This window comes from Pseudomonas lalkuanensis (genome assembly GCF_008807375.1).
GTDB lineage: Bacteria > Pseudomonadota > Gammaproteobacteria > Pseudomonadales > Pseudomonadaceae > Metapseudomonas > Metapseudomonas lalkuanensis.
In genome coordinates this window covers 5,291,171-5,344,491 of sequence record NZ_CP043311.1, presented here as the reverse complement: position 1 = coordinate 5,344,491, position 53,321 = coordinate 5,291,171, and the positions used below count along the sequence as shown (strand labels likewise).

At 64.8% G+C, this 53,321-nt stretch carries 60 protein-coding genes; 27 read left to right on the top strand and 33 right to left on the bottom strand.

Translation table 11 applies throughout. The features are described 5' to 3' along the window. Positions 1-33: 33 nt before the first annotated feature. From FXN65_RS24720 to FXN65_RS24710, 3 genes are read right to left on the bottom strand one after another with little or no spacing between them, the layout of a single operon-like run. The gene (locus FXN65_RS24720; RefSeq protein WP_151137367.1) at positions 34-417 is read right to left on the bottom strand and encodes a hypothetical protein; all 384 of its coding nucleotides are present in this window, start codon (positions 415-417) and stop codon (positions 34-36) included. Further along, positions 410-658 (bottom strand): MerR family transcriptional regulator, encoded by a 249-nt coding sequence (locus FXN65_RS24715; protein WP_151137365.1) that lies wholly within the window; start codon positions 656-658, stop codon positions 410-412. Before FXN65_RS24715 ends, FXN65_RS24720 begins: the two co-directional genes overlap by 8 nt. Continuing rightward, positions 655-870, bottom strand: a complete 216-nt coding sequence (locus FXN65_RS24710; RefSeq protein WP_120654973.1) for a MerR family transcriptional regulator — start codon at positions 868-870, stop codon at positions 655-657. Before FXN65_RS24710 ends, FXN65_RS24715 begins: the two co-directional genes overlap by 4 nt. Positions 871-1,027: 157 nt before the next feature. On the opposite strand from FXN65_RS24710, the gene FXN65_RS24705 reads away from it, so the two are divergent. Then, positions 1,028-1,297 carry a hypothetical protein gene (locus FXN65_RS24705; protein ID WP_151137363.1) on the top strand — a complete coding sequence of 90 codons (270 nt, stop codon included), beginning with the start codon at positions 1,028-1,030 and terminating at the stop codon, positions 1,295-1,297. 76 nt (positions 1,298-1,373) lie between these two features. On the opposite strand, the gene FXN65_RS28105 is transcribed toward FXN65_RS24705, so the two are convergent. After that, positions 1,374-1,580, bottom strand: a complete 207-nt coding sequence (locus FXN65_RS28105; RefSeq protein WP_212632321.1) for a carbon storage regulator — start codon at positions 1,578-1,580, stop codon at positions 1,374-1,376. A 671-nt stretch (positions 1,581-2,251) separates the two neighbouring features. On the opposite strand from FXN65_RS28105, the gene FXN65_RS24695 reads away from it, so the two are divergent. The 6 genes from FXN65_RS24695 to FXN65_RS24670 all read left to right on the top strand — a co-directional run bounded on the left by FXN65_RS24695 (position 2,252) and on the right by FXN65_RS24670 (position 5,775). Next, entirely contained in the window at positions 2,252-2,536 is a 285-nt protein-coding gene (locus FXN65_RS24695; protein ID WP_151137359.1) for a hypothetical protein, read from the top strand. 129 nt (positions 2,537-2,665) lie between these two features. Further along, on the top strand, positions 2,666-3,142 hold the full coding sequence (locus tag FXN65_RS24690; RefSeq protein WP_151137357.1) for a hypothetical protein: 477 nt from the start codon (positions 2,666-2,668) through the stop codon (positions 3,140-3,142). 82 nt (positions 3,143-3,224) lie between these two features. Continuing rightward, positions 3,225-3,626 carry a DUF4279 domain-containing protein gene (locus FXN65_RS24685; protein ID WP_151137355.1) on the top strand — a complete coding sequence of 134 codons (402 nt, stop codon included), beginning with the start codon at positions 3,225-3,227 and terminating at the stop codon, positions 3,624-3,626. An 87-nt stretch (positions 3,627-3,713) separates the two neighbouring features. Then, entirely contained in the window at positions 3,714-4,097 is a 384-nt protein-coding gene (locus FXN65_RS24680) for a hypothetical protein (protein ID WP_151137353.1), read from the top strand. A gap of 789 nt (positions 4,098-4,886) precedes the next feature. Continuing rightward, positions 4,887-5,171: a hypothetical protein gene (locus tag FXN65_RS24675; protein ID WP_151137351.1), complete on the top strand. Its 285-nt coding sequence runs from the start codon at positions 4,887-4,889 to the stop codon at positions 5,169-5,171. Between the two features lie 160 nt (positions 5,172-5,331). Beyond that, on the top strand, positions 5,332-5,775 hold the full coding sequence (locus tag FXN65_RS24670) for a hypothetical protein (protein ID WP_151137349.1): 444 nt from the start codon (positions 5,332-5,334) through the stop codon (positions 5,773-5,775). A 268-nt stretch (positions 5,776-6,043) separates the two neighbouring features. On the opposite strand, the gene FXN65_RS24665 is transcribed toward FXN65_RS24670, so the two are convergent. From FXN65_RS24665 to FXN65_RS24630, 8 genes are all read right to left on the bottom strand, one after another. After that, on the bottom strand, positions 6,044-6,511 hold the full coding sequence (locus FXN65_RS24665) for an aminoacyl-tRNA deacylase (RefSeq protein ID WP_151137347.1): 468 nt from the start codon (positions 6,509-6,511) through the stop codon (positions 6,044-6,046). A gap of 163 nt (positions 6,512-6,674) precedes the next feature. Then, complete coding sequence (locus FXN65_RS24660) at positions 6,675-7,178, bottom strand: GNAT family N-acetyltransferase (protein WP_151137345.1); 504 nt, start codon at positions 7,176-7,178, stop codon at positions 6,675-6,677. 5 nt (positions 7,179-7,183) lie between these two features. After that, entirely contained in the window at positions 7,184-7,681 is a 498-nt protein-coding gene (locus tag FXN65_RS24655) for a GNAT family N-acetyltransferase (RefSeq protein WP_151137343.1), read from the bottom strand. 7 nt (positions 7,682-7,688) lie between these two features. Then, positions 7,689-8,246: a DUF4136 domain-containing protein gene (locus FXN65_RS24650; protein ID WP_151137341.1), complete on the bottom strand. Its 558-nt coding sequence runs from the start codon at positions 8,244-8,246 to the stop codon at positions 7,689-7,691. 136 nt (positions 8,247-8,382) lie between these two features. After that, on the bottom strand, positions 8,383-8,982 hold the full coding sequence (locus FXN65_RS24645) for a DUF4136 domain-containing protein (RefSeq protein WP_151137339.1): 600 nt from the start codon (positions 8,980-8,982) through the stop codon (positions 8,383-8,385). A gap of 11 nt (positions 8,983-8,993) precedes the next feature. Next, the gene (locus tag FXN65_RS24640) at positions 8,994-9,743 is read right to left on the bottom strand and encodes a methyltransferase domain-containing protein (protein ID WP_151137337.1); all 750 of its coding nucleotides are present in this window, start codon (positions 9,741-9,743) and stop codon (positions 8,994-8,996) included. Then, positions 9,740-10,042, bottom strand: a complete 303-nt coding sequence (locus tag FXN65_RS24635) for a MazG-like family protein (protein WP_151137335.1) — start codon at positions 10,040-10,042, stop codon at positions 9,740-9,742. Before FXN65_RS24635 ends, FXN65_RS24640 begins: the two co-directional genes overlap by 4 nt. 53 nt (positions 10,043-10,095) lie before the next feature. Further along, positions 10,096-10,950, bottom strand: coding sequence for a MaoC family dehydratase (locus FXN65_RS24630; protein WP_151137333.1), 855 nt, complete (start codon positions 10,948-10,950; stop codon positions 10,096-10,098). 169 nt (positions 10,951-11,119) lie between these two features. Between FXN65_RS24630 and FXN65_RS24625 the strand changes: the two genes are divergently transcribed. Continuing rightward, positions 11,120-12,118, top strand: a complete 999-nt coding sequence (locus tag FXN65_RS24625; RefSeq protein ID WP_151138947.1) for an AraC family transcriptional regulator — start codon at positions 11,120-11,122, stop codon at positions 12,116-12,118. A 138-nt stretch (positions 12,119-12,256) separates the two neighbouring features. Here the strand turns inward: FXN65_RS24625 and FXN65_RS24620 are convergent, their stop codons facing one another. Continuing rightward, on the bottom strand, positions 12,257-13,612 hold the full coding sequence (locus tag FXN65_RS24620) for a 3-oxoacyl-ACP reductase (protein ID WP_151137331.1): 1,356 nt from the start codon (positions 13,610-13,612) through the stop codon (positions 12,257-12,259). A gap of 164 nt (positions 13,613-13,776) precedes the next feature. Here FXN65_RS24620 and FXN65_RS24615 point away from each other — a divergent pair, with 164 nt between their 5' ends. Next, complete coding sequence (locus FXN65_RS24615) at positions 13,777-15,054, top strand: acetyl-CoA C-acetyltransferase (RefSeq protein ID WP_151137329.1); 1,278 nt, start codon at positions 13,777-13,779, stop codon at positions 15,052-15,054. Positions 15,055-15,196: 142 nt separating this feature from the next. Here the strand turns inward: FXN65_RS24615 and FXN65_RS24610 are convergent, their stop codons facing one another. Both FXN65_RS24610 and FXN65_RS24605 read right to left on the bottom strand, forming a co-directional pair. Beyond that, complete coding sequence (locus FXN65_RS24610; protein WP_178119393.1) at positions 15,197-15,496, bottom strand: hypothetical protein; 300 nt, start codon at positions 15,494-15,496, stop codon at positions 15,197-15,199. A gap of 227 nt (positions 15,497-15,723) precedes the next feature. Continuing rightward, positions 15,724-16,728 (bottom strand): bile acid:sodium symporter family protein, encoded by a 1,005-nt coding sequence (locus FXN65_RS24605; protein ID WP_151137327.1) that lies wholly within the window; start codon positions 16,726-16,728, stop codon positions 15,724-15,726. An 81-nt stretch (positions 16,729-16,809) separates the two neighbouring features. Between FXN65_RS24605 and FXN65_RS24600 the strand changes: the two genes are divergently transcribed. Continuing rightward, positions 16,810-17,604: an AraC family transcriptional regulator gene (locus FXN65_RS24600; protein ID WP_151137325.1), complete on the top strand. Its 795-nt coding sequence runs from the start codon at positions 16,810-16,812 to the stop codon at positions 17,602-17,604. 111 nt (positions 17,605-17,715) lie between these two features. Here the strand turns inward: FXN65_RS24600 and FXN65_RS24595 are convergent, their stop codons facing one another. Together FXN65_RS24595 and FXN65_RS24590 are read right to left on the bottom strand one after the other, a co-directional pair. Next, positions 17,716-17,997 (bottom strand): DUF2218 domain-containing protein, encoded by a 282-nt coding sequence (locus FXN65_RS24595; RefSeq protein ID WP_151137323.1) that lies wholly within the window; start codon positions 17,995-17,997, stop codon positions 17,716-17,718. Between the two features lie 11 nt (positions 17,998-18,008). Continuing rightward, entirely contained in the window at positions 18,009-18,650 is a 642-nt protein-coding gene (locus tag FXN65_RS24590; protein WP_151137321.1) for an NAD(P)-dependent oxidoreductase, read from the bottom strand. A 101-nt stretch (positions 18,651-18,751) separates the two neighbouring features. On the opposite strand from FXN65_RS24590, the gene FXN65_RS24585 reads away from it, so the two are divergent. The 4 genes from FXN65_RS24585 (at position 18,752) to FXN65_RS24570 (ending at position 22,334) form a co-directional block, all read left to right on the top strand. Then, on the top strand, positions 18,752-19,645 hold the full coding sequence (locus tag FXN65_RS24585) for a LysR family transcriptional regulator (RefSeq protein ID WP_151137319.1): 894 nt from the start codon (positions 18,752-18,754) through the stop codon (positions 19,643-19,645). Positions 19,646-19,717: 72 nt separating this feature from the next. Next, on the top strand, positions 19,718-20,611 hold the full coding sequence (locus FXN65_RS24580; protein ID WP_151137317.1) for a PA4780 family RIO1-like protein kinase: 894 nt from the start codon (positions 19,718-19,720) through the stop codon (positions 20,609-20,611). Positions 20,612-20,677: 66 nt separating this feature from the next. Beyond that, the gene (gene bfr, locus FXN65_RS24575; RefSeq protein ID WP_151137315.1) at positions 20,678-21,142 is read left to right on the top strand and encodes a bacterioferritin; all 465 of its coding nucleotides are present in this window, start codon (positions 20,678-20,680) and stop codon (positions 21,140-21,142) included. A 289-nt stretch (positions 21,143-21,431) separates the two neighbouring features. Beyond that, positions 21,432-22,334 (top strand): EamA family transporter, encoded by a 903-nt coding sequence (locus tag FXN65_RS24570; protein WP_151137313.1) that lies wholly within the window; start codon positions 21,432-21,434, stop codon positions 22,332-22,334. Here FXN65_RS24570 and cueR read toward each other — a convergent pair. The 3 genes from cueR to FXN65_RS24555 form a co-directional block, all read right to left on the bottom strand. Further along, complete coding sequence (gene cueR, locus FXN65_RS24565) at positions 22,300-22,701, bottom strand: Cu(I)-responsive transcriptional regulator (protein WP_151137311.1); 402 nt, start codon at positions 22,699-22,701, stop codon at positions 22,300-22,302. The two genes, FXN65_RS24570 and cueR, sit on opposite strands and share 35 nt — an antisense overlap. A gap of 160 nt (positions 22,702-22,861) precedes the next feature. Beyond that, positions 22,862-25,246 (bottom strand): heavy metal translocating P-type ATPase, encoded by a 2,385-nt coding sequence (locus FXN65_RS24560; protein ID WP_151137309.1) that lies wholly within the window; start codon positions 25,244-25,246, stop codon positions 22,862-22,864. A gap of 61 nt (positions 25,247-25,307) precedes the next feature. After that, positions 25,308-25,679: a hypothetical protein gene (locus tag FXN65_RS24555; protein WP_151137307.1), complete on the bottom strand. Its 372-nt coding sequence runs from the start codon at positions 25,677-25,679 to the stop codon at positions 25,308-25,310. Positions 25,680-25,829: 150 nt separating this feature from the next. Between FXN65_RS24555 and FXN65_RS24550 the strand changes: the two genes are divergently transcribed. After that, positions 25,830-26,027 (top strand): heavy-metal-associated domain-containing protein, encoded by a 198-nt coding sequence (locus tag FXN65_RS24550; RefSeq protein ID WP_151137305.1) that lies wholly within the window; start codon positions 25,830-25,832, stop codon positions 26,025-26,027. 84 nt (positions 26,028-26,111) lie between these two features. Here the strand turns inward: FXN65_RS24550 and FXN65_RS24545 are convergent, their stop codons facing one another. After that, positions 26,112-26,732: a TetR family transcriptional regulator gene (locus FXN65_RS24545; protein WP_151137303.1), complete on the bottom strand. Its 621-nt coding sequence runs from the start codon at positions 26,730-26,732 to the stop codon at positions 26,112-26,114. A gap of 147 nt (positions 26,733-26,879) precedes the next feature. Here FXN65_RS24545 and FXN65_RS24540 point away from each other — a divergent pair, with 147 nt between their 5' ends. The 3 genes from FXN65_RS24540 (at position 26,880) to FXN65_RS24530 (ending at position 32,528) form a co-directional block, all read left to right on the top strand. After that, positions 26,880-28,055 (top strand): efflux RND transporter periplasmic adaptor subunit, encoded by a 1,176-nt coding sequence (locus FXN65_RS24540; RefSeq protein WP_151137301.1) that lies wholly within the window; start codon positions 26,880-26,882, stop codon positions 28,053-28,055. Between the two features lie 12 nt (positions 28,056-28,067). Further along, positions 28,068-31,217, top strand: coding sequence for an efflux RND transporter permease subunit (locus FXN65_RS24535; protein ID WP_151137299.1), 3,150 nt, complete (start codon positions 28,068-28,070; stop codon positions 31,215-31,217). Positions 31,218-31,337: 120 nt separating this feature from the next. Continuing rightward, complete coding sequence (locus FXN65_RS24530; protein WP_151137297.1) at positions 31,338-32,528, top strand: multidrug effflux MFS transporter; 1,191 nt, start codon at positions 31,338-31,340, stop codon at positions 32,526-32,528. Here the strand turns inward: FXN65_RS24530 and FXN65_RS28345 are convergent. The 3 genes from FXN65_RS28345 to FXN65_RS24515 form a co-directional block, all read right to left on the bottom strand. Then, on the bottom strand, positions 32,525-32,704 hold the full coding sequence (locus tag FXN65_RS28345) for a hypothetical protein (protein ID WP_151137295.1): 180 nt from the start codon (positions 32,702-32,704) through the stop codon (positions 32,525-32,527). The genes FXN65_RS24530 and FXN65_RS28345 overlap by 4 nt on opposite strands. A gap of 106 nt (positions 32,705-32,810) precedes the next feature. Next, positions 32,811-33,824 (bottom strand): PAS domain-containing protein, encoded by a 1,014-nt coding sequence (locus FXN65_RS24520; protein WP_151137293.1) that lies wholly within the window; start codon positions 33,822-33,824, stop codon positions 32,811-32,813. A gap of 253 nt (positions 33,825-34,077) precedes the next feature. Then, positions 34,078-35,091, bottom strand: coding sequence for a zinc-binding alcohol dehydrogenase family protein (locus tag FXN65_RS24515; protein WP_151137291.1), 1,014 nt, complete (start codon positions 35,089-35,091; stop codon positions 34,078-34,080). Between the two features lie 101 nt (positions 35,092-35,192). Here FXN65_RS24515 and FXN65_RS24510 point away from each other — a divergent pair, with 101 nt between their 5' ends. The 5 genes from FXN65_RS24510 (at position 35,193) to FXN65_RS24490 (ending at position 40,568) form a co-directional block, all read left to right on the top strand. Next, on the top strand, positions 35,193-36,107 hold the full coding sequence (locus FXN65_RS24510) for a LysR family transcriptional regulator (RefSeq protein ID WP_151137289.1): 915 nt from the start codon (positions 35,193-35,195) through the stop codon (positions 36,105-36,107). Positions 36,108-36,277: 170 nt separating this feature from the next. Continuing rightward, positions 36,278-38,818 (top strand): PAS domain S-box protein, encoded by a 2,541-nt coding sequence (locus FXN65_RS24505; RefSeq protein ID WP_151137287.1) that lies wholly within the window; start codon positions 36,278-36,280, stop codon positions 38,816-38,818. Between the two features lie 120 nt (positions 38,819-38,938). Next, positions 38,939-39,205 (top strand): PepSY domain-containing protein, encoded by a 267-nt coding sequence (locus FXN65_RS24500; protein WP_151137285.1) that lies wholly within the window; start codon positions 38,939-38,941, stop codon positions 39,203-39,205. Between the two features lie 3 nt (positions 39,206-39,208). Beyond that, a complete protein-coding gene (locus FXN65_RS24495; protein WP_151137283.1) occupies positions 39,209-39,742 on the top strand; it encodes a cytochrome b/b6 domain-containing protein in 534 nt (177 codons plus the stop codon). A gap of 172 nt (positions 39,743-39,914) precedes the next feature. After that, entirely contained in the window at positions 39,915-40,568 is a 654-nt protein-coding gene (locus FXN65_RS24490) for a 7-cyano-7-deazaguanine/7-aminomethyl-7-deazaguanine transporter (protein ID WP_151137281.1), read from the top strand. Between the two features lie 124 nt (positions 40,569-40,692). Here the strand turns inward: FXN65_RS24490 and FXN65_RS24485 are convergent, their stop codons facing one another. The 4 genes from FXN65_RS24485 to FXN65_RS24470 form a co-directional block, all read right to left on the bottom strand. Then, a complete protein-coding gene (locus tag FXN65_RS24485) occupies positions 40,693-41,643 on the bottom strand; it encodes an adenosine deaminase (protein ID WP_151137279.1) in 951 nt (316 codons plus the stop codon). A gap of 408 nt (positions 41,644-42,051) precedes the next feature. Beyond that, on the bottom strand, positions 42,052-42,636 hold the full coding sequence (locus tag FXN65_RS24480; RefSeq protein WP_151137277.1) for an IMPACT family protein: 585 nt from the start codon (positions 42,634-42,636) through the stop codon (positions 42,052-42,054). Beyond that, positions 42,636-43,304, bottom strand: coding sequence for a TetR/AcrR family transcriptional regulator (locus FXN65_RS24475; RefSeq protein ID WP_151137275.1), 669 nt, complete (start codon positions 43,302-43,304; stop codon positions 42,636-42,638). The genes FXN65_RS24480 and FXN65_RS24475 overlap by 1 nt, the downstream gene beginning before the upstream one ends. A gap of 195 nt (positions 43,305-43,499) precedes the next feature. Beyond that, positions 43,500-44,420: a LysR family transcriptional regulator gene (locus FXN65_RS24470; protein ID WP_151137273.1), complete on the bottom strand. Its 921-nt coding sequence runs from the start codon at positions 44,418-44,420 to the stop codon at positions 43,500-43,502. A 120-nt stretch (positions 44,421-44,540) separates the two neighbouring features. On the opposite strand from FXN65_RS24470, the gene FXN65_RS24465 reads away from it, so the two are divergent. From FXN65_RS24465 to FXN65_RS24455, 3 genes are all read left to right on the top strand, one after another. Beyond that, entirely contained in the window at positions 44,541-45,887 is a 1,347-nt protein-coding gene (locus FXN65_RS24465; protein ID WP_151137271.1) for an aspartate aminotransferase family protein, read from the top strand. After that, a complete protein-coding gene (locus FXN65_RS24460; RefSeq protein WP_151137269.1) occupies positions 45,887-46,174 on the top strand; it encodes a cupin domain-containing protein in 288 nt (95 codons plus the stop codon). The genes FXN65_RS24465 and FXN65_RS24460 overlap by 1 nt, the downstream gene beginning before the upstream one ends. A gap of 107 nt (positions 46,175-46,281) precedes the next feature. Further along, complete coding sequence (locus tag FXN65_RS24455) at positions 46,282-47,778, top strand: CoA-acylating methylmalonate-semialdehyde dehydrogenase (protein ID WP_151137267.1); 1,497 nt, start codon at positions 46,282-46,284, stop codon at positions 47,776-47,778. Positions 47,779-47,909: 131 nt separating this feature from the next. On the opposite strand, the gene FXN65_RS24450 is transcribed toward FXN65_RS24455, so the two are convergent. Further along, positions 47,910-49,199 (bottom strand): NAD(P)/FAD-dependent oxidoreductase, encoded by a 1,290-nt coding sequence (locus FXN65_RS24450; RefSeq protein WP_151137265.1) that lies wholly within the window; start codon positions 49,197-49,199, stop codon positions 47,910-47,912. 190 nt (positions 49,200-49,389) lie between these two features. Next, a complete protein-coding gene (locus FXN65_RS24445) occupies positions 49,390-49,731 on the bottom strand; it encodes a zinc ribbon domain-containing protein YjdM (protein WP_151137263.1) in 342 nt (113 codons plus the stop codon). A 237-nt stretch (positions 49,732-49,968) separates the two neighbouring features. Here FXN65_RS24445 and cysC point away from each other — a divergent pair, with 237 nt between their 5' ends. Next, positions 49,969-50,550 (top strand): adenylyl-sulfate kinase, encoded by a 582-nt coding sequence (gene cysC, locus FXN65_RS24440; RefSeq protein WP_226282751.1) that lies wholly within the window; start codon positions 49,969-49,971, stop codon positions 50,548-50,550. A gap of 3 nt (positions 50,551-50,553) precedes the next feature. Here the strand turns inward: cysC and FXN65_RS24435 are convergent, their stop codons facing one another. The 3 genes from FXN65_RS24435 to FXN65_RS24425 all read right to left on the bottom strand — a co-directional run bounded on the left by FXN65_RS24435 (position 50,554) and on the right by FXN65_RS24425 (position 53,256). After that, complete coding sequence (locus FXN65_RS24435; protein WP_151137259.1) at positions 50,554-51,024, bottom strand: LEA type 2 family protein; 471 nt, start codon at positions 51,022-51,024, stop codon at positions 50,554-50,556. Between the two features lie 497 nt (positions 51,025-51,521). Then, on the bottom strand, positions 51,522-52,271 hold the full coding sequence (locus tag FXN65_RS24430) for a phytanoyl-CoA dioxygenase family protein (protein ID WP_394351257.1): 750 nt from the start codon (positions 52,269-52,271) through the stop codon (positions 51,522-51,524). 148 nt (positions 52,272-52,419) lie between these two features. Then, complete coding sequence (locus FXN65_RS24425) at positions 52,420-53,256, bottom strand: arylamine N-acetyltransferase family protein (RefSeq protein WP_151137254.1); 837 nt, start codon at positions 53,254-53,256, stop codon at positions 52,420-52,422. Between the last annotated feature and the right edge of the window lie 65 nt (positions 53,257-53,321).

Below are 53,321 nucleotides of genomic sequence, written 5' to 3'. Positions count from 1 at the left end.
TCCCCAGCCGAGGCTGTTCGGGCAGGAGGGTGGTCAAGGGTGCGCTGCGCCCGTGCTTCCGTTCGCCGGAACGGTGGAGCTGTTCCGACGAGCCGGGAGCGCGGCCCCTGACCGGATCAGGCCGCCGAGCGCGGGGGAAGGCTGATCGACGCCTTCCAACTGGCGGCGGTGCAGCGTGGTCAGGGTACGGATATCCGACCAGAAGATTTCACTCGGGAACGGCTCTTCCCGAAGCGCGTTGAAGACCAGGAAGTGACCTTCCTTGACCAGGTCCGGCACCGGCATCACCACGCCTACGACGTGGAAGCAGCGCCAGAGGGATTCCGGCTCGTCTTCCAGGATCAGCTCCACCATCACGGTCTGGCCGATGAAGGCAGCCGCATTGCCGGCATTCAGGGTGACACGGCGGCTAGTCATTGGCGTAATCCCCCTCATCGAACTGGTCCTTGCCTTGCTCCAGGTCCTGGCACAGGCGCTCAAGGTTGATCACTTGAGAGCCGGCCATGCGCACGGCGGGAACGGTGCCGGTCTTGATCCAGCCCATCACGGTGTCGTCAGACACGCCGCACATGCTGGCGAAGGCTTCCGGGCTGCACACCGCGTCGTAACGGCCAGCGGGCAGGTTGTTGAGGTTGAGGGATTCGTTGTTGCCGTTCATGCGGTCCACTCCTGTTCCAGAAGCCATTGGCGGAGCAGGGCGCAGTTCACCATGCGCAGCTTGCCGAGCTTCACTGAGGGGATGATTCCCCGATACACCCAGGCGCGAGCGGTGTCGCAGGTGACACCGTTGCGGTCTGCCCAGGCGGCGATGGGTTCTACGTCCTGTTGCGGGCCGACCAGGTTGGTCGGGGAGAGCTCTTCCAGTTCCATGCTCATTCCGTCACTATTCGTGCCGATGCACTCTCTGTGTATTTCCCGGGTTCTGAATGGTGGTTCAGAATCGGAGTGTAAATATTGAACTTGCGAGCACAGGGTAGCAGTTCAGATCAAGAGTTCAACTATTGAGCTCATCTGGCACGATTGAAATATGGAATCGATTCAGGAAAGGGCTATAGCGCTTATCTATAAGGCTGGCTTAGATAACCTGGTCCGGGAATCCGAGATCAACTACAGCCGGTGGAAGAACCTGCGCCACAGAAAAGCCCGGATGAGCACCGAAGAAATGGAAGTCCTGGTGCGACTGTATCCGAGCTATGGCCTTTGGCTGGCTACCGGGCAGGTCGCGCCGGAGGCGGGGCAGACTAGCCCTGCCTACGACGAAGCCCATTCAAACTTGCCAACTCCCAACGCGGGATAGAAATCACCGCCACGGTAGCGGACCGCTGGTTCTCCCGGCGGTCCAGGACCGCTTGAACTCACCTCGCTCCGCTACCTCACGGCGGAGCAACCAATTCCTCAACGATCAACATCTTCGCGGGCGCTCGAACGATCAGCCGCACCGTGTTGCCCTGGATCGACGCAACCTCGATCTCTATCCCGTGAGTGAGCAGCAGCCGCATCAGCTCCTCACTCGCCCTGCCTTCCAGGATGTTCAGCGACAGAACATCGCCCTTCCGACACTCACCTTCGTGGACTTGCATGGGGTTCTCCTCGTGCGATTGACGGGAGGAGAGCACATCGAGTTGGAAGTACGTGATGAAGTGCCAACATTCGGACTCTTCCTGCGAATTAGCTGGAAAGTCGTTGAACAGAAACGGCTGGCCAACTACCTTCATCGCTATCAGCGAGCTTCCCAATTTGCCGCTCGGTATCTGCAGGGACGCTTCAAGGAACAACCGAAGAAATTGCTCCTGGAGGGCTAGATGGCACATGCCAAGGGAGGCTTAGTAATTGGTCAAGGATGAACTTCTCAACCCCATGATCTTAGCGATTAACTTAATTTGGCTTATGCTGCTATTGGGCGTAGCTGTTTTCTATTTTATCGCCATGTTGCAGGTGTACAACTTAACCTCAAATAAGGCCAGTGTGTTTTTGGGTGCATGGTACTTAAACCCCGGTGACTATGAAGTTCCTGAGGGGAGGTCCTGCTGTCGAAGAGGGGCGTTATGCGCACTTGTGCTAACTGCTCTTATTGTTCTTAGAGGGTTCTTCTGGGGTGAATTCATTGGTCTCATGTTTAAGCAGTTGCCTCGATGAGTGCGGTGGATGATCCTCTTCAGAATCATGCGACTACCAAAGTGGGAGTAGGTCCTGCGATCGGCGCCAAGGCGACCGGATCTGGCGTTGGTGTTGTAATTCCTCTGGAGTAAAAATGATATTTGGATTGGCTTTTATAGCTTTGCTGCTCACTGGCTCCTTTGGAATGATAAAGTGCCTGACGATAAAGGGTGAGCTGGAGCAGGCCCTCAAGGAAGCAAAATTAACAGGGCAAGAATTTTATTCTTCCGTTCCGCTGCAGATTAATTTATATAGAGATTCTGCATCAAAAGGAATTACTTCAGAGAAACAGGGCGTAATTAAGAGTTACGTCCATGCGGAAGTCCTCTCGGTTGCAGCATTTTCCTGTATTGTTATCTTGCTTGCACTTGTAAAGTAATGCTTGCGGAAAAATGGGGCAGATTTATTTGATTGCTCTAGTATTAGTTAAATCGCTTTTAGAATTGTGAAAATAAATCTTTCCCCTTTTGCTGGAAAATGGTTTTCGATAAAGCGGAAGTAGGCGCATATGTTTATTCTGACCAAGGATTTGGCTATTGTTGCAGATGCGGCGGCTGCATGGACGGGATATGAGCGATACTTGCTCTCATTGAAAGATCGACTGCCTTCTGAAACGTATGAATTTGCAATTGCAGACTGGCACTACGACCCCAGAGATCACCGCTGTCCGCACGACGCGTGGGTCGAAAACTTTGAGCTTGCCGAGATAAGCAGCGGTCCACGGAGCGAGATTAGAAGTCTTCAGTTGACGGTTACTCTTCTAGGCGCCTATCACGACGGTAATATCAAGATTGAGTACCGTGATGTTGCTAGTTGCAATGTCGCTACCAAGGGCGGTAAGCACGGCGACTGGCTTTATGATGAGGTCAGGATCTCAGACTGCGGCCTGGTCATTCATGAGGTGGAACTGCAAAATTCTCACTGGATGATTGAGTGCAAGAGCATCGAGTACCGTTGGTTGCCGTTCGTTCCAGGCAGTCGCTGATCGGATTTGCTGCAGATGCGAAGAGTAGAGAGAATAAATCTGTCCCCTTTTTGTTGTTTTTCTGCTTTGACTGGAGGTGGCTATGGAGGTCTACGTCCGATTGATCGCATCTAGCGAAACTTTTAGTCCTGATGAAATATTCAATAGGTTAGGTGTTCGTGGCGACAATTATTGGTGTACCGGTGAGCTTCGGCGAGGGACTTTGCTTCGCGAGAAGGATAATGGATTGGCTTTCAATTCAACGGCGGCGAAAGATTCCGATCTTGATTCACATATAAGAAGCTTTGCGGATTTGCTTGCGGGCTCAGAGCTTAAGTTTGGCGAGTTTTCAAGGATTCCTGGGTGTGCGGTTCATATATCGTGTTCAATTTACTTTAGGGATGTTCCACCTTTGTCGTTTGATTCTGATCTTGTTGGCTGGATGGAGGCGATAGGGGCATCTTTAGATATTGATCTTTACCCTTTGTCGAACGCAGGTGCATAGGGGGCGGATTTGTTTCTGTTCTTAAGTACGCGAAGGGCATTCATGCAGGTAGGCGCTGAGGCGTCTGCAAAAACAAGGATGGCTGATATGACTGCCTTGAAACTGAAAGCAATCGCGGTGGTGCTTTGTATAAGTGCGGCAAGTTATTCGTTTGCTGATAGTTGCGCAGAGGTATTTTTTGTAAGTTTTGGCATCGAGCTGTACATGCCTAAAGCAGAAGATACGATTGAGGTCACAGCATTTGAGCATCTATATGTTAAGTCGGAGTATTTGGAGCGTATTGCAGTTGGTCGCTCAAATGATAGCGCCCAAAAGAAATATCAGCCGAATAATACGCGTGCTTTGGTGAGGGGGAATGGGCAAGAATATTTCATAGATCGGGATGGTGTGATGCGTCACGCGAATAAGTTTTACCAGATCGATAGCCAAGAGTTTGAAGGAATGCTCGCCAAGGAGTGCAAGGAAAATTAACAGCTTCCCTGTGAGATGGTCGTTTTTGGTCCTTGCTCTGTTCATTTCGGGGTGCGGCTTTTCTGAGTGTGGAACTGAAGTAATTGGGCGGGAGTTGTCTCCAAGTAATAAGCTTGAGGCGCTAATATTTGAAAGGAATTGCGGGGCAACAACCAGCTTTGTTCGCGGTGTAGCTGTATTCGACAAAGATAGCGAAAAAAGAAGCGGGGAGGGTGTAGATGTATTCCTCGTTGAGGGGCGATCAGAGATAACTGTTGAATGGTTGTCCGATCAGAATCTCACCATCGACTACTCGGGGACAGGGATGCCGCCGTTCACTCAATTGCGGAACTGGCAAGGCGTGCGCATCGAGTACAAGTAGCTTTCGTTTTGGGGCTACTGCTGCCACTGATATTGTGTCGAAAAAGTGTCGAAATCATCGACAGGGAAAGGCTCGAATCGCCACATCATCCCGCCTGAAATTCCAGCAATGCCAGGCATTGCCACGCAACGAGCCACCTATTTTTAGAGTTCGACTCTCACTGCCTTCCGCCAATTCCCGTTCACTCTTCAGAGAGCAGGCCGTCCCCCACCCGCCAGGACGGCCGAAGGGCACACTTGGCTCCCGCCGACGGACGGTCATCCCAAGTGAATGCCGGGCCCTTGCGGCGGTCATGGGCGCTCAGCACTATTCGCAGCAGTTCACTCGGGAGTTGATCCGCTCTCCGGGAGGCACAGCAAGAGCATCACTGCAAAAGAAGAGCACCTCCAAGAAGGTGCACTTACGCACAGCGACCATTAGGAGTTGATATGACCATTCGATTCGCACTGGGTAGTGCGCTGGTGCTCATGGCAAGCGTTTCGTTTGCCGCCGCCCCGGCCGCCAAGAAGCCGAACAGTGACAACTACTACCTGAACTGGCAGGAGCGTAACGGCGCCATCGCGCTGGATACCGTGTGCAGCAAGAACGAGAAAGGCTCGACGCAGTTCCGTAATTGCCAGAAGCACGCCCAGGTGGTGTTCCGCAACTCGTGTACCCAGTCGAAAGACCCGGCCAGCAAGTGGTGCGTTGCGCAGAGCCAGTACAAGCCCTGAGTTCGTATCGGTAGCGGGGGAGAAGCTGAGCTTCGACCCGCTCCCCCCTTCCCCATTGCTCTCCCGACCGTTGGGTAGAGAGTTGCTGCCGTCGCCAATCCCGCGCGTATATTGAGTAGTTGACCATTGCAATGGCGCTTCTCACCGCGGGAGGCCAGCGATGAACGCACCAAAATGTCTGGCTCTGGTTCTGATGGCGGTCTTTCTTTGCGGATGCGCAAACGACGCCAGGAAAGAGATGCTCCAGGTCAAGATGAACGCCACCCAGCGAAACGCCGGGAAGATCGCCCAGGCGATGCTGGTGCCACGGGGCGACAGTACGAGCATTTCCCTGGTCATCGGCGGCGTACCTTCCTACACCACCCGGCCTGTCCGCCTTTACACCTATATCTATCCGGGAACCTGCGCGAATCAGGGCGCTTCACCCGCTTATGGGCTGAACAGGACGCTGATTACCGACCGACGCTACCGGGGCGGTGTGTGGTGGATGTCGAAGTCTGCGCCGGTGTCTCTCCCGGCGCTTCGCGCGAGTGACCATTCGCTCGTGCTCCGGACGACCCCGGCCGACGGCGGCTACGACATCTTCTGTGGGGATATCCACTAGGGCCGCGCCATGTCTTGGGAACACGGTTCCTGTCAAGGAGCCGTGGAGTCCCGGTGGTGGGCTGAAGCGGAACGCTGCCCGGCCCACCCTGCGGAGTGGCCGGGAGGTGGATTCGGCGGCTTGCTACGTGGGAGCCCGCGCGAGCTTTTTTCCACAGACCTGCAGTCGGTATGGCGCGTGGTGTCCTCCAACTTGAAGGCAACGCAATCTCCAGTGTGGGAGCGAATTCATTCGCGAATAAATTCGCTCCCACGAGCGACCGCAACCGCTATTCGCAAAGCTTCCCGCGTTTCGCCTCGGGCATCAGGGCCATGTATTGCTTGCCGCTCATGTGCACCAGTTCGTCGTGGCGACCGGATTCGAAGTAGATGTCCGACTGCTCGGTGAGCGACTGGTCGATCAAGGTTTCGAGGCCGAAGAGGTTGCCGACGGCGGGGATGGCGCCGATGTCGCAATCGGCGAAGCGTTTGCCGAAGTCACGTTCGCGCACCAGGCGCCAGTGGCGGTGGGTGAGCTTGTGCACCTTCTCCAGGTCGACGTGGCGCGAGGCCGGGACCACGGCCATCATCCAGTGGCCCTGGAAGTCGTCGAGGATCACCGGCTTGGCCATCTGCTGGGGCGGAATGCCGGCGCGGCGGGCGGCTTCGCGGGTGGTCATGGCGGTTCTGTGGCTGAGCAGGTCGAAGCGGGTCTTGTGCTGCGAAAGGCAGCTCTGCAGCTGGGTGATCATGGTCATGGGACACCTCCTGCCAGGCACTGGCTTGTCGCTCCCGGTAAGCCAGCGGTGCCGGCACGCAAGGAGGAGCCTCCCGCTCCCCACCCGACATCGGCGCGGGCCGGTGCCTTGTGGATAAGTTTAGTGAGGAAGCGGGCCAAGACGCCGGGAAGCGCCGACCGGTTCAGGGCAGGTCGAGGCGCATGGCCACGCGATTGCGCAGGCCGGACAGGGATTCGGCTTCCAGGATGCGTTGCAGGTGCTCGCCGCATTCCGCCGGCGCGAGTGCGCGAAAGCCCAGGCGTTCGTAGAAGGGGAGATTCCAGGGAACATGGGCGAAGGTGGTGAGGGTCAAGGCCGCGTACCCGGCATCACGCCCGTGGTCGATCGCGGTAGCCAGCAGCCCGCGGCCCAGACCCTTGCCGCCCTGCTCGGGCGTGACGCTCACTTCACAGACATGAAGCACATCCCCGGCGGCCTCTGCCACTAGAAAACCCGCCACGGCGCCGCTCGGAGCCAGGGCAACCCAGAGCAGGCCGCTGGCCCGAACCTGCTGGAGGCGTTCCAGGGGCAGGGTGTCGCTGCGATGCTCAGGCGGCAGGTCGTCCGGGCTGAACAGGGCGGCGGCGTTCTGCTCGATGGCGGCCAGCAGCGGCAGGTCGGCCGCCGTGGCGAGGCGGATGGTCATGGGGCTCAGTCCGTGAGGGGCTTGTCCATCTGTACCAGGGCGATGCGACGGCCTTCCGGGGAAAGGCGCTCGACGATGGCGCGCGGCTGGTAACCGAGGCGTGTGTAGAGCAGCAGCCCGCCGGCGTTGGCATTGAAGCAGGAAACCTTCATCAGCTTGGCCTTGTACTGCTCGCGGGCCTGGCGCTCCATGGCTTCGATCAGGAACTGGGCCACGCCGTGCCCACGGGCCCAGAGGGCCACCATCATGTTGCCGAGGGCGCAGAACTCACCGTGCTGCCATTGGTAGAAGTTGGCGAAACCGGCGACCTTGCCGTCCAGCAGGGCGACAGTGCTGCCCCGGCGCTCGGCCATGGCGGCGGCCAGTTGGCCGACGGTCAGGGGCCAACTGGCCTTGGGGTAGGCGAAGAAGAGTTCGTCCGCATCCTGGGGGAAACGGACGACTTCGTGCAGGTCTTCGGCGTTGGCGGTGCGGTATTGCAGATGGGGATTGGCTGTGGACATGCGGTCCTCAATGCGGCGGATATTGTTCGATCACCTTGGCGACCGTCTCGCGGATGGCGGCCTCGCGCTCGGCCGGGCTCGGTGGCGCGCTCTTCATGATCTGTTCGGCGCTGCCGCGCCAGACCAGTTTGCCGTCCTTGCTGTCGTACAGGTCTACCTGGATGGTGGCGACCTTATAGTTGTAGGTGCGGGTTTCGGTATAGGCCGGGCCGCCCCAGTAACCTCCCCAATAGCCGCCCCAGGCGCCACCGTAGTTGTAGCTGGTCTGCTGCTGGCGCTCGTCGACTATCAGCCAGGACTGGACGTTGAGGTCGGCCTTGCCATTGGCGGCCGGACGCAGGCCGCGCTGGTCGAGTTGCTGGCTGACGGCATCAAGGATGCGTTGTTCGGTGAGGTCGCTCTTGATGCGCGGATCATCGGGGCTGTACTGCAGGGCAGGCTCCTTCCAGCTCCAGCTGCGATAGGCGCCGAAGTCGCGGGTACTGTCGTAATCGCGGTTCACGTTGTAGTTCTGGCAGGCCGTCAGGAGCAGGGTGGTGGATAGGAGTAAGGTGCGGCGGAACATGGCGGAATCTCCTCTGCCGGAATCATTATCGAAACGCAAGGCAGGGCGGTCGGCAAGGGGAATTTGCGGGCCCGGTGGAGCGGTGGATCGCCTTCTGCATGGCCCCCGGCCCCGGAAAGAAGGCACTCCATGAAGCTCAGTGCGGCGGGTAGTCCTCGAGCGCATCCTTCACGGCCTGCCGCAACGCGCTGACGCTCTCGCTGCGGCCGCCGTTGGCGTATGCCTCGCCGCTGCCGCTCCACACCGGCTGGTTGTCGCGGGCATCGAAGAACTGCAGGTAGACCACCGCCACCTGTTCTTCGTAGGTGCGCACCACCGGCACGCTGGCCCAGGCGCCGTACTGGTCGTGCCAGGGGCCGCTGCCATAGTAGGCGCCGGCGTAGTCGTCGTATTGCCGCAAGCGCCGCTCGTATTGCAGGCTGGCGGTGACCTTGAGGTCGGCCTGGCCGGGGTCGCGGGCCTGGCGCAGGCCGTGCTGGTCGAGGCCGGCGTTGACCATATCGGCCATCTGCTCGGGCGTCGTCCAGTTGTTGCCGGCGGGCAGTTGGCCGTCCAGCCAGGTCCAGCTGCGATAGCGGCCAAAGTCACGCGGCGGCGCGGGGTAGGCGCTGCGGTCGAAGGTGGTGGCCGCGCCCGGCGGGGCGGGCGGCAGCGGACGGGACTCGGCCTTGTACGGATTGGGGCTCTGGCAGGCGCCGAGCAGCAGGGCGACGGCGAGCAGTGCAGGACGTTTCATGGGGCCTCCGTTCAAAGCGGGCGGCAGATCCAGTGCAGGTACCGGCCCAATCCCTGATAGCTGGGATGGCGGCGGTAGGCGAGTTCCATTTCCAGCAGGTCCACCAGTTCGGCCTTGGCCTGGAACTCCTGGGGCATGTAGTCGTGGAATACCCGCACGCCGCTCTGTCTTTCGACCTGCCAGTGGCCGTCGAGTTGTTTCGCCAGGTCGCGCGGGTCCAGCGGTTGCTGCGGGGTCAGGCTCTGTCCTTCGCCTGCGAACTTGTGTTTGCGCAGCTTGCGGAAATGGCCCTTGAGCAGATTGCGGTAGATCAGCGCGTCCTTGTTGTAGAAGGCCAGCGACAGCACCCCGTCCTTGGCGGTGAGCTGGTGCAGCACCGGCAGGATGGCGTGCGGGTCGGCCAGCCATTCCAGCACGGCGTGGCACAGCACCAGGTCGTAGGGTTCGGTGAGCTGGCCGAGCAGTTCCTGCCAGGGCGCCTGGATGAAGGTGGCGGCGTGGCCAGCCTCGGCGAAGCGCTGGCGGGCGCCTTCGAGCATGGGTTCGGCGGGTTCGGCGAGGGTCACCTGGTGGCCGCGTTCCGCCAGCCAGAGGGCCATGTGACCGAGGCCAGCGCCAACGTCCAGCACACGCAGCGGCCGGTCGGGGAGGACTTCCGACAGGTCGGCCTGGAGCACGGCGAGGCGGATGGCGCCTTTGGCGCCGCCGTAGATCTTCTCGGCGAATCGCGTCGCCAGTTCATCGAAATGACGGTCGCTCATGTGAAGCGCCTTTCGCTGTCGGCGAGCTTGGCGCGCACCACGGCGTCCATGTCCAGGCCGAGTTCGGCACAGAGCAGCAGGAGGTAGAGGACGATGTCGCCCACTTCCTGGCCGGCGTGGGCGAGTTGTTCCGGGGGCAGCTGGCGCGACTGGTCTTCGGTCAGCCATTGGAATATTTCCACCAGCTCGGCCATTTCCACGCTGGCGGCCATGGCCAGGTTCTTCGGGCTGTGGAATTGCCGCCAGTCGTTGTGATCGCGGATGGCGTGCAGGCGGGCGGTGATTTCATCGAGGTTCATGGGGCTCTCCTTGAGCCGCCAATGGTCCCGCCGCTTGCACCGCCATGCAAGGGTCAGCCGAGCGGGCGCCAGCTTCCGCTCATGTGCGGCGTGTCGTCCTTGCCGCGCAGGGCGAACTGGCCGGCGGGCCCCGGCGCGCTGGCCAGCAGGGTGACCTCGGCGGGCAGCAGCACGGGTTTCTGGAAACGCACCTCCACTTCGTAGCCGGCGGCGGGCAGATGGATTTCCACTGCCGCCAGGCTGCGCGCCTTGTTCCACAGGCCGTGGGCGATAGCGCGGGGGAAGCCGAACAAGCGGGCGCTGACCGCCGTGAGGTGGATGGGGTTGTAGTCGCCGGCCACCCGCGCATAGCGCCGGCCGATATCGGCGTCGGCGTACCACTGGTCCAGGTGATCCAGGGGCAGGCTGTCCACCGCTGCGCGCGGCTCGGGCTCACCGGACAGGCGCAGGCCTCGGTAGAGGATGCGGCTGTCGCCTTCCCAGACCAGGCCGAGCTGGTCTTCCAGGCGGGTGATCAGGCTGAAGGTGACGCCCTTTTCGTGGGGCTGCAGGTCGGCCGTCTCCACGCTGACGGTGAACGGCCCGAGGCCGCCCAGTGCCCGCAATACGCGGATACGGTTTTCCAGGTGCACCAGGCCCAGCAGCGGGAAGGGGAAGCGCGGGTCGGTGAGCAGGCGCATCTGCAGCGGGAAGGCGAGGATGTGCGGGTAGGTCGCCGGCAGCAGGCCCTTGTCGCTGAAGCCGCAGATGGTGCGGTAGCGCGCCAGGTGTCCGGCGTCGACGCTCACCTGGCAGCGCACGCCCAGCTCGGGCAGGGCCTGGCCGCCTGTGCCACGGCGTACGGCGGCGCGGGCGAACAAGCCGGGGAGGGCGGGCGGTGTGGACAGCTCGAGCCAGTCGGTGGCCATGGGGGATCTCCTTGAGGCGAATGGCACTCAGCATAGCCAGCGCCGTTCGCGGCACATTGGCCGGCCCTCCCGGGGCGGCGGCAGGGCAGTCAATCGCGGCCTTGAGCGGCGGGGAAGAAGCCGCATAAGATTGCCGCGACTCGCAGACAATAAGAACTCTCCGAAAATGATGCGTGATCTGACCGACGATGTAGCGCTGATGCGCCCGGTGATCGACGCCCTGCGTGCCAGCGGCACCGACCCGGACAAGGTTCTGGTGCGCGTGGGCCTGCCGCCTGGCGGGCTGCCCGCAGGTCGCTTTCCCCATACAGCGCAAACCCAGTTCTGGAAGGCCGCCGCCGACGAGTGTGGTGAGGAGCATGTCGGCCTCTATCTGGCGGGCCACCTGCCGGCGTTCCACGGACTGCTGCTGGAATACCTGTTCCTCTCCAGCGGCACCTTCGGCGAGGGGCTGCGCCACGCCCTGCGCTATGTGCGCCTGCTCTCGGACACCCTGAGCGCCCATCTGGAAGTGGAGGGCGACCGCGCCGTGCTGTCCCTCGGCCAACACGCGGGCAGCAACCGGCACTTCCCGGAAATGCTTGCCGGTGCGGTGATCCGTCTGTTCCACGCCCTGACCGAGGGCCAGTTCAAACCCCATGAAGTGCAGCTGATGCATGCCGAAGGCGCCCCCGCCGAGCGCTACCAGTCGGTCTACGGCTGCCCGGCGAGGCTGGGGGCTGACCGTTATGCGCTGATCTTCGATGCCGAAGTCCTGGACCGGCCTTCGCGCCACGCCGCGCCGGACCTGCTGCGCATGCACGAATCCCTGGCACGTCGACAGTTGGCCGAGGTGGAGCGCCTGGACCTTGTGCGCCAGGTACGCGAGCTGATCGGCGAACTGCTGGTCAATGGCGGCGCGACCCTGGAGCAGGTGGCCGCGCGCCTGAACATGCCGGCCCGCCGCCTGCGCGAACGCCTGGCCATGGCCGGCGTGCGCTTCAACGACCTGGTGACCGACTACCGCTGCCGGCTGGCCAAGGAGCTGCTGCTGAAGACCGACGAGCGCATCGAGGTGATCGTCGAGCGCACCGGATTTTCCGAGCCGAGTACCTTCTACCGGGCGTTCAAGCGCTGGGTGGGGGACACGCCGGTGGAGTTCCGCAGGAAGGGAAAGGGTGAGGGCTGAAGCCCGCGTCTTTCTGTAGGGGCGATTTCAATCGCGAAGCAGCCCGAAGGGCTGCCCCTGGGGGCAACTGCGTTGCCCTTAGCGAATGAATTCGCCCCCACAAACGAACGGGGCCGTCTATTGTGCCGGGCCTGAAACTCAAGCCCCCAGCAGGCTCTGCCCGCACACCCGCATCACCTGGCCGGTCAGGGCGCCGGAGCCGGGTTGGGCGAACCAGGCCACCGCTTCGGCCACGTCCTGGGGCAGGCCGCCCTGGTTCATGGAGTTCATGCGCCGGCCGGCTTCGCGGATGGTGAGGGGAATGGCCGCGGTCATCTGGGTTTCGATGAAGCCTGGCGCCACGGCATTGATGCTGATACCGCGCTTGCCCAGTACCGGCGCCCAATTCTGCGCGAGGCCGATGACGCCCGCCTTGCTCACCGCATAGTTGGTCTGGCCGAGGTTGCCGGCAATGCCGCTGATGGACGCGATCAGCACCACGCGGCCGTTGTCGCGCAGCTTGCCCGCGTCCAGCAGGGCCTGGGTGAGCACCTGCGGGGCGCGCAGATTGACGTTGATCACCGAACTCCAGAAGTCGTCGCTCATCTTGGCGAGGGTCTTGTCGCGGGTGATGCCGGCGTTGTGCACCAGGATGTCGACGCCCTCCGGCAGCGCTCCCACCAGCCGCTCGGCGGCGTCTTCGGCGGTGATGTCCATGGCCACGCCACGGCCTCCCAGGCGCGCGGCCAGGCCGTCGAGGGCGTCTTTCGCCTGGGGCACGTCCAGCAGGATCACTTCGGCGCCGTCACGGGCCAGGGTTTCCGCGATGGCGGCGCCGATGCCCCGGGAGGCGCCGGTGACCAGCGCGCGCTTGCCGGCCAGCGGGCGGGTCCAGTCCTGCACCTTCTCGGCGCAAGCCGTCAGGCGCAGCACCTGGGCGGACACGTAGGCGCTCTTGGGCGAGAGGAAGAAGCGCAGCGCACCTTCCAGTTGGTCTTCGGCACCCTTGCCCACGTAGATGAGCTGGACGTTGCCGCCACGGCGGATTTCCTTGCCCAAGGAGCGGGTGAAGCCTTCCAGGGAACGCTGCACGCTGGCGGCTACCAGGTCCTTGGTGGCCTCCGGGGCGCGGGCCAGGACCACCACTTTCGGGCACATGTCCAGGCCCTTCAGGGCCGGCTGGAAGAAGTCGCGCAGCTCGATCAGCTGCTCGAAGCGGGTCAGGCCGCTGGCATCGAAGACCAGCGCCTTGAGTTTCGGGCCGTGCTCGGCGGTCCAGCGCGGCAGGCCGAAGCGGCCTTCCGTGTCCGCGAAGTTCTGGTCGGTGAGCCGGTTCAGCACTGCACTGGCGGCTTCGGCCAGGCTGCCCGAACCGCCGATCAACAGGGCACCATCCACCGGCCGTGCGCGGCCCGCCATCCAGCGCTCCAGGCGCACCGGCGCCGGCAGGCCGAGGGCGCCAACCAGGCGCCGGCCGGCATTGGAGTTGGCGAAGGCGAGGTAACGGTCGTTCATGGGGTAGCGCTCCTGCTGGTCAATCGAAAGTGGGCCCACTCTACGCAGACGCAGGTTGCGCGCAATTGACCGCGCTGACCTGCCAGCCGGCAAGGCGGCCAATCCAGGCGTCTAGTCTTGTAGCCGACACTGCAACCTGCAAACCCTCATCGCAAGGAGTCCCCATGGCCCAGCTTCGCCGGGTCGCCATTGTCGGCGGCAACCGCATCCCCTTCGCCCGCTCCAATACCGTCTACGCCACGGCGAGCAACCAGGACATGCTGACCAGCGCCCTCGAAGGCCTGGTGGAACGCTTCAACCTCCATGGCGTGCGCGTAGGGGAGTTCGCGGCGGGCGCGGTGCTCAAGCACTCCCGCGACTTCAACCTGGCCCGTGAGTGCGTGCTGGGCTCGCGCCTGGCGCCGGAAACCCCGGCCTACGACATCCAGCAGGCCTGCGGCACCGGCCTGGAAGCGGCGATCCTGGTGGCCAACAAGATCGCCCTGGGGCAGATCGAGTGCGGAATCGCCGGCGGCGTGGACACTACCTCCGACGCACCCATCGGCGTGCACGAGGAGCTGCGCAAGATCCTGCTGGAGGCCAATCGCGGCAAGACCACCGGCGACAAGATCAAGACCCTGCTGAGGGTGCGCCCGCGCCATCTGGCGCCGCACATTCCGCGTAACGGCGAGCCGCGCACCGGGCTGTCCATGGGCGAGCACTGCGAGCTGATGGCGCAGACCTGGGCCATCCCCCGCGATGAGCAGGACCAGCTTGCCGTCGCCAGTCACCAGAAGCTGGCGGCAGCCTATGCCGAGGGCTGGCAGAACGACCTGATGAGCCCCTTCCGTGGCCTGAACCGCGACCAGAACCTGCGCCCGGACATCGATCCCGCAAAGCTGGCGGGCCTGAAACCGGTGTTCGAGCGCGGCCCGCGCGGCACCCTGACGGCGGCCAACTCCACGCCGCTCACCGATGGCGCCTCGGTGGTGCTTCTGGCCAGCGAGGAATGGGCCAAGGCGCGCGGGCTGCCGATCCTCGCCTATTTCAAGGATGGCGAAGCGGCGGCGGTGGATTTCGTCGGCGGCAAGGAGGGGCTGCTGATGGCGCCGGCCTATGCGGTGCCGCGCCTGCTCGCGCGCAATGGCCTGACCCTGCAGGATTTCGACTTCTACGAGATCCACGAAGCCTTCGCCGCCCAGGTGCTCTGCACCCTCAAGGCCTGGGAAGATGCCGAGTACTGCAAGACCCGCCTCGGCCTGGACACGCCGCTGGGCTCCATCGACCACGGCAAGCTGAACGTCAAGGGCAGTTCCCTGGCCGCCGGGCATCCCTTCGCCGCCACTGGCGGGCGCATCGTCGCCAACCTGGCCAAGCTGCTTTCGGTGGCGGGTGAGGGGCGCGGGCTCATCTCGATTTGCGCCGCAGGTGGCCAGGGTGTGACCGCGATCCTCGAAAAGTAATCCAATACCCGTGGCGGCAAGTCATCGCCGCCACGTGATGTAAGCAACTCCGTGATTTAGGGCGGCCCGAAATGTCGGGGCCGCCCTTTTTTTTGCCCCGCAGAAGCCCTTGCCGGGCCTGCTTCCTGCGGATGGCGAGGCCTCAACCGTCCACCAGCACGCCGCCTCGGACGACCTTGACCTGATGGCGGCGTTCCAGGCGGACCGGGTCGCGGCCGGTGATGCTCCAGCCCTGTTCCAGCAAGGTGTCGATATGCCGGCGCATGGCGTGCAAGCGGCGCCGTTCCGTCGGCACATCGCGGCGACGCTTGAGCACCACCCACTGCCCTGCCACGTACTCGATCCGGGGCGTCTCGTTGTGGTCGGTCGTGGGCACCACCCGCCCCTTGAGGGCGGCCTCGGGAAGCAGCTCGGGGTCGTAAGGCAGTCCGGGTTCAGTCATTCGAAAGGACCTCCCTATTGCGCGATTGCGTTCGGACGCATGCAGCCGTCCTGGCCTGCAACTGGGGGTTGCACAGTTGCACCCGCTGCGGAGCAACGGCTGTGCCAGAAATGCAGAGGCGCTCTGCGATGGGGCAGGCGCCTGGGAGATGGCGTCAGGTGGCGGAGCAAGTGGGGATTGCCACCCGGAAGTGGGCCCCCACCGCCGCGGGAGCGAGGGAAGGGGGATCAGGCGGCGCTGGCCGCCAGGGCCCGGCCGCGCAGTGAATAACGCTCGGCCATGACCGCACAGACGATCAGCTGCATCTGGTGGTAGAGCATGATCGGCAGCAGGATCAGGCCCAGCACCGGGCTGGCGCCGAAGATGATCGCGGCCATCGGTGCGCCGGCGGCCAGGGACTTCTTGGTGGCGCAGAACACTGCGGCGATCTCGTCCTCATGGTTGAAGCCCAGGCCCCGCGCGGAGCGGGTGGTCAGCCAGAGCATCAGGGCCAGCAGCAGGGCGCAGCCGGCGAAGGCCGCCACCAGGGTTTCCGGTCCTTGCTGCTGCCAGACGCCGCCCGCCACCGAGTCGCTGAAGGAGGCGAACACCAGCAACAGGATCACCAGCTTGTCGAAGATCCCGGTGTAGCGCTTGTAGCGGGCGAAGAACCGGCCCCACAAGGGGCGCAGCGCCTGGCCCAGCATCAGCGGCAGGAGCAGCAGCAGGCTGAGGTCGAGCAGGGTCTGGCCGAGGTCGATACCGCCGTTGGCGTCGGCCACCAGACTGATCAGCCAGGGTGTCAGGAACACCCCCAGCAGGCTCGACAGGCTGGCGTTGAGGATGGCCGCGGGTACGTTGCCGCCGGCGCTGCCGGTCAGCGCCACGGAGGAGGAAATGGTCGAGGGCAGGGCGCAGAGGTAGAAGAAGCCCAGCATCAATGCCGGTGGCACCTGGCCGCCCAGCAGCTTGTTCGCCGCCAGCCAGAACAGCGGGAAGATGGCGAAGGTGAAGACTTGCACCATCACGTGCAGGCGCCAGTTGCCCAGGCCCTTGCGGATCTGCTCGGTGGACAGGTTGATGCCGTGGAGGAAGAACACCAGGAACACCCCGGCGTTGATCAGGCTGCCGGCATGCAGGGTGCCGCCGTGTTTGCCGACATCGGGGAACAGCCAGGCCAGGGTCACTGCCAGCAGCATGCCGCCGAGGAACCAGTCGGTGAACAGGCGTTTCAGGGGGGTGAGTGCTGACATGGGGACTCCGGTTTCACGCGAACTTGAGGCCGGAGACTAACGGGCGCAGAATTCGACCGTCTAACGACATGAGATCAACATATGTCGCCAAACGGACAAATCGACCTCCAACGCCAGATTCCCCGGCTCGAGCGGTTGCCCCGCCCCCTCTATGCCCGTGCGGAAAGCCTGCGCGCCGGTTCCTGGACGGCCCGTCACACCCACGACTGGGTGCAGCTTTCCTACGCCATCAGTGGCGTGCTCGGTGTGCACACCGCCGAGGGCAGCTACTACGCGCCACCGCATTGGGCGGTGTGGGTGCCGGCCGGGCTGGAGCATGAGGTGGTGACGTCGATGAACGCCGAGATGCGCAGTCTCTACGTGCGCCGCGATGCCAGCGCCTGGGCGCCTGAGCGTTGCCGGGTGCTGGAGGTGACGCCGCTGGCGCGGGAGCTGATCAAGGCCTTCTGCGAGCTGCCGGTGGAGTATCCCGAAGGCGAAAGCGCCGAGGCGCGGCTGGCAGCCGTGCTGCTGGACCAGCTGCGAGCCTTGCCGGAAGCGGGATTCTCCCTGCCGATGCCCGCCGAGCCGCGCCTGCTGCGGTTGTGCAGCGAGTTGGTGGCGCAGCCTGACCTCGGTCACAGCCTGTGGGAGTGGGCGGCGCGGCTGAACACCTCGGAAAAGACCCTGACCCGCGCCTTCCAGCGCGAGACGGGGCTGAGCTTTCGCCAGTGGCGGCAACGCCTGCGCCTGCTGGCCGCCCTGCAGCCCCTGGAGGGCGGCGCCAGCGTCACCGAGGTGGCGCTGGCCAGCGGCTATGAATCACCGTCGGCCTTCATCGCCGCATTCAAGGGGCTGTTCGGCGTGACGCCGGGTGAGTTGTTCCGGGCGGGGTAGGGATCGTGCGTTTGTGGGGGCGATTTCAATCGCTATGGGCAGCGGAGCTGCCCCGATAGATTCCAGGGCAGCCCTGCGGCCTGCATAGCGAATGAATTCGCCCCCACAGGTTTATCGCCACTCCAGCGTCAGCTCTTCCTGCCAGGCCACCCGCACGAAGTGGCTGCCGACGATGTCCTTCAGGCGTTCCAGACCCTCGGTGCCCTGGCTTTCCACGGCCAGGGTCAGGCCGTCACCTTCGGCGCGGAGCAGGCCGAGGCCCAGGTCGAACTCGATGCGGCCCTGATGTTCGTCGTAGTTCACCGGCACGCGGTGGGCGAAGTGCTTGCACAGGCGGGTGATGTAGCGCGCCGGGTTGGCAGTGGCGACATGGGCGGATGCGGTCAGGGACATGGGCGTGCTCCTCAGTAACCGACAGTGAAGCGTTGGCCGATGTGCCGGGGCTGTTCGAGCTCGTCGACGATGGCCACGGCAAGGTCGGCCACGCTGATGCGCGCCGGGTGTTCGCCGCTCATCAGCAACTGGTCGCCGCCGATGCGGAAGCGGCCGCTGCGCTCGCCCGGCTCCAGCAGGGCCGGCGGGGAGATGAAGGTCCAGTCCAGGCCCTGTTCCTCGCGGATCAGGTTGAGTGCCTGGCGCGCGCCTTCCGCGCCTTCCTTGTATTCGGCGGGGAAGTCCGGCGTGTCGATCAGTTGCAGGTTCGGCGCGACGTACAGGCTGCCCGCACCGCCGACCACCAGCAGGCGCTTGATGCCGGCCTGCTTGACCCCGGCGAAGATGGCGCGGGTGCCTTCGATGAACAATTCGCGAATCCGCGCTTCGCCCCAGCCCGGGTTGAAGGCGTGGACCACTGCGTCATGCCCGGCGACGGCCTTGGCGATGGCGGCGGCGTCGTAGGCATCGCCTTTGACGGCGGCGAGGCTGGTGTGCTGGGGGAGTTTTTCCGGGTGGCGGACGATGGCGGTCACCTGGTGGCCGCGTTGCAGGGCTTCGCTGAGGACAGCGGAACCGACGAATCCGGTGGCGCCGATCAGGGCGATTTTCATGTGCGTCTCCATGGCAGGTTGCGAGGTGACGCATAATCGCTGCTGGATAATCGGCGGAAAAAGTGCCGAAAGGTGCTTTCACAATTAAGTGGAGCTTACGAATGGAGCAGCTCAAGCGCATGGCGGTATTCGCCACGGTGGTGGAGCGCGGCAGCATGGTGGCCGCGGCGGAAGTGCTCGGCATGACGGCTTCGGCGGTCAGCCAGCAGATCCGCAAGCTGGAGGAGGAAACCCAGGTCAGCCTGCTGCACCGCACTACCCGCAAGCTGACCCTGACCGAGGCCGGTGCGGTGTTCTACAAGAGCTGCGCGCAGGTGCTGGAACTGGCGCAGCAGGCCGAGCAGCGGCTGGCGGAGCTGCGCGACGCGCCGGTGGGCGAGTTGCGCATCGCCGCGCCCGTGGGTTTTTCCAACGGCATGCTGACCGAGGCCCTGGCGCCGCTGCTGGAGGCCCATCCGGGATTGAGCCTGCAGCTGTTCTTCCATGATGAGCAGATCGACCTGGTGGAACAGCGTATCGACCTCGCCATTCGTGTCGGCCGTCAGGAGGATTCCAGCCTGGTGGCCCGTCACCTCGCCGACTGGCCAGCGGTGCTCTGCTGCGCACCGGCCTACCTGGCCCGCAGCGGCGCGATCCAGCGTCCCGAACAATTGCTGGATCTGGACTGGATCAGCCTCAACGGCGAGCGCCAGCAGCATCAACTGACCTTCACCGGCCCCCGCGGCGAGCAGCAACGGCTGCGCCTGGAGCCGCGGGTGGGTTGCAACAACATCCTCGCGGTGCGCAGCTTCACCCTGGCCGGGCTTGGCCTGTCGTTGCAGCCGGAACCTGAAATACGCGAGGAACTGGCCAGCGGCCGCTTGCTGGCGCTGTTGCCCGAGTGGCAGCCGACGCCGGTGGGGCTGTATATCGTTACCCCGCGCCGCGACGCCCTGCCGGCCAAGGTGCGCTATGCCATAGAGGCCCTTCGTCGCGGCCTTTCACGACGTGGATAGCCGCCGCTGCCCGCATGCCGTATAACGTCGGCCCATTCTCTCCTCTCCCTTGAAGGCACCCGCAGCACCTGCATGAAGACCCCGAAGCGCCTCGAGCCATTGCTGGAAGATGGCCTGATCGATGAAGTCCTGCGCCCGCTGATGAGCGGCAAGGAAGCCTCCGTTTATGTCGTGCGTTGCGGCAGCGAGCTGCGTTGCGCCAAGGTCTACAAGGAGGCCAACAAGCGCGGATTCCGCCAGGCCGCCGAGTACCAGGAGGGCCGCAAGGTCCGCAACAGCCGCGACGCCCGCGCCATGGCCAAGGGCTCGAAGTACGGCCGCCGCGAGCGCGAGGAGTCCTGGCAGAACGCCGAGGTGTCGGCGCTGTTCCGCCTGGCCAATGCGGGTGTCCGGGTGCCCAAGCCCTACGACTTCCTCGACGGCGTGCTGCTGATGGAACTGGTCAGCGATGGCGAGGGCGATGCCGCCCCGCGCCTGAACGATGTCGACCTGACCCCCGAGGACGCCCGCGAATTCCATGCCTTCATGATTGGCGAGATCGTGAAGATGCTCTGCGCGGGCCTGGTGCATGGCGACCTGTCCGAGTTCAACGTGCTGCTCGATCCCTACGGCCCGGTGATCATCGACCTGCCCCAGGCGGTGGACGCCGCTGGCAACAACCACGCGTTCCGCATGCTGGAGCGTGATGTCGGCAACATGGCCGCCTATTTCGGGCAGTTCGCCCCCGAGTTGCTGTACACCCGGTACGCCAAGGAGATGTGGGCGCTCTACGAGGAAGGCAAACTGACCCCGGAGACCCCGCTCACCGGGCAGTTCGCCGAACCGGAGGACGCCGCCGATCTGGACGCGGTGATGCGCGAGATCAAGGCGGCCCTGGCCGATGAAGCCCGTCGCCAGGCCGTGCTGGCCGGGCAGGACGAACCGGAAGGACGCGAAGAACCGACGCCGCCGTGGATGCGCGACTGAGCCGCACTTGACCTGTCCGGGGCGGCGCACGATCCTTGCCCATTGGTTTTTTCAGGAGACGGACAGATGCAAGGTCAAGCCGAAGTGGTGGAGTACCTAAAGGACCTGTTGCGCGGCGAGCTGGCGGCCCGTGACCAGTACTTCCTGCATTCGCGGATGTACCAGGATTGGGGCTTCAACAAGCTCTTCGAGCGCATCAACCACGAAATGGAAGAAGAAACCCAGCACGCCGATGCGTTGCTGCAGCGCATCCTCTTCCTCGAAGCCACCCCGGACATGCGCCCGCGGGCCATCCATCCCGGCCAGACCGTACCGGACATGCTGCGCGCCGACCTCAAGCTGGAATATGAAGTACGCGCCGCGCTGAGCAAGGGCATCACCCTGTGCGAGAAGCACAAGGACTACATGAGCCGCGACATCCTCGCCGCCCAGCTCAAGGACACCGAAGAAGATCACGCCTACTGGCTGGAACAGCAGCTTGGCCTGATCGACCGCATCGGCCTGGAGAACTACCTGCAGTCGCAGGCCTGACGGATTCAGGTTGAAAGAAAGGGCCGCGCTTGCGGCCCTTTCCTTTGGGGCATCGTTCCGACGCCATTCGCGAATGAATTCGCCCCCACGGGTCGCGGCAGGAGTGCACGCAGTCGCTGGCGCGAGTCACCCCTCGCCCGCCTGCGGGAGAGGAGCGGGGGTCAGGGTGGATGGGGCTGCATGGTGCCGAACGACCCCATACAGCCCACCACAGTTTTCCCCGGAATCTGTATCCATACATTTCAGCGTCCGGCTGCTAGCGTGTGCCTCAATTCCCGGAGCCCTCGCCATGTCTCTCCCGCACATTCTCCTGGCCCTGCTGGTCACCCTGATCTGGGGCGTCAACTTCGTGTTCATCAAGGTCGGCCTTGAGGACTTCCCGCCGCTGCTGTTCTGCGCCCTGCGCTTCGCCCTGGCGGCACTGCCGCTGCTGTTCCTGCGTGGGCCGATGCCGGCGCCGTTCTGGCGCATCGTGCAGATCGGCGTGCTGCTCGGGGTGATCAAGTTCGGCATCCTGTTCGTGGGCATGCACATGGGGATGCCGGCGGGCCTGTCGTCGCTGGTGCTGCAGAGCCAGGTGTTCTTCACCATCCTGCTGGCCGCCCTGTTCCTCGGCGAGCGACCCAGCCGCCGGAGCCTGGTGGGGCTGGTGCTGGCGGCGTCCGGCCTGGTGCTGATCGGGCTCGAACGGCCGATGGGGAATAGCCTGGTGGCGTTCATGATGGTGATCGCCGCAGCGCTGGCCTGGGCGTTCTCCAATATCGCCACCAAGCGCGCCGGAGCGACGGACATGTTGCGCTTGATCTGCTGGGTCAGCCTGATCCCGCCGTTACCGCTGCTGGCGCTTTCCTACCTGCTGGAGGGGCCGGAGGCCATGGTCACGGCCCTGACCCATCCCAGCTGGAGCGGGATTGGCGCGCTGCTCAACGTCGCCTTCCTCGCCACCACCGTCGGTTACGGCTTGTGGAGTTTCCTGTTGCATCGCTACCCGGCCAGCCTGGTGACGCCCTTCGCCCTCGCGGTGCCGGTATCCGGCCTGCTGGCCGGTTGGCTGCTGCTGGGCGAAGAGCTCAGCACGAGCGGTTGGCTCGCGTGTGTGGTGGTGTTCGCCGGCCTGGCGATCACGGTGCTGCCCAAGTCGGTGATCGATCGTGTCTTCAGTGGCAGCAGCCGCCTGACTCCAAGTCCTTGAGGATCGGGCAGTCCGGGCGGTGATCGCCCTGGCAGTGATCCACCAGTTCCTGCAGGGTGTCGCGCAGGCCGGCCAGTTCGCCGATCTTGCGGTTCAGCGCCTCGATATGGTCGCGGGCCAGGGCTTTGACGTCGGCGCTGGCGCGCTGGCGGTCCTGCCAGAGCTCCAGCAGCCGGCCCACTTCCTCCAGTGAAAATCCCAGATCCCGCGAGCGCTTGATGAAGGCCAGGGTGTGCAGATCCTGGCTGCTGTACTGGCGGTAGCCACTGTCGCTGCGTCCCGCTTCCGGCAGCAGACCGATGCCTTCGTAGTAGCGGATCATCTTGGAGGTCAGCCCGCTCTTCTTCGCGGCTTGGCCGATGTTCATGCGTCGCTCCTCATTCTTCCGGTTTCCAGCTCGTAGGGTGGGCTTCAGCCCACCGGGGGAGTCCGTTCGTGGGCTGAAAGCCCACCCTACAAAACACGACCGTAGGAGCGAGCTTGCTCGCGAACCTTCGCCAGCAAGCTGGCTCCTACAGGAGCGTGCATCATTCGTCCGGCTTCCAGGTTTTCAGCAGCAGGGCGTTGCTCACCACGCTGACGCTGGACAGCGCCATGGCCGCGCCCGCCACCACGGGGCTGAGCAGGCCGGCAGCGGCCAGGGGAATGCCGATCAGGTTGTAGATGAAGGCCCAGAACAGGTTCTGGCGGATCTTCGCATAGGTGCGCCGGGAGATATCCAGGGCCGCCGGCACCAGGCGCGGATCGCCGCGCATCAGGGTGATGCCGGCGGCGTGCATGGCCACGTCCGTGCCGCCGCCCATGGCGATGCCGACGTCGGCGGCAGCCAGGGCCGGGGCGTCGTTGATGCCGTCGCCGACCATGGCGACCACGGCGCCATTGGCCTTGAGCCCGGCCACGGTGGCGGCCTTGTCCGCCGGCAGCACTTCGGCATGCACCGACTCGATGCCCAGGGCTTGGGCCACCACCCGCGCGCTGCCACGGTTGTCGCCGGTGATCAGATGGCTGTGGATGGCGCGGTCACGCAGGGCCGCCACGGCGTCAGCCGCACCATCCTTCAGGGTGTCGCCGAAGGCGAACAGGCCCAGCACGCGCCGTTCCGGCTCCAGTTCCAGCAGCCAGGACAGGGTACGCCCTTCGGCTTCCCAGGCCTTGGCATGATCGGCCAGATCGCCGGCCGGGAGATTCTGCTCGTCCAGCAGGCGACGGTTGCCGAGGGCCAGCAGCCGGCCGTTCACCCGCCCCTGGATGCCGCGTCCGGCCAGAGCCTGGCTGGCGTCCACCGTGGGGGCTTCGAGATTGCGTTCGGCGCAGGCATCCAGCACCGCCCTGGCCAGCGGGTGCTCGCTGCCGCGCTGCAGGGCCCCGGCCAGTTGCAGCAGCTCGCCTTCGTCGCCGTACAGCGCTACCAGGTGGGCGATGCGCGGGCTGCCGGAGGTCAGGGTGCCGGTCTTGTCGAAGGCCACCGCTTGAACCGCGTGAGCGACTTCCAGGGCTTCGGCGTCCTTGATCAGGATGCCGTGACGCGCAGCGACACCGGTGCCGGCCATGATTGCGGTGGGGGTAGCCAGGCCGAGGGCGCAGGGGCAGGCGATCACCAGCACGGCCACGGCGTTGATCAGCGCCGTTTCGATGCCGGCGCCGGCCAGCAGCCAGCCCACCAGGGTGGCGAAGGCGATGAACAGGACCGCCGGGACGAACACCTGGCTGACCTTGTCCACCAGCTTCTGGATCGGCGCCTTGGCCGCCTGGGCGTCTTCCACCAGGCGGATGATCCGCGCCAGCACGGTTTCGCCGCCGAGGGCCGTGGTGCGCACCAGCAGCCGGCCTTCGCCGTTGATGGCGCCAGCGGTGACGTGGTCGCCGGGCTGCTTCGGTACCGGCAGGCTTTCACCGCTGATCAGGGCTTCATCGGCGTGGCTCTGGCCCTCGCTGACTTCGCCGTCGGCCGGGAAACGCTCGCCGGGCTTCACCACCAGCAGGTCACCCAGTTGCAGGGCGGCGATGGCGACTTCTTCCTCGCGCCCCTCGCGCAGGCGGGTGGCGCGTTCCGGCCGCAAGGCCTCCAGGGCCCGGATGGCGGCGCTGGTCTGGCGCTTGGCGCGGCTTTCCAGGTACTTGCCCAGCAGCACCAGGGCGATCACTACCGCCGAAGCTTCGAAATACAGGTGCGGCATCTGGCCGGGCTGCGTGGCCCACCATTGGTAGAGGCTCAGGCCGTAACCGGCGCTGGTGCCGATGGCCACCAGCAGGTCCATGTTGCCGGCGCCGGCCTTCACGGCCTTCCAGGCGGCGCGATAGAAGCGCGCACCGAGGATGAATTGCACCGGCGTCGCCAGGACGAACTGTACCCAGGCCGGCAGCATCCAGTGGCCGCCGAACCATTCCAGCAGCATGGGCACCACCAGCGGGAGGGCCAGGGCGAGGGCGAGCAGTACCGCCCAGCGCTCACGGCTCAGGCGGGCCTCGGCGTCGTCGACGGGGGGATGGGATTCATCCACCAGGCTGGCGCTGTAGCCGGCGCCTTCCACTGCCTGGATCAGCGCGGCGCTGTCGGGCTGGCCGAACAGCTCCAGATGGGCGCGTTCGCTGGCCAGGTTCACGCTCACCTGCGCTACGCCGGGCACCTTGCGCAGTGCGCGCTCTACGCGGCCGGCGCAACTGGCGCAGGTCATGCCGCCGATGGCGAGTTCCAGGCGCTGGGCGGGAACCTGGTAACCGGCCGCCTCAACGGCCGCCACCAGGGCCGCAAGGCTGTCGCCGGGGGCCTCGACGCGGGCCTGTTCAGTGGCCAGGTTGACGCTGGCGGTCTGCACGCCCGGCACCTTGGCCAGGGCGCGTTCGACCCGTCCAGCACAGCTGGCGCAGGTCATTCCGCTGATGGGCAGATCGATGGACATCGACTGGGTCATGGGCTGATCCTCCTAATCTGCGAACTAGGATCAACCTTGACACGAGGGCAAGGTCAAGCGGTCATTGCACCGCAGTGGTCGGCACCAGGTAGAGGCCTTCCGTACTCTGCGCGAGGCGGTACTTGCGCACCTCTCCGGCCCCCAGGGTGATGGTCTGGTGGCGCAATTGCTCGATGCCCGGCTTGCAGCGCCCCGGTCCGAGCAGGCTGAGGCGGATGGACACGGGGCCCGGCGGCAGGTTGAAGGACACGATCTGTCCCTGCACCAGTCGCGCGGCCAACTGGTCTTCCAGGTAGAGGCCGACGTCGCAGGCGGTGGCGAGTTCGATGCGCTCGCGGGAGATGATCAGCACGCCGTAGTCGACGGGCGGCTGGGCCAGGGCCAGCAAGGGCGCGGCCAGCAGGGCCAGAAGGGCAGGGCGCAAGCCGTACATGGCGGAAATCTCCTGCGAAGTCGACAGCACCATTCTAGTTCCGTGGCATGGACCTGTCGGTGCGGATGCAGGCTGAAAATAGGCCTATTGACCTTGCCACGGTGGGAAGGATGAGACTGGCCCCAGTTTCCACTCGACAGGAGAACGACCATGCAGGTATTCAAGGTTCAAGGCATGTCCTGCGGGCATTGCGTCCGCGCCATCACCCAGGCCGTGCAGGCCCGCGACCAGGCCGCCGACGTGCAGGTGGACCTGGCGGCGGGTGAAGTCCGGGTCGCCAGCCGGCTGGCGGAGGAACAAGTGCTGGAGGCGATCCGCGAAGAGGGTTATCAGGCCGAGGCGGCCTGATACCAGGTCGATCATCGACTGTGGGAGCGATTTCAATCGCGAATGAATCCGCTCCCACCAACGACCCTCGGGCACCCGTCCGGGTCAGTCCCAATCCTTCACCAGCCCGCGGAACAGCGCGTCCACCATGGGTTCGGCATCCGTCAGCGGGTCGAACAGCTTCGGGTCGCGGGTCCAGTCACTGAACAGACCGATCACCAGGCCGTGCACAGCACGGGACGCCTGTAACGATGTGATGCCCGGGCGCAGGCGATCGCGGCAGGGCGCGCGGGCGAACAGGGCTTCGCAAAGCTGGATGAACTGATCGACGAAGGCGTAGTGGCGCTCTTCGGCCTCACGCAATTCCTCGGTGAATTCGCAGCGGTGCAACAGGATGTTGAAGATCCGCTGGCGCTGCTCGTCGCGAGCCAGATTGACGATGGCTTCCAGGCACAGGTCGCGCAGCGACAGCATCGGGTCCTGCCCGTTGCAGCCGCCCAGGCGGTCGATCATCTGCTCCTGGGGCAGGCGCACCTGGGACAGCATTTCGTGGAACAGATGCGCCTTGTTCTGGAAATGCCAGTAGACGGCACCTCGGGTCACGCCGGCGGCGCGGGCGATCTGCTCGAGGGACGTGTGCGCCACGCCGTTTTCCAGGAACAGATGTTCGGCTGCGACCAGGATCGCGCCACGGGTTTTCTCTGCTTCTTCTTTCGTTCTGCGCATAGCAGTTGGGCCAATACTGTCTAGGCTTCTTGTTTGGGGGTCGGAGTTTACCGATTTTGCGTGGTAAACAATCATTTACATACACATATGGATGTAGAGTTCCGCTCCTGATCTTTTTGCCAGTTCGGCACCGTATGGAGACACCTTATGCCGTTTGTTCGCAGCCTCCCCTTTAGCCTTGCACTAATCGTCGCAAGCGCCAGTTTTGCTGGATCAGCTGGTGCCGCCGATGCTCCAGGTGGTGCACCGCCCGCCCCGGAAGTGGTCGTGGAAACCGCCAAGACCGCGCCGTTGCCGCTGGTCCTGGAGTATGCCGGGCGCACTGCGGGCTATCGCGAGGTGGAGGTACGGGCCCAGGTGAGCGGCATCCTCCAGCAGCGCACCTACACCGAAGGCAGCCGGGTGAAGCAGGGCGAGATCCTCTTCCGCATCGATCCGCGTACCTACGAAGCGGCCCTGGCGCGGGCCAAGGGCGCCCTGGCCCAGGAGCAGGCGCGCTACCGCCAGACCGAACGTGATCTGAAACGTACCCGTGAACTGCAGAAGAAGGGCTACGCCAGCGAGAGCGAACTGGACAACGCGATTTCCAACTTCGAGCAGAGCAAGGCCAACGTCGAAGCCGCCCAGGCCGAGGTGAAGGCCCGTCAGATCGACCTCGACTACACCACGGTGGAAGCGCCCATCTCCGGCATGACCAGCAAGGAAACCCGTTCCGAGGGCAGCCTCATCGTGGCGGGCGACCCGAACGGCAGCTTGCTGACCCAACTCACCCAGCTCGATCCCATCTACGTCAACTTCGCCTACCCGGATACCGAGGCCGAACGCCTGCGTGACGGCGTGAAGAACGGCAAGATCGAGCTGCCGCCGGATGGCCTGCTGAGCGCCGACCTCAAGTTCGGCGACGGCTCCACCTACCCGCTTTCCGGCCGCGTGGACTTCACCGACAGCTTCGTCAACACCGGCACCGGCACCGTCAGCGCCCGGGCGGTGGTACCCAACCCCGAGCAGAAACTGCTGCCTGGCATGTTCGTGCGCGTCCTGGTGAAGGGCTTCACCCGGCCGCAGGCCATCACCCTGCCCGAACGCGCCCTGGCCCAGGGGCCGCGCGGCACCTTCGTCTACGTGGTCGACAAGGACGGCATGGCGCGGGTGCGCCAGGTGAAGACCGGGGATACCCGTGATGGCCGCTGGGTGATCGAGTCCGGCGTTTCCGCTGGCGACCGCGTGATAGTCGAAGGCCTGCCCAAGGTGCGCCCCGACTCGCCGGTGAAGGCGGTGGAGGCCAGCAAGGCCGCCACCGAACAAGCTTCCAAGCAATCTTGAGGAGCGCACGCCGTGATCTCGCGCTTCTTTATCGACAGACCCGTCTTCGCTGCGGTGATCTCCATCGTCATCGTGCTCGCCGGCCTTGCCGCCATGCGTGCGCTGCCGATCGCCCAGTACCCTGAAATCCTTCCGCCCCAGGTATCGGTCAGCGCCGTCTACCCGGGCGCCAGCTCACAGGTGATCGCGGAAACCGTGGCCGCGCCGCTCGAGCAGGAAATCAATGGCGTGGAGGGCATGATCTACCAGCTGTCCAACTCCGACAGCAGCGGTGCCATGAGCCTGACCGTGTACTTCGAGGTGGGCCGCGACCCTGACCAGGCCACCATCGACGTCAACAACAAGGTCCAGGCCGCGCTCGCCAAACTGCCTGAGGAGGTGCGCCGGCAAGGGGTGAAGGTGGAGAAGAAATCCTCCGACATCCTCCAGGTGGTCACCCTCTATTCGCCGGACAACTCCCGCGATCCGATCTTCATCAGCAACTACGCGCTGATCAACGTGATCGACGAGCTGAAGCGGATTCCCGGCGTGGGTGATGCCAGCCAGTTCGGCTCCAAGGACTACTCCATGCGCATCTGGCTGCGCCCGGACAAACTGGCGCAGTACGACCTCACCCCGACCGACGTGGTCAACGCCATCCGCGAGCAGAACTCCCAGTTCGCCGCCGGCAGCTTCGGGCAGCAACCGCTGAACCAGCCCCAGGACTTCACCTACACGGTGACCACCCAGGGCCGTTTCACCGATCCCAAGGAGTTCGAAAGCGTCATCCTGCGTTCCGACGCCACCGGCGCAAGCCTGCTGCTGAAAGATGTGGCGCGGGTGGAACTGGGGGCCCAGGACTACTCCCTGATGACCTCCCTCAACGGCCAGCAGAACGCCGCCTTCGGTATCTACCTGCAGCCGGGCGCCAACGCGCTGGACACCGCGGACGCGGTGAAGTCGACCATGGAACGGCTGGCCAAGCGCTTCCCCGAGGGCATCGCCTACAAGATCCCCTACGACACCACCAAGTTCGTGCAGGTCTCCATCGAAGAAGTGATCAAGACCTTCTTCGAAGCCCTGCTGCTGGTGGTGCTGGTGGTCTTCATCTTCCTGCAGAACTGGCGCGCCACCCTGATCCCGGTGCTGGCGATCCCCGTTTCCCTGGTGGGCACCTTCGCCGGGATGTACATGCTCGGTTTCTCCATCAACCTGCTGACGCTGTTCGGCATGGTGCTGGCCATCGGCATAGTGGTGGACGACGCCATCGTGGTGATCGAGAACGTCGAACGGGTGATGTCGGCCAAGAAGATCGGCCCGCGCGAAGCGGCCATCGAGGCCATGGAAGAGGTGACCGGGCCGATCATCGCCATCGTGCTGGTGCTCTGCGCAGTGTTCATCCCGGTGGGCTTCCTCGGCGGCCTGGCGGGGCAGATGTACCAGCAGTTCGCGATCACCATTGCCGTATCCGTGGTGATTTCCGGCATCGTCGCGCTGACCCTGTCGCCGGCGCTCTGCGCCCTGATGCTCAAGCCCACCCATGGTGAACCGGCGGCGCCGTTCCGCTGGTTCAACAGCTTCTTCGAGCGCATGACCAATGGCTATGGCGCCGGGGTGCAGTTCTTCCTCAAGCGTTCGCTGCTCGGCCTGGTGCTGTTCGGCGGGATGCTCGCGCTGCTGGTCATCCTGTTCGGACGGGTGCCTGGCGCGCTGGTGCCGGACGAGGACCAGGGCTATGTGCTCAACGCCTACTTCCTGCCGCCGGCGGCGTCGCTGACCCGTACCGAAGATCTCACCGATACCGTCACCGAGGAGCTGATGAAGCATCCGGCGGTGCAGGACGTAGTCACCTTCGCCGGCTTCGACATCCTCACCTTCGGCACCCGCAGCAACGCCGGGGTGTCCTTCGTACCGCTGAAGGACTGGAGCGAGCGCACCACGCCGGAACTCGATGCGCGCAACCTGACGCACACCTTCATGCAGATGGGCGCCGGGCAGAAGGACGGCATCGTGATGTCCTTCAACCCGCCGCCGATCACCGGCATGAGCACCACCGGCGGCTTCGAGTCCTATATCCAGGACCGCAGCGGCGGCACCGTGCAGCAACTGGAAACCGTGGTGCAGAAGTTCGTCGCCGCGGCCTCCAAGCGTCCTGAACTGGCGGGGGTGAACACCACCTTCAACGCCAACGTGCCGCAGTATTACATCGACCTCGACCGCACCAAGGCGCGTGCCCTGGGCGTGGCGATCAACGATGTATTCACCGCCATGCAATCCACCTTCGGCAGCTACTACGTCAACGACTTCACCCTCTACGGGCGGACCTGGCAGGTGAGCCTGCAGTCGGAGCCGGAATTCCGCCGCAAGCCGGATGACCTCAGCCAGGTCTATGTGCGCTCGGCATCTGACGACCTGGTGCCGCTGTCCTCGCTGGTGCGGGTGGAGCGCATCCTCGGTCCGGACTCCTACGCGCGCTTCAACGTCTACCCGGCGGCCAAGGTGCTGGGCGGACCGGCGCCGGGCTACAGCTCGGGCCAGGCTCTGGAGGCGATGCAGGAGGTGGCGAACGAAGTGCTGGGCGAGGATTACAGCCTCGGCTGGATCGGCTCCGCCTACCAGGAGCTCGCGTCCCACGGCTCCGGCAGCACCGCGTTCGTCTTCGGCCTGATCATGGTGTTCCTCATCCTCGCCGCCCAGTACGAACGCTGGACCCTGCCGCTGGCGGTGGTCACCGCGGTGCCCTTCGCGGTGTTCGGCGCGATCCTCGCGGTGTGGCTGCGGGGCATCCAGAACGACGTGTACTTCCAGGTCGGCCTGGTGACCCTGATTGGCCTGGGCGCGAAGAACGCCATCCTCATCGTCGAGTTCGCCGTGCTCTGCCGCGAACAGGGGATGGGGCCGGTGCAGGCGGCGCTGGAGGCGGCCAAGCTGCGCTTCCGCCCGATCGTGATGACCTCCCTGGCCTTCATCCTCGGTTGCGTACCGCTGGCCATCAGCTCGGGCGCGGGCTCCGCGAGCCGCCATTCCATCGGCACCGGGGTGATCGGCGGAATGCTCGCCGCCACCATGCTGGCGACCTTCCTCATTCCCATGTTCTTCATGCTGGTGGAGAAGGCTTCGGACTGGCTGGAAGGCAAGAAGGCGCCCAAGACTCCCAAGGTCGAGGAGGTTCACGAGGGCTAAGCGCCGGCTGTTGAGTCTGTGGGAGCGAATTCATTCGCGAATGAATTCGCTCCGAGAGGCCAGTGAAATCCCCTGTTAGTATCTGGCGCTTATCCGCAATGGATGGCGCCCGATATCACCATGACCTTCCGCATACTCCTGCTCCTTGGCGCACTCAGCGCTTTCGGCCCCATGGCCATCGATTTCTACCTGCCCAGCTTCCCCGCCCTGGCCAAGGCGTTCGTCACCGATGTGGAGCATGTGCAACTGACCCTCGCTGCCTACTTCATCGGTCTGGCCTTCGGTCAGCTGATCTATGGCCCGCTGGCGGACAGTTTCGGCCGCCGTCCGCCGCTGCTGGTGGGCGTGACCATCTTCACCCTGGCGTCGGTGGGCTGTGCCCTGGCGCCCAGCCTTGAATGGCTGATTGGCGCGCGCTTCGTCCAGGCCCTGGGCGGTTGTGCCGGGATGGTGGTGTCGCGGGCCGTGGTTCGCGACCTCTGTGACCCCATCGCGTCGGCCAAGGCGTTCTCGCAACTGATGCTGGTGATGGGGCTGGCTCCGATCCTGGCGCCGCTGGGGGGCGGCCTACTGCTGGAGCTGTTCGGCTGGCAATCGATCTTCTGGGGGCTGACGCTGTTCAGCGCCCTGGTGCTGCTGGGCATCGCCGCCTGGCTGCCGGAAACCCTGTCCAGCGTCATGCCGCGTGCGCCCTTGAGTGGTGCCCTCGGGCAGTACCGTCGATTGTTCGGCGACTGGCAGTTCCTCGCCTATGGCATGACGGGCGGCTTCGCCATCGCCGGAATGTTCGCCTACATCGCCGGCTCGCCCTTCGTCTTCATCCAGCTCTATGGCGTGCCGCCGGAACACTACGGCTGGCTGTTCGGCTCCAACGCGGCGGGCTTCATCCTCGTCGCGCAGGTGAACGCCTTCCTGTTGCGCCATCGCGGGCCGTCGTTCTGGATGCGTCGGGTGACCTGGATCTACCTGGCGTGTGCGGCGGCGCTGCTGGTGGTGTCCAGCCTGCAGACCGAATCGCTGTGGCCGCTGCTGCTGCCTCTGTTCGGCTGCATTGCGAGCCTGGGTTGCATCCTGCCTAACGCATCGGCGTGCGCCATGGCTGGTCAGGGCCAGAACGCCGGTAGCGCCTCTGCGTTGATGGGCAGTCTGCAATTTGGAGTGGCGGCGGGAGCCGCCGCCCTGGTGGGGGTGCTGCACGATGGCAGCGCCATGCCCCTGGCCCTGGTCATCAGCCTGTGCGGCTGCGCGGCAGTTGCCTGCTCGCTAGTGACCTGGCGCCTCGACCGCAATGGCCAGGCGCCCCTGGGCTAACTCGCGATCCGTCGTGACCAGTCCGGCAGTACGTGAGGCGCTTTCAGGCGCTCCTCGAGAACCGTGACGAAACGGCGTGCTTCGGCTTCGCTACGGAAACTCACCGCATGCTGGTCAAGGCAGACTTGCCAGCAGGAGCCCTTTGGGGTGGTGGTCGGACGAACGAGAATTTTCACCTCAGTCATCTCCCTTTCAAGTGGCGGGGAAAGTGAGTGTAGACCCGCCGAGATAGCAGAAAATGTCCTGGATCAAGCAGCCGACTGGTGGTCGGCGGCGCCCGTACTAGCCTTGTTCTCCGCCGCTTGATTGGCCTTCGGGAGCACGTCGGCCGATGCTTTCCAGCAACGCCTGGTAACGATTTTCGCTCTGGCGAAGCGCGTCCCGCGCGGACTTCAGGGCGCTGAAGTCGATGTCCACGCAGTAGAGCTCCAACTGGTTGTGCAGGTTGCGCAGCAGCAGGTGGCTGGAGAATACCGTCACCGGACTGCCGTCGCGGCGTTGCAGGGTCAGCTCGCTGGCAGGAATGGCCGCGCCGCCGATCAGCCAGTTGTTGATGTCGGCGATCACCTGGTCGCGCATGGCCGGCGGGATGATCAGCTCTTCCAGATGACGCCCCATGGCCTGGTCCACCGAGTAGCCGTAGAGCTGCTCGCTGGCGCGGTTCCAGTAGATCACCCGGCGCTGGCGGTCGTAGCCCTGTACGGCGATGCGCGGGGTCTGCTCGAACAGTTGGCGAAAGCGCAGCTCGCTGGCGCGCAAGGCTTCTTCATCGCGCTTCTGGTGGCTGATGTCCTGCACCGTGCCGAAGGCGCGGCCGTCGGGCTGCGCTTCACCGCGCAGGGCGAGCCAGACCGGTTGCTGGTCACTGGGCAGGTTCAGGCGTGCGTTCACTGTCAGTGCGGCACCGTGAAGAATCAGCGATTCCAGCGCACGCTGCACACCGCTGCGGTCGGCCGGGTGGACGCGGTTCAGCAGGCCGTCGACGTTGTCTTCGCCACCACAGCCGAGGATGCGTTGGGCGCCGGGGCTCCAGGAGAATCCGCGGTCATATTCCCAGTTGCCGAGGGTAGCGTCGCGCTGTGCCTGCTCCAGTTGCAGGCTGGTGCGTCGCAGGCCCTGGCGCAGTCGCTCGCGTCCCATGCGGTGGCGGCGTTCGAGGAAGAAGATCAGCAGGGTGGTGAGCAGGATGAGTCCGAAGGTGCCGAGCGGCCCCGTGCCCCAGGCCAGCAGCCAGGCGGCGGCGCACAGCAGGTAGAGGCCCGCGAGAATGGCGGGCCGGGCGAGGGTGGGATGCATCCTGAACCCCGGCGGAGAAGAGACAATGCGGCGCGGCCGGCCGCAGGCGAAACCAGGAAAAGTCTAGTCTCTTCACACCCGCGTACCGGACCGTTCGCCAGCGCATCCGCTCGCCGGTCAGCCCCGTCGAGTCCACGGGGCCGTTATGCAGCCATTCGCGAATCAATTCGCGCCCACAAAAGCGTGCGGGCGCTCTTGCCGTAGTAGCGATTTCAATCGCCAATGCAGGCCGCAGGCCTGCCCTGCAACTGGCTCAGAAACCTTCGAGCACGATCTTGCCCTTGGCCTTGCCGCTCTCCAGCAGGGCGTGGGCGTGGCGCAGGTTGGCGGCGTTGATGGCGCCGAAGTGCTCGCCCACCGTGGTTTTCAGCACGCCGGCATCGATCAGCTGGCTGACCCGCTCCAGCAAGCGGTGCTGCTCGAGGATGTCCGGCGTCTGGAACATCGACCGGGTGTACATGAACTCCCAGTGCAGAGACAGGCTCTTGCGCTTGAGCTTGGCCACGTCCAGTGAAGCCGGGTCGTCGATCAGGCCGAGACGGCCCTGGGGCGCCAGGGCGTCCACCAGCTGGTCCAGGTGCTGGTCGGTCTGGGTCAGGCTGGCGACGTGGGTGACCTGCGGCAGGCCGACGCGGCGCAGTTCCTCGGCCAGCGGCTTGCTGTGGTCCAGCACATGGTGGGCGCCCAGTTCGCGGACCCAGGCCTGGGTTTCCGGGCGCGAGGCAGTGCCGATCACCCTCAGGCCGGTGAGCTGGCGGGCGAGTTGCACGAGGATCGAGCCCACGCCACCGGCAGCGCCCACCACCAGCAGGCTCTGGCCCTGGTCGGCCTTGCCTTCGGCGATCTGCAGGCGATCGAACAACAGCTCCCAGGCGGTGATTGAGGTCAGCGGCAGGGCGGCGGCCTGGGCGAAGTCCAGGCTTTTGGGCATGTGGCCGACGATGCGCTCGTCGACCCGATGGCGCTCGGCATTGCCGCCCGGACGGGTCAGATCTCCGGCGTAGAACACCCGGTCGCCCGGCTGGAACAGGGTCACTTGGCTGCCCACCGCCTTCACCACGCCCGCCACATCCCAGCCCAGCACCTTGGGCTGGCCGGCTTCCGGCGCGACGTTGCGACGGATCTTGGTATCCACCGGATTTACCGAAATGGCGCGGACTTCCACGAGCAGGTCGCGGGGGCCCGGTTGCGGCTCGGGCAGCACGATGTCTTGCAGGGACTCGGGGTTATCTATGGGCAGGTTGTGGAAGTAGGCGACGGCTTTCATCGGGATTCTCCGCGTGAGGGCTGGATGGGCCCCATGTTCGGTTATTCCGCAAACAAGAAAAATCGGCTAGAAAACGACAGTCTTTCAATAAGGATTTGAAAATGCTGCGCCTCGACGATCTCGCCCTGTTCGTCAGCACCGCTGACCACGGTAGCCTCTCGGCCGCCGCCCGCAAGCTGGATGTTTCGCCTGCCGTGGCCAGCGCAGCGCTCAAACGCCTGGAGCAGCAGCTGGAGGTGCGCCTGTTCGCCCGGTCCACCCGCAGCCTGCGCCTGACGCCCGAGGGCGAGCAATTCCTCGTCCACGCGCGCAACGCCCTGACCAGTCTGGAGGAGGGGCAGCGGCAACTGGCGGGCGGACGCGAAGACATCGCCGGGGTGCTGCAGCTATCGGTGCCCTCGGATTTCGGCCGCAATGTGCTGGTGCCCTGGCTTGATGACTTCCAACGCGAGCACCCGCGCCTGGCCATTCGCCTGCACCTCAGCGACCGGGTCGCCGACCTGTTCCGCCAGTCGGTGGACATCGCCATCCGCTATGGCGAGCCGGAAGACTCCAGCCTGGTGGCGCTGCCCCTGGTGCCCGGCAATCGTCGTGTGCTCTGCGCCGCGCCGGCCTACCTGGAGCGTCATGGTCGTCCGCGCCAACCGGAAGAGCTGAGTGACCACAACTGCCTGCTCTATCAACTGGGAGGACGTGTCCACGACCGCTGGACCTTCAGCGAGGGACGGCGCGAGCAGGTGGTGGCGGTGACCGGCAACCGCGTCTGCGACGATGCCGATGTGGTACGGCGCTGGGCGCTGTCGGGGCTGGGGATCATCTACAAGTCCTGGCTGGACGTGGCCGAAGACGTCCGCGCCGGGCGCCTGGAGCTGGTGCTGCCGCAGTACCTCGGCCAGGCTACGCCGCTGAACCTGATCTGCGCCCATCGCGCCCAACTCAGCAAGCCCGTGCGACTGCTCCGCGAGTTCGTCCAGACGCGCTGTGCCACGCTGCTCGTCGGCGCGCCTTGGAGTTGAGTGTCGGGCGTGGCGAGGTCGGCGTCTGAGCATCGAATTGCTCGTAACCCAGGTTCCGCTATCGTCTGGATAAGCCGTGGCCGCATGGAGGTTCCCGTGGCTGACCCGACCCTGACCTGCCTGATCCCTGCCGGGCCCGTGCCCGGCGCCAGCCGCTGGAGACTCGACTGATGCCGCGCATCCGCGAGCCGGGACCCCTTCTTCCAACGCTGCTGCTGGTGTTCTTCGGCTACCTGCTGCTGGCCATGGGGGCCGTCTGGCTGTCGCGCCAGCCCGGCAGCATCGCCACCCTCTGGTACGCCAATGCCTTCGCCGTGGCGCTGCTGTGGGACCAGCCCCTTCGCCGCTGGCCACCCCTGCTGGTGGCGGCGATGCTGGCCGATCTGCTGGCCAACCTCGCCTTCGGCGATCCCCTGGCCATGGCGGCCAGCTTCGTCCCGCCGAATCTGCTGGAGGTCATCCTCGCGGCCGCCCTGCTGCGGGTCAGCGGCGCCGCATTGCGGATGAACGAAAGTCCGGGCGCCTTCCTCCAGTTCATCTTCTTCGGCGCCCTGTTGCCGCCGTTGGCGGGTGCCAGCCTGGGGGCGAGCATCCTCGCCTGGCAGGGCGTGGGCTCCTTCGAGCGTGGCTGGATGTACTGGGTCGAGGGCGCCATGCTCGGCGCCGTCTCGGTGTTACCCCTGGCCGTTTGGATGCGCCAGCAGGGCTGGAGGGAATTCCTCGGTGAACGCCGCCGGCGCGAGCTGTTGCTCTATGGCGGCGTGGTGGTGCTGGGCACCCCTTTCGCCTTGCTGCTGTTGCCGTTTCCCTTCGTCTACCTGGCCCTGCCGCTGATGATCGCGGCAGTCCGCCTGACCTTCGCCAGCACCGCACTGCTGGTGGCGCTGGCTTCGGTGAGCGGTGGGTTGATCATCGCCCTCGGGCTGCTCGAAACGCCGGCGCTGGATAAGGGCTGGCGCGACCTGCTGATCTACCTGCCGCTGCTGCTGGCATTGCTGCCAGCCCTGATGCTGGCCTCGGCCGTGGAACAACTGCGCAAGCGTCGCCGCGAGCTGGCGGCCAGTGAAACGCGCTTTCGCGATGCCATGGACCACTCCGCCATCGGCATGGCCCTGGTGGGGCTGGATGGCCGCTGGCAACGAGTCAATCACGCACTCTGCGAGATGCTCGGCTACGAAGAAACAGAACTTTCCGCCCTGAACTTCCAGGACGTCACTCACCCGGACGATCTCGCCGGCGATCTCGAACTGGTGCGGGAAGTCATCGCTGGCCGCCGCCACAGCTACCGCCTGGAGAAGCGCTACCTGCACAAGAGCGGGCGGGAGATCTGGGGCCTGCTGGCCGTATCGCTGGTGCGCGACCACGACGGGGAGCCGCTGTATTTCATCTCGCAGATCGAAGACATCGATCGCCGCAAGCGTGCCGAGGAGCGTGAAGCGGTGCTGGCGCGGCGCTACTCGGTGGCCACCGAGGCCAGTGGCGTTGGCGTCTGGGAATGGGACCTGGCCAGCGACCGCCTGCTCTGGGATGAAGGCATGTACCGCCTCTATGGCCGCGCGGCGGGTGGCGAACTCTCCTACGCGGACTGGCGTGCCCACCTGCATCCGGATGACGCCGCCCGTGCCGAGCGCGAAGTGCTGGCCGCACGGGAAGGCAGCCGGCGCCTGGACATCGAGTTCCGAATCCGCCGTGGCGACGGCGCCCAGCGCGTGCTCAAGGGCCACGCCCGACTGGTCTGCGATGCCCAGGGCCGGCCGCTGCGCTTGGTCGGCACCAATTGGGACGTCAGTGAATTGCGCCAGCTCGCCGAGCGCTTGCGCGACGAGCGCGAACGCTTGCAGGTGACCCTCGATGCCATCGGCGACGGCGTCATCACCACCGACCTGGAAGGCCGGGTCAGCTTCCTCAACCCGGTGGCCGAGCGTCTCAGTGGCTGGCGCAGCGACGAGGCCCAGGGACTGCCCATCGAACAGGTGCTGCTGCTGGAAGGCGAAGACGGCCGCCTGGTGCCCAACCCGGTGCGCGACTGCCTGGAACAGGGCAGCGCCGCCAGCCTCCAGGGGCTGGCTTCGCTGCGCCATCCGGCCGGTGGCGCCATCGCGCTGCGTGGCCAGGCCGCGCCCATGCGCGCCGGTGACGGCACCCTGCTGGGCAGCGTGCTGGTGCTCACCGACGTCAGCGAAGCCCGGGCCATGCAGAAGCACCTGCGCTATGCCGCCACCCACGACGCCCTGACCGGGCTGCTGAACCGTTCGGCCTTCGAGGACGCCCTGGCCGAAAGCTGTCGCGACGTGCTCCAGAACGACGGCAACAGCGTGCTCTGCTTCATCGACCTGGACCGCTTCAAGCAAGTCAACGACAGTGCAGGCCACGCCGCCGGGGACGAACTGCTGCGCCAGCTCGCCAGGCTTATGCAGGCCCAGGTACGGGCCGGCGATCAGTTGGCGCGGCTGGGCGGCGACGAGTTCGCGCTGATCCTGCGCAGTTGCCCGCTGCCCCAGGCAGAACTGCTGGCGGCGCGGCTCATCGCGCAGATCCAGGGCCTGGTACTGACCTGGGAAGGGCAGGAATTCCGCGTCGGCGCCAGCGTCGGCATCGCCTGCATCCACAGCGCCAACGCGCAACCTGCAGAGCTCCTGAAACAGGCTGATACAGCTTGCTACCGGGCCAAACACGCAGGTCGTGGACAATTCGCTGTCGAACACCGCTGAGATCGGCGGACCGATATATGACAGCCGCCAAGGCCTGGCCTAATCTCCTTCGTCTTGGCAGTGAATGAGAAACCCTTGCATTGCCTTTCGCCTTACAACGCAAAAATCGAGGTCAATACCATGCGTAAGCTCCTGCTCGTTTCCCTGGCCCTTGTCAGCCCGCTGACCTTTGCCAAGACCGAATGCACCAGCGCCGACAAGGCAACCTGGCAAGACCAGACCAAGTTCCAGGACGATCTCAAGGCCCAGGGCTACGACATCAAGAAGTTCAAGGTCACCGCCGGCAACTGCTACGAGATCTACGGCTGGGACAAGGACAAGCGCAAGGTCGAGATCTACTTCAACCCGGTCGACGGCAAGGTGGTCAAGCAGGAGATCGAGGACTAAACCGTGAGCGCCGAGACCGTTCGCCTCTGGGACCCGGTGGTGCGGATCGGCCACTGGTCCCTGGTGGCCGCCTTCATCGGCGACTACTTCCTCAATGAGGCGGGTGACGGCTGGCACCGCTGGCTCGGCTATTACGCCGTGGCGGTGGTGCTGGTGCGCCTGGCCTGGGGCTTCGTCGGCCCCCAGCCGGCGCGCTGGGCGGACTTCTGGCCGCATCCGGCGCGCCTGGTGGCCCACGCCAAGGCGCTGCTCACAGGTGGTCACATGCACCGCCTGGGCCACTCGCCCCTGGGCGGGCTGGTGATGATCCTCATGCTGGTGCTGATGGTGGGCCTGGGCGTCACCGGCTTTCTGATGGAAGAAGTCGACTACTTCTGGGGCGAGGACCTGCCCCGGGATATCCATGTCTTCATGGCCGACAGCCTGTTCTGGCTGGCTTGCCTGCACGTTGGTGCCGCGCTGGTGGAAAGCGTGCGCACGCGCGAGAACCTGCCCTGGTCGATGGTGACGGGGCGACGCAAGACGCTTCACGACTAAGGGCCGCATCGCGGCCTTTTTCGTATGCACTGTCTTTTTCGCCACTTGTGCATGCGCCCGGACGATCCGTCTTTTCCTGACGCACGGGTCAAGTTAGAATGCGCGCCGTCGTCGGCCAGGGGGCCGCGGCATGGGTTCCCTCACCCCATCGGCAAAAAGGATGCAAATCACCATGCCTGCAATTTCTCCCACGGTCTGGCGCCCGGCACTGGCCGGCCTGATCGCCTTTCACATCCTGATCGTCATCGCCAGCAATTACCTGGTGCAACTGCCGATCACCCTGTTCGGCTGGCACACCACCTGGGGCGCGTTCAGCTTTCCCTTCATCTTCCTGGCCACCGACCTGACCGTTCGACTGATGGGCAAGCAGGCTGCGCGCCGGGTCATCGCGCGGGTCATGGTCCCGGCATTGCTGGCGTCCTATGTGGTCTCGGTGCTGTTCCAGGAAGCGAGCTTCCAGGGTTTTGCTGCACTCGGCGAATTCAACCTCTTCGTCGCCCGCATCTCCCTGGCCAGCTTCCTCGCCTACGTGCTGGGCCAGGTGCTGGATATCCAGGTCTTCGACCGCCTGCGGCAAATGCGCCAGTGGTGGATCGCGCCGGTAGCCTCGACCATCGCCGGCAACCTGCTGGACACCTTCGCCTTCTTCTCCGTGGCCTTCTGGCGCAGCGACAATCCCTTCATGGCGGCGAACTGGGTGGAAATCGCCACCGTGGACTACGGCGTAAAGCTGGCCATCAGCCTGGTGCTCTTCGTGCCGCTTTACGGCGTGCTGCTCGGCGGCGTCCTGCGGTTGCTGACACCGCGCCCGGCACCTTCGCTGTAGGAAACGCCGAAGCCGATCCGCCAGGGTGCGCCGTGCGCACCAGCGGATTGACAGGGTGCTGAATCGATCCCGGAGTCGGTGCGCACAACGCTCCCTGCGAATTCAGTCCGCAGCGGATGCCGCCTTATTTGATCAGCCGCGCATCCAGACTGTTCTGCGCCAGGCGTTTGGCCTGGTCCTCGGTCATGCCCAGGTGCTCGTGCAGGGCGGCGAAGTTCTCCGTGACGTAGCCGCCAAAGTACGCCGGGTCGTCGGAGTTCACCGTTACCTTCACGCCGCGCTCCAGCATGTCGAGGATGTTGTGCTGGCGCATGTGGTCGAACACGCAGAGCTTGATGTTGGACAGCGGGCAGACGGTGAGGGGAATCTGCTCGTCGATGATGCGTTGCATCAGCCGCTCGTCCTCGATGGCGCGCACGCCGTGGTCGATACGCTCGATCTTGAGCAGGTCCAGGGCTTCCCAGATGTATTCCGGCGGCCCTTCTTCGCCGGCGTGGGCGACGGTGAGAAAGCCCTCGGCACGGGCGCGGTCGAACACGCGTTGGAACTTGCTCGGCGGATGGCCCTTTTCCGAGCTGTCCAGGCCGACGGCAATGAACGCGTCGCGGAAGGGCAGGGCCTGGTCGAGGGTCTTCTGTGCTTCCTCTTCGGACAGGTGACGCAGGAAGCTGAGGATCAGCCCGGAACTGATGCCCAGTTGTTCGCGGCCATCTTCCAGGGCCTGGCGGATGCCGGACAGCACCACGTCGAAGGGAATGCCGCGATCGGTGTGGGTCTGCGGGTCGAAGAATGGCTCGGTGTGGATCACGTTCTGCGCCTTGCAGCGTTGCAGGTAGGCCCAGGTGAGGTCGTAGAAGTCCTGCTCGGTGCGCAGCACATCGGCGCCGGCGTAGTAGAGATCGAGGAACTCCTGCAGGTTGTTGAAGGCGTAAGCTTTGCGCAGGGTTTCCACGTCGGCCCAGGGCAGCGCCACCTTGTTGCGTTCGGCCAGGGCGAACAGCAGTTCGGGTTCCAGCGAACCCTCCAGGTGCAGGTGCAGTTCAGCCTTGGGCAGGGCATTCAGCCATTCGTACATGGTGGGTTCTCTTCATCAGGCGGGAATGGCGGAAAGTTTACCTGTTGTTCGGGCGGATTCATTCGCCAGGGGCAAGCGCACTTCGTCTGGCTGGTTCTGTTCGTTTTTTGATCAATGCTCCGCAAGGCTCGCCAGCCTTGGGCTGCGGCGGATATTCCCAAGCTTATCCACAACCTTTTCCCCGTTGAGCGTGGACAAGGGCGGACCTGCCGAGCGCTTGCTGCGCTGCATTGGTGCGCGGAGGAATGCACCAAATATCAAGTGCTTAAGTTTGGGGCAGGAAACAGGCCGGGTACTGGGCAAAATGCGAGCAGTTCTCGCAAAGCCGCGCCGCTGCGGCGTTCCAGGCAAAAGCCCACGAGTTATCCACAGCAGGCTCCACAGAAAATGTGGGTGGTATTCGAGGGGTCAGAGCCGCTTGACTTCCAGCCGGCCCCGGCTGATATCTCGCAGGACCTGCTCGAACCCGGCAATGCGGCCCTCGGGCAGGGCCATGATCAGCTCGGCGCCTTCGGCATCGAAGCGTTCACTTTCTACCAGCGCTTCGAAGTCGGCGAGGCGAGCCTTCAATAACGGCAGTTCGGCAAAACCGGGATGGCACCTGATGCGGCTGCGCGCCACCAGCTCCACGCGCTCGCCACCTTGCAGGCATTTCGCGGCGCTGCCGCCGTAGGCGCGGGCGAGGCCGCCGGTGCCGAGCTGGATACCGCCGTAGTAACGGATCACCAGCACCGCCACCTGGTCGCAGTCCTGGCCTTCGATAGCGGCGAGGATCGGGCGTCCGGCGGTGCCGCCGGGTTCGCCGTCGTCACTGAAACGGTACAGGTTGCCCAGCTTCCAGGCCCAGCAGTTGTGCGAGGCGCCAGGCTCTGACAGGCGCGCGATGAACGCCTGCGCTTCCTCGACGCTGGCCACCTGCGCGGCATGGGCGATGAAGCGGCTCTTCTTGATCTCCTCGCGGTACTCGGCGGGAGCGGACAGGGTGAACGGCATCAGGCAGTCGCGGGCGGAGTCAGGCCGCAACCCTTGAGGATGATCTGGATGAGGTTCTGCGTGGCCGCTTCGAAGTCGTCCCTGGTCAGGCGCTTGCGGCCAGTGACGCGGCAGATCTGGGTGTTGAAGTCGGCGTAGTGCTGGGTGCTGCCCCAGAGCAGGAAGATCAGGTTCACCGGGTCCACCGGGTCCATCTTGCCGGCGGCGATCCAGGCTTCGAATACCCCGGCGCGCCCCTTGAACCAGGTGCGGTAGTCCTGATCGAAGTGGGCTTCCAGGCAGCTGCCGCCACTGATGATTTCCATGGCGAAGATCTTCGAAGCCAGCGGGTGGCGACGGGAGAACTCCATCTTGGCGCGGATGTAGCGGGCCAGCGCCTCGGCCGGGTCGTCTTCGGCGGTGAGGGTGTTGAAGGTGCTGTCCCAGAGTTCCAGGTGGTTGCTCAGTACGGCGATGTACAGGCCCAGCTTGTTGCTGAAGTAGTAGTGCAGGTTGGCCTTGGGCAGCCCGGCGCGCAGGGCGATGGTGTTCATGCTGGTGCCCTTGAAGCCGTGGCGGGCGAACTCCTCCTCCGCGGCGGCGAGGATCAGCTCTTCGTTCTTCTGACGAATGCGGCCGGCGGGCTTGGCGGGAGGATTCGGGCTGTGGGCGGGCACCAGTGAAGTCATAGGCTTCCTTATTCAAGAGGGGGTTGGCGACAGCACTGATAACCCAGGATGACCGCGCCTACAAGCAAAACTGGAGCACTGGTCAGGTTATTCGCGGAATTGTCCGGGCTGCACCGGAATGGGGCTTGAGCGGCTGCCGGGAGGCTCTCGTCGTGGGAGCGAATTCATTCGCGAATGAATCCGCACGGCTGGATGTCAGCTCGTCGCTGCCAGCGCCTCCAGGAAGCTCTCCAGCACCAGGTGCGGCCGGCGGCCCTTGCGGGTCACCGAAGACAGCGACAGGTCGTAGAAGCGCGTCGCCGGTTTCAGCGCCCGCAGCCGCCCTTGTTGTACCCAGAAGCTCGCGTAGTGGTCCGGCAGGTAGCCGATGTAGCGGCCGGTGAGGATGAGGAAGGCCATGCCCTCGCGGTCCGAGGCGCTGGCCGTGCTGTTGAGCACCTGGTAGTGCGCCTGGATATCCGCCGGCAGGCGGAAGGTGGGGGCGATGGCGTCCTGCTGGTTCAGGCGGTCGTCGCGAAGTTGCGCATCGTCCACATAGAACAGTGGATGGCCCACGGCGCAGTAGAGCAGCGAGCGCTCGCTGTACAGGGGCTGGTATTCCAGACCGGAGAGGGCGGCGGTCTGCGGCACCACGCCGACGTGCAGGCGGCCGTCGAGCACCCCCTGTTCCACCTCGCTGGGCGGCGTCATGCGGATGTTGATCTGCACGTCCGGTCCGCGCTCCTTCAGGCGCGACAGCGCATGGGTGATGCGCATGTGCGGCAATGTCACCAGGTTGTCGGTGAGGCCGATGTTCAGCTCGCCGCGCAGGTGCTGGTGCAGGCCGTTGACCTCCGTCCGGAAGGTTTCCAGCGACGCCAGCAGCTGCAAGGACGACTGGTACACCTCGCGGCCTTCCTCGGTCAGGGCGAAACCGGCACGTCCGCGCTGGCACAGACGCAGGCCGAGGCGTTGTTCCAGATCGCTCATCTGTTGGCTGATGGCCGAACGACCGATGCCCAGCACGCTCTCGGCAGCGGAGAATCCACCGCATTCCACCACGCTGCGAAAGATGCGCAACAGGCGGATATCGAAATCGCTCACCTGCGCCAGTGGCTCGGAACGGCGGCTACTCATGGTTTAGCAACCTCTAACCTAAAGATTTGAAAAGTTGGATTTTCGTGACTTTATGCCCGTGGCAATGTCGGCAGCAAGTAGCGCGTCGTTCCTCAGAACAAGACACTTTCGAGGCCATACATGAACATGCCGCAGACCGCCCAGCTTCCTCTCGCCAGCCAACTCAAGCTGGACGCTCACTGGATGCCGTTTTCCGCCAACCGCAACTTCCAGCGCGACCCGCGTCTTATCGTCGCCGCCGAAGGTAGCTGGCTGATCGACGATCAGGGCCGTCGCGTGTACGACAGCCTCTCCGGTCTGTGGACCTGCGGCGCCGGTCACTCGCGCAAGGAAATCCAGGAAGCCGTGGCCAGGCAGCTCGGCACCCTCGACTACTCTCCTGGCTTCCAGTACGGCCACCCGCTGTCCTTCCAGCTGGCCGAGAAGATCGCCAACCTGACTCCCGGCGAACTGAACCACGTGTTCTTCACCGGTTCCGGCTCCGAGTGCGCCGACACCTCCATCAAGATGGCCCGCGCCTACTGGCGCCTGAAAGGCCAGCCGCAGAAGACCAAGCTGATCGGCCGCGCCCGTGGCTACCACGGCGTGAACGTCGCCGGCACCGCGCTGGGCGGTATCGGCGGTAACCGCAAGATGTTCGGCCAGCTGATGGACGTCGACCACCTGCCGCACACCCTGCAGCCGGGCCTGGCCTTCACCCGGGGCGCGGCCGAAACCGGCGGCGTGGAACTGGCCAACGAATTGCTGAAACTGATTGAACTGCACGACGCGTCCAACATCGCCGCCGTGATCGTCGAGCCGATGTCCGGCTCCGCTGGCGTGATCGTGCCGCCGGTGGGCTACCTGCAGCGTCTGCGCGAAATCTGCGACCAGCACAACATCCTGCTGATCTTCGACGAAGTGATCACTGCCTTCGGCCGCATGGGCAAGATGACCGGCGCTGAATACTTCGGCGTGACCCCGGACCTGATGAACGTGGCCAAGCAAGTCACCAACGGTGCCATCCCCATGGGCGCGGTGATCGCCAGCCGCGAGATCTACCAGACCTTCATGAACCAGGCGACGCCCGAGTACGCCGTCGAGTTCACCCACGGCTACACCTACTCCGCGCACCCGGTCGCCTGCGCCGCTGGCCTCGCTGCCCTGGACCTGCTGGAGAAGGAAAACCTGGTGCAGCAATCCGCCGAACTGGCCCCGCACTTCGAGAAGGCCATCCACGGCCTGAAGGGCGCCAAGCACGTCATCGACATCCGCAACTGCGGCCTGGCCGGTGCCCTGCAGATCGCCCCGCGTGACGGCGACGCCATCGTCCGTCCGTTCGAGGCCGGCATGGCCCTGTGGAAGGCCGGCTTCTACGTGCGCTTCGGTGGCGACACCCTGCAGTTCGGCCCGACCTTCAACGCCAAGCCGGAAGAGCTCGACCGCCTGTTCGATGCCGTCGGCCAGGCCCTGCAGGGCGTGAATTGATGAGCCAGCGCCCGCAGGCCGTGCCCACCGTGCAGGTGGATAACGACGAGGTGATCGTCACCGAGTGGCGCTTCGCCCCCGGTGCCGAAACCGGTCGCCACTGCCACGGCTACGACTACGTGGTGGTGCCGATGACCAACGGCACCCTGCTGCTGGAAACCCCGGAGGGCGACAAGCACGCCCCCCTGGTGGCCGGCCAGAGCTACTTCCGCAAGGCAGGCGTCGAACACAACGTGATCAACGCCAGCGACCACGAAGTGGTCTTCGTGGAAACCGAATTGAAATAGCGCACGGACAGCCCCCTCTCCCTCTGGGAGAGGGCTGGGGCGAGGGAAATTCCCCACTCCGAGCTTCCGGCGCCGCAAAGACAAAAGCCCTACAAGAGACCCCACCCATGAGCCTCATCCCGCACCTGATCAACGGCGAACGCATCGACGACCAAGGCCGCACCGCGGACGTGTTCAACCCGTCCACCGGCGAAGCCCACCGCAAGGTCGGCCTGGCCAGCCGCGCCACCATCCAGCAGGCCATCGATGCCGCCAAGGCGGCCTTCCCGGCCTGGCGCAACACCCCGCCGGCCAAGCGTGCCCAGGTGCTGTTCCGCTTCAAGCAACTGCTGGAAGCCAACGAAGCGGTGATCTCCAGACTGATCGCCGAAGAACACGGCAAGACCCTGGAAGACGCCGCCGGTGAGCTCAAGCGCGGTATCGAGAACGTCGAGTACGCCTGCGCCGCCCCGGAAATCCTCAAGGGCGAATACACCCGCAACGTCGGCCCGAACATCGACGCCTGGAGCGACTTCCAGCCGCTGGGCGTGGTCGCCGGCATCACCCCGTTCAACTTCCCGGCCATGGTGCCGCTGTGGATGTACCCGCTGGCCATCGCCTGCGGCAACACCTTCATCTTGAAGCCCTCCGAGCGTGACCCCAGCTCCACCCTGCTGATCGCCGAGCTGTTCCACCAGGCCGGCCTGCCCAAGGGCGTGCTGAACGTGGTCAACGGCGACAAGGAAGCCGTGGACGCGCTGATCGAGGCCCCCGAAGTGAAGGCGCTGAGCTTCGTTGGCTCGACCCCGATCGCCGAGTACATCTATGCCGAAGGCACCAAGCGCGGCAAGCGTGTGCAGGCCCTGGGCGGGGCCAAGAACCACGCCGTGCTGATGCCTGACGCTGACCTCGACAACGCCGTCAGCGCACTGATGGGCGCCGCCTACGGCTCCTGTGGCGAGCGCTGCATGGCCATCTCCGTGGCCGTGTGCGTGGGCGACCAGATCGCCGATGCCCTGGTGGACAAGATCGTTCCGCAGATCAAGGGCCTGAAGATCGGCGCCGGCACCAACTGCGGCCTGGACATGGGGCCTCTGGTCACCGCCGCTGCCCGCGACAAGGTGGTCGGCTACATCGACGACGGCGTGGCCGCTGGCGCCAAGCTGGTGGTGGATGGCCGCGGCTACCGCGTGGCCGGCCATGAAGACGGTTACTTCGTTGGCGGCACCCTGTTCGACAACGTCAAAGCCGACATGCGCATCTACCAGGAAGAAATCTTCGGCCCGGTGCTCTGCATCGTCCGCGTCGGCAGCCTGGAAGAGGCCATGCAGCTGATCAACGACCACGAATACGGCAACGGCACCTGCATCTTCACCCGCGACGGTGAAGCCGCCCGCCTGTTCTGCGACGAGATCGAAGTGGGGATGGTCGGCGTCAACGTGCCGCTGCCGGTGCCGGTGGCCTACCACAGCTTCGGCGGCTGGAAGCGCTCGCTGTTCGGCGACCTGCACGCCTACGGCCCGGACGGCGTGCGCTTCTACACCCGCCGCAAGGCCATCACCCAGCGCTGGCCGCAGCGCGCCAGCCACGAGGCCGCGCAGTTCGCGTTCCCCAGCAACGGCTGAGTGATGTGTTGAATGAAAAGGCCCGGCTAATGCCGGGCTTTTTCATTTGATGGGTTTCGCAGTACGAAGCACCGCCTCGTAGGATGGGGTGAGCTCCGCGATACCCATCACGCCAGTCCAACCGCGCGCGATTACCGATTCAACCGTCGCGCATCGAACGCATCGCGAGCCTGGAAGGCGGTGTAGGTCATCTGCGCGGCCAGCAGTCCGGCGAGGCCGAAGGTGCGGGTCAGGCCGAATCGGTTGAATCCGGCGGGAATCGGCGCGGCGTTGGCGATGGCATCGGCCAGCACCTCGCCCGCCACTGTGGTCGGCGCCATGCCGTGGCCCCCGAAGCCCACCGCGTGCCAGATGCCGTCGGCGTCCTGGCCGATCTGCGCCATCTGATGGCGGCCATAACTCATCAGACCGCCCCAGGAGTACTCGATTTCAGCCTCTTCCAGCTGTGGATAGACCGATACGAGGTCGGCCTTCAACAGCCTGGCGATGGCGTCAGGGTTGCGGTCGAGGATGGAGATGCGGCCGCCCCAGAGAATCCGGCTGTCCTGCAGCGGTCGGTAGTAGTCGAAGGCGAAGCGGGTGTCGTAGACCGCCGACTCGCAATCGATGGCTTCAGCAAGACGCGCGCCCAGCGGCTCGGTGGCGACCACGTAGGTGGCGATGGGCAGCACCGCGCGCTCGACGGGGCGATGGAGGCCGCGTGCATAGCCGCCGCCGGAGAACACCACATGCTCGGCGTGCACCTCGCCGCCCGCCGTTCTGACCACGAACTTGCCGGCGCGCTTCTCGATGGCCAGGGCGGGGGATCGTTCGTGGAGGCGGACACCCAGGCCGGCCAGCGTCCGGGCGATGCCACAGACGTACTTGAGCGGATGGAAGTGGAAGGCGTTGCGTTCCAGCAGGCCGCCGAAGTAGCGCCCGGTCCGGAGCTTTTCCTTCAGCTCACCGGGCGGGATGTATTCCCAGTTCACCCCGTAGGCCTGCTTCATCAGCTGGCGCGGGGTTTCCAGGCGTGCGGGGTCGTTGAACCAGTTGGCGAGGATCACGCCCTTGTCCACCAGGTCGCAGTCGATGCCGTAGTGGCGGCTGCGGTGGCGGATCAGTTCGACCGCATCGAGGGTGAGTTGATACAGGCGACGCGCCTCCTCGGCGCCCAGGGTGGCCAGCAGATCGGCGTTGCCCAGGCTGTAGCCGCCGAAGACGAAGCCGCCATTGCGTCCCGAGGCGCCGTGGCCGACGTCATGGGATTCCAGCACCACCACGTCGGTGACGCCGCGCTCGGCCAGCCCCAGGGCGGTGGACAGCCCAGCCAGCCCACCACCGAGGATGCATACCCTGGCGTCGGTGCGGCCCGAATGGGCAGGGTAGGCGGTCCGATCGACCGTGGCTTCGTAGTAGGTCTTGGGGAATTGGGGGCTCATCAGTCGTTCCTGCGCTGGCGTCCTGCTGCTCGTTGAACGACTGTTTAGCTTGGTGGGGCGATGGAGGACAACCGAAAAATCCTCCGCATGTCAGTCCAGGACGGAATGACAGCGGGAGAGGAGGCAAGGCGCTGCCCGGCCCACAAAAAAGCCCGGCACAGGCCGGGCTTTTTCGGGGTGGATTCGCGACTCAGACCTTGCGCACGAATTCCGACTTCAGCTTCATCGCGCCGATGCCATCGATCTTGCAATCGATGTCGTGGTCGCCGTCCACCAGGCGGATGTTCTTCACCTTGGTGCCGACCTTCACCACCAGGGACGAGCCCTTGACCTTGAGGTCCTTGATCACGGTGACGGTGTCGCCGTCCTGCAGGACGTTGCCGACGGAGTCCTTGATCACCTTGTCATCACCGGCGGTCTCGGCGCTGGCGTCAGCGGACCACTCGTGGGCGCACTCGGGGCAGATCAGCATCGCGCCGTCTTCGTAGGTGTATTCGGAGTTGCATTTGGGGCAGGGCGGCAGGGTGCTCATGGGGACCTCGACTTCGGTGTCACGAAAAACCACGAATTATATAGGGTTTTGCCACTGCCTTGCCCGTTTCTGCGATTTCGTATGTCAGATGTATCGGATGCTTTTCCGACTTGACCCTATCCAGATCTTCTCGGGAAAAACGGCTGCTAGTCTCCCTGCTCGGAGAAATCGAGGGTCGTGCCCGCAACGAGGGTGCAATGCTGCGGGCCCATGAACGTGACTATGAGTGGTTGGGTTATGAGTAAGGCAACGCCCTATGCGCTGGCTCTTTCGGCACGGGCCAGGGCGTCGATCAAGCATCAGCGACCGCGCTGCATCTGGCTGACCGGCCTGTCCGGCTCGGGCAAGTCCACCTTGGCCAATGCGCTGGAAGTGGAACTCAACGCCCGTGGCCTGCACACCTATGTGCTGGATGGCGACAACCTGCGCGGCGGCCTGTGCCGGGATCTCGGCATGTCGGCAGAGGATCGCCGCGAGAACGTCCGGCGCATCGCCGAGGTGGCGCGGCTGATGGTGGATGCGGGGCTGGTGGTGATCGTCTCCGCCATCTCGCCGTTTCGCGCCGATCGCGAGGCGGCGCGGCAGATGTTCGCGCCGGGGGAGTTCTCCACTGTCTACGTCAGCACCTCGTTCGACGCTTGCGCCCGCCGCGACCCCAAAGGGCTGTACCAGGCGGCGCTGGAAGGGCGCATTCGTAACTTCACCGGCCTGGACAGCCCCTACGAGCCGCCACTCGATGCGGACTGGGAAGTGGACACCGAGGCGACCGCGCTGCCACTGGCGATCCACGAACTGCTCGGGTTCATCCTGAGCAACTGAGGCTCAGGGCGTGTCGATGGGCTCGGGGATGCTCAACACGCCGGCATCGGAAAAGCGCCGGGTTCCCCAGAAACCGCCACCCAGTTTGCCGCGCAAGGCATAGGGGACGTTCTGGATCGGGCTTCCGCCGGCAAGGTTCCAGGTCTGGCGCAGCACCGAGAAGGCGGAAATGGTCACGGGCACTTCGATCAGCTTTTCCCCGAAACCCTCTACCGTGCCGTCCTGGCTGCTGACGCCGCTGGCTAGCGGCAGGTCGTTGAGGTCCAGTTCCAGGGCGATGCCGCTGTAATGGATCGCGCTTTCATTGGGGTTCTGCACCCGCAACTTGAGGTTGAAGCGCATTTCCATGCCCTCGCCGTGGATCGGCTCCATGCCCACCAGGTCCACCTGCAAGGGGTCGCGCTGGCCAAAACCGGCGCATCCGGTCAGGAGCAGCAAGGCCAGCAGCAGGGCGACGGGGCTGACTGCGCGCATGGATGGATTCCTGCGTGAAGACTTGCCTTGAGTAAAGAACAGCCCGGCATCGACGTGCCCACATTTTCTGTGGAGCGAGCTGTGGATATCGTCTGGATGGATTGCGCCAGCGCCCGTGCTACAGGGGCTGGTCCGGGTTGCTCGTTTCCTGGGCGAAGGGGGTGCAACCCTGCCGCGTCTGCAGTCCGGTGCGGATACCCACGGATTCTGTGGGGCAAGCTGTGGATAGCTTTGGGGTGAATGGCTGGAGGGCTTGAGTTGCGTGGCTTTCAGTGAGGTGGACGTATTTTGTCCAGGTGCCTGCGGCGGTTTGCGGGGCAGGTTGCGATGCCGGGGAGATTCGCGAATGAATTCGCTCCCACAAGGGGCGGGTAGCGCGTCGCGCAAGAAAGTGTACTGCCCACAAAAACTGTGGGCGTTCCTGTGGATATCTTCGGGATAAGTGCCTGGGTCGCCCATGGGGGCTGGGTTGGGAGCGCTTGCTCGGTTTTTCGGCGTCAGTCGTACTCGGCAGCTTCGTGGTCGCCCAGCAGCCGGCGCTGGCGCGGCGTGCAGGCCGCGAGCACCTGCGGGTTGAAACGGAAGTCCAGGTAGGGCGAGAACTTCTGCGCCACCATGCGCCGTCCGTAGTGCACCTGCAGCAGGTAGCGGCTGCGGTCGTGGGTGCGATTGCGGCTGCCGGCGTGCCAGAGCTCGCTGCGGAACATCAGCACATCGCCCGCCTGGCACAGCACGGGCTCGGCCGCTTTGCCGTGCCAATGGGGTTCTCCGGACCGGGGTTTGCGGCCGGCGCGGTGGCTGCCGGGGATCACCAGGGTAGGGCAGAGGTCGGCGTCGATATCGTCGAGGTACAGGTGCGCGGTGCAGACCTGAATCGGCAGCTTGAATGACGGATCGGCCAGCAGGCTTTCCGGCAGCTCCATCGCCAGGTGATCCAGGTGCAACTCGGCGCCAATGAAGCCCGGATGGCAGCGCCAGGCGGTCTGCCCAATCACATGGCAATCCTCACCCAGTGCCGCTTCGGCCAGGTCGATCACGCCGGGCAGGTCGAGCCAGGGCAGCCATTCCGGCCCCCGGTTGAACACACACTTGAAGTGATCGTCCAGCAGCCCGAGATAGTCCCAGTGGACGGGCTGGAGTTGGTCCATCAGCTGGCGCAGGGTGGCGACGGAGGTGGCGTCGAGCACGCCGGGGAGGAGGGTGAAGCCCTGCTCGTGCAGGGCATCGAGGCGGGCGGCGGTGGACATGGGCATGTCCTCCTGCGCGGCGGGATTTACCTACAAGGGTGGACCACGCTCCACCGGTCCACCACTCGAACCCGGGACTCCATCGTAGGGGGGCGCGGCGCGCACCAGGCCGTTCGGCACGGAACTGCGATGCGCACAGCGCATGCCGTCAGCCTTCCAGCAGGCCGGCCAGGCGCAGTCGCAGCGGCTCGATCTCGTCATCGGTGAGATTCAGCAGGAAGTCGTTCTGCAGCACGCCGACCAACTCGGCGGCATCTTCGATCTTGCGGCTTTCCAGGCGACCGTCGCGGTGGCGCCTGTTGAGGCTGCCATTGGCCAGGGTCAGGCGCCATTCGCCCTCGCTGCGGGCGGTCATCAGCATCTTGCGGAAAACGCTGTCGGGGTGGGTGGCGGTGTACCAGTTGCGCGGGATGCAATCGACCCAGGCGTTCACCTCTGCGCCGAAGCGGTAGCAGGCCGCCCAGCCCGTCTCGGCGCGGAAGTTCTCCAATTGCACTTCGCCCGTGCCGTCGCCCTGGGGGCTCAGCCGATAAGGCAGGTCATCGGGCATCGGCCCGTCGAGGGGGACGGCGCGCCAGGGGGTGGCGGAGCCGAAACCGACATCCGCCAGGTGCGGACCTTCCGGCAGCAGCACGCGCAGCATCAGGTGGGAGAGCATGGTCTGCGGGGCGTCCAGTGGCAGGCCCCAGCGCACCCGGCCACCCAGTAGTTCGACCTCGAAACCGAGGGCGAGCAGCAGGCGCGCGAAGAGGTTGTTCAGCTCGTAGCAGTAACCGCCGCGGCCACGCTCCACCACCTTGGCGAACACAGCATCGGCGTCGATGCGTATGGGGCGGTCGAGCAGGACATCGACGTTCTCGAAAGCCACCCGTTGCTGGTGGGCGGCGATCAGCCGATTCAGGCTGGCGAGGTCGGGACGCTGCGGAGCGGGGGTGTCCAGGTGGCGCAGATAGGCCTCGGTCTGCTGCGGGGTCAGCGCGTACATGCGGAGCGGCTCCATGAGAGTGACGCGTGGATGCTAGCAGATGCTTCCTGTACGGCGACGAACGG

Excerpts from the sequence above, each read along its gene's own strand:
- FXN65_RS24520 (WP_151137293.1), bottom strand. The coding sequence starts at position 33,824 with ATGCATCCCACCCTCGCCCGGCCCGCCATTCTCGCGGGCCTCTACCTG.
- FXN65_RS24475 (WP_151137275.1), bottom strand. The coding sequence starts at position 43,304 with ATGACTTCACTGGTGCCCGCCCACAGCCCGAATCCTCCCGCCAAGCCC.
- FXN65_RS24460 (WP_151137269.1), top strand. The coding sequence starts at position 45,887 with ATGAGCCAGCGCCCGCAGGCCGTGCCCACCGTGCAGGTGGATAACGAC.
- FXN65_RS24685 (WP_151137355.1), top strand. The coding sequence starts at position 3,225 with ATGGAGGTCTACGTCCGATTGATCGCATCTAGCGAAACTTTTAGTCCT.
- FXN65_RS24665 (WP_151137347.1), bottom strand. The coding sequence starts at position 6,511 with ATGACCATGATCACCCAGCTGCAGAGCTGCCTTTCGCAGCACAAGACC.
- FXN65_RS24470 (WP_151137273.1), bottom strand. The coding sequence starts at position 44,420 with ATGAGTAGCCGCCGTTCCGAGCCACTGGCGCAGGTGAGCGATTTCGAT.
- FXN65_RS24675 (WP_151137351.1), top strand. The coding sequence starts at position 4,887 with ATGACCATTCGATTCGCACTGGGTAGTGCGCTGGTGCTCATGGCAAGC.
- FXN65_RS24425 (WP_151137254.1), bottom strand. The coding sequence starts at position 53,256 with ATGTACGCGCTGACCCCGCAGCAGACCGAGGCCTATCTGCGCCACCTG.
- FXN65_RS24505 (WP_151137287.1), top strand. The coding sequence starts at position 36,278 with ATGCCGCGCATCCGCGAGCCGGGACCCCTTCTTCCAACGCTGCTGCTG.
- cysC (WP_226282751.1), top strand. The coding sequence starts at position 49,969 with ATGAGTAAGGCAACGCCCTATGCGCTGGCTCTTTCGGCACGGGCCAGG.
- FXN65_RS24690 (WP_151137357.1), top strand. The coding sequence starts at position 2,666 with ATGTTTATTCTGACCAAGGATTTGGCTATTGTTGCAGATGCGGCGGCT.
- FXN65_RS24570 (WP_151137313.1), top strand. The coding sequence starts at position 21,432 with ATGTCTCTCCCGCACATTCTCCTGGCCCTGCTGGTCACCCTGATCTGG.
- FXN65_RS24625 (WP_151138947.1), top strand. The coding sequence starts at position 11,120 with ATGCGTGATCTGACCGACGATGTAGCGCTGATGCGCCCGGTGATCGAC.
- FXN65_RS24655 (WP_151137343.1), bottom strand. The coding sequence starts at position 7,681 with ATGTCCACAGCCAATCCCCATCTGCAATACCGCACCGCCAACGCCGAA.
- FXN65_RS24670 (WP_151137349.1), top strand. The coding sequence starts at position 5,332 with ATGAACGCACCAAAATGTCTGGCTCTGGTTCTGATGGCGGTCTTTCTT.
- FXN65_RS24550 (WP_151137305.1), top strand. The coding sequence starts at position 25,830 with ATGCAGGTATTCAAGGTTCAAGGCATGTCCTGCGGGCATTGCGTCCGC.
- FXN65_RS24610 (WP_178119393.1), bottom strand. The coding sequence starts at position 15,496 with ATGACTGAACCCGGACTGCCTTACGACCCCGAGCTGCTTCCCGAGGCC.
- FXN65_RS24485 (WP_151137279.1), bottom strand. The coding sequence starts at position 41,643 with ATGTACGAATGGCTGAATGCCCTGCCCAAGGCTGAACTGCACCTGCAC.
- FXN65_RS24720 (WP_151137367.1), bottom strand. The coding sequence starts at position 417 with ATGACTAGCCGCCGTGTCACCCTGAATGCCGGCAATGCGGCTGCCTTC.
- FXN65_RS24640 (WP_151137337.1), bottom strand. The coding sequence starts at position 9,743 with ATGAGCGACCGTCATTTCGATGAACTGGCGACGCGATTCGCCGAGAAG.
- FXN65_RS24650 (WP_151137341.1), bottom strand. The coding sequence starts at position 8,246 with ATGTTCCGCCGCACCTTACTCCTATCCACCACCCTGCTCCTGACGGCC.
- FXN65_RS24515 (WP_151137291.1), bottom strand. The coding sequence starts at position 35,091 with ATGAAAGCCGTCGCCTACTTCCACAACCTGCCCATAGATAACCCCGAG.
- FXN65_RS24500 (WP_151137285.1), top strand. The coding sequence starts at position 38,939 with ATGCGTAAGCTCCTGCTCGTTTCCCTGGCCCTTGTCAGCCCGCTGACC.
- FXN65_RS24545 (WP_151137303.1), bottom strand. The coding sequence starts at position 26,732 with ATGCGCAGAACGAAAGAAGAAGCAGAGAAAACCCGTGGCGCGATCCTG.
- FXN65_RS24695 (WP_151137359.1), top strand. The coding sequence starts at position 2,252 with ATGATATTTGGATTGGCTTTTATAGCTTTGCTGCTCACTGGCTCCTTT.
- FXN65_RS24590 (WP_151137321.1), bottom strand. The coding sequence starts at position 18,650 with ATGAAAATCGCCCTGATCGGCGCCACCGGATTCGTCGGTTCCGCTGTC.
- FXN65_RS24595 (WP_151137323.1), bottom strand. The coding sequence starts at position 17,997 with ATGTCCCTGACCGCATCCGCCCATGTCGCCACTGCCAACCCGGCGCGC.
- FXN65_RS24560 (WP_151137309.1), bottom strand. The coding sequence starts at position 25,246 with ATGACCCAGTCGATGTCCATCGATCTGCCCATCAGCGGAATGACCTGC.
- cueR (WP_151137311.1), bottom strand. The coding sequence starts at position 22,701 with ATGAACATCGGCCAAGCCGCGAAGAAGAGCGGGCTGACCTCCAAGATG.
- FXN65_RS24445 (WP_151137263.1), bottom strand. The coding sequence starts at position 49,731 with ATGAGCACCCTGCCGCCCTGCCCCAAATGCAACTCCGAATACACCTAC.
- FXN65_RS24480 (WP_151137277.1), bottom strand. The coding sequence starts at position 42,636 with ATGCCGTTCACCCTGTCCGCTCCCGCCGAGTACCGCGAGGAGATCAAG.
- FXN65_RS24455 (WP_151137267.1), top strand. The coding sequence starts at position 46,282 with ATGAGCCTCATCCCGCACCTGATCAACGGCGAACGCATCGACGACCAA.
- FXN65_RS24530 (WP_151137297.1), top strand. The coding sequence starts at position 31,338 with ATGACCTTCCGCATACTCCTGCTCCTTGGCGCACTCAGCGCTTTCGGC.
- FXN65_RS24705 (WP_151137363.1), top strand. The coding sequence starts at position 1,028 with ATGGAATCGATTCAGGAAAGGGCTATAGCGCTTATCTATAAGGCTGGC.
- FXN65_RS24585 (WP_151137319.1), top strand. The coding sequence starts at position 18,752 with ATGGAGCAGCTCAAGCGCATGGCGGTATTCGCCACGGTGGTGGAGCGC.
- FXN65_RS24660 (WP_151137345.1), bottom strand. The coding sequence starts at position 7,178 with ATGACCATCCGCCTCGCCACGGCGGCCGACCTGCCGCTGCTGGCCGCC.
- FXN65_RS24635 (WP_151137335.1), bottom strand. The coding sequence starts at position 10,042 with ATGAACCTCGATGAAATCACCGCCCGCCTGCACGCCATCCGCGATCAC.
- FXN65_RS24510 (WP_151137289.1), top strand. The coding sequence starts at position 35,193 with ATGCTGCGCCTCGACGATCTCGCCCTGTTCGTCAGCACCGCTGACCAC.
- FXN65_RS24490 (WP_151137281.1), top strand. The coding sequence starts at position 39,915 with ATGCCTGCAATTTCTCCCACGGTCTGGCGCCCGGCACTGGCCGGCCTG.
- FXN65_RS24580 (WP_151137317.1), top strand. The coding sequence starts at position 19,718 with ATGAAGACCCCGAAGCGCCTCGAGCCATTGCTGGAAGATGGCCTGATC.
- bfr (WP_151137315.1), top strand. The coding sequence starts at position 20,678 with ATGCAAGGTCAAGCCGAAGTGGTGGAGTACCTAAAGGACCTGTTGCGC.
- FXN65_RS24620 (WP_151137331.1), bottom strand. The coding sequence starts at position 13,612 with ATGAACGACCGTTACCTCGCCTTCGCCAACTCCAATGCCGGCCGGCGC.
- FXN65_RS24605 (WP_151137327.1), bottom strand. The coding sequence starts at position 16,728 with ATGTCAGCACTCACCCCCCTGAAACGCCTGTTCACCGACTGGTTCCTC.
- FXN65_RS24630 (WP_151137333.1), bottom strand. The coding sequence starts at position 10,950 with ATGGCCACCGACTGGCTCGAGCTGTCCACACCGCCCGCCCTCCCCGGC.
- FXN65_RS24645 (WP_151137339.1), bottom strand. The coding sequence starts at position 8,982 with ATGAAACGTCCTGCACTGCTCGCCGTCGCCCTGCTGCTCGGCGCCTGC.
- FXN65_RS24435 (WP_151137259.1), bottom strand. The coding sequence starts at position 51,024 with ATGCGCGCAGTCAGCCCCGTCGCCCTGCTGCTGGCCTTGCTGCTCCTG.
- FXN65_RS24710 (WP_120654973.1), bottom strand. The coding sequence starts at position 870 with ATGGAACTGGAAGAGCTCTCCCCGACCAACCTGGTCGGCCCGCAACAG.
- FXN65_RS24715 (WP_151137365.1), bottom strand. The coding sequence starts at position 658 with ATGAACGGCAACAACGAATCCCTCAACCTCAACAACCTGCCCGCTGGC.
- FXN65_RS24465 (WP_151137271.1), top strand. The coding sequence starts at position 44,541 with ATGAACATGCCGCAGACCGCCCAGCTTCCTCTCGCCAGCCAACTCAAG.
- FXN65_RS24450 (WP_151137265.1), bottom strand. The coding sequence starts at position 49,199 with ATGAGCCCCCAATTCCCCAAGACCTACTACGAAGCCACGGTCGATCGG.
- FXN65_RS24430 (WP_394351257.1), bottom strand. The coding sequence starts at position 52,271 with ATGTCCACCGCCGCCCGCCTCGATGCCCTGCACGAGCAGGGCTTCACC.
- FXN65_RS28105 (WP_212632321.1), bottom strand. The coding sequence starts at position 1,580 with ATGCAAGTCCACGAAGGTGAGTGTCGGAAGGGCGATGTTCTGTCGCTG.
- FXN65_RS24555 (WP_151137307.1), bottom strand. The coding sequence starts at position 25,679 with ATGTACGGCTTGCGCCCTGCCCTTCTGGCCCTGCTGGCCGCGCCCTTG.
- FXN65_RS24615 (WP_151137329.1), top strand. The coding sequence starts at position 13,777 with ATGGCCCAGCTTCGCCGGGTCGCCATTGTCGGCGGCAACCGCATCCCC.
- FXN65_RS24600 (WP_151137325.1), top strand. The coding sequence starts at position 16,810 with ATGTCGCCAAACGGACAAATCGACCTCCAACGCCAGATTCCCCGGCTC.
- FXN65_RS24680 (WP_151137353.1), top strand. The coding sequence starts at position 3,714 with ATGACTGCCTTGAAACTGAAAGCAATCGCGGTGGTGCTTTGTATAAGT.
- FXN65_RS24540 (WP_151137301.1), top strand. The coding sequence starts at position 26,880 with ATGCCGTTTGTTCGCAGCCTCCCCTTTAGCCTTGCACTAATCGTCGCA.